General features: G+C 65.4%; 55 protein-coding genes (2 of these 55 running past the window's edge). 23 read left to right on the top strand and 32 right to left on the bottom strand.

Features of this window, described 5'->3' with window-relative positions:
* Positions 1 to 447: the final stretch of an arginase gene (gene rocF, locus AZ34_RS02235; RefSeq protein ID WP_035604361.1), read on the top strand. Its footprint begins 504 nt before the window's first position; 447 of the gene's 951 nt are visible here — the last part of the coding sequence; its start codon lies off the left edge, out of view; its stop codon occupies positions 445 to 447.
* Between the two features lie 138 nt (positions 448 to 585).
* Positions 586 to 1,026, top strand: a complete 441-nt coding sequence (locus AZ34_RS02230; RefSeq protein WP_035604358.1) for an acyl-CoA thioesterase — start codon at positions 586 to 588, stop codon at positions 1,024 to 1,026.
* Between the two features lie 17 nt (positions 1,027 to 1,043).
* On the opposite strand, the gene pyrF is transcribed toward AZ34_RS02230, so the two are convergent.
* From pyrF to tsaB, 6 genes are all read right to left on the bottom strand, one after another.
* A complete protein-coding gene (gene pyrF, locus AZ34_RS02225; protein WP_197026483.1) occupies positions 1,044 to 1,868 on the bottom strand; it encodes an orotidine-5'-phosphate decarboxylase in 825 nt (274 codons plus the stop codon).
* Positions 1,869 to 1,953: 85 nt separating this feature from the next.
* Positions 1,954 to 3,036, bottom strand: a complete 1,083-nt coding sequence (locus AZ34_RS02220) for an aromatic ring-hydroxylating oxygenase subunit alpha (RefSeq protein WP_035604355.1) — start codon at positions 3,034 to 3,036, stop codon at positions 1,954 to 1,956.
* A 191-nt stretch (positions 3,037 to 3,227) separates the two neighbouring features.
* Positions 3,228 to 3,689 carry a MarR family winged helix-turn-helix transcriptional regulator gene (locus tag AZ34_RS02215; RefSeq protein WP_035610641.1) on the bottom strand — a complete coding sequence of 154 codons (462 nt, stop codon included), beginning with the start codon at positions 3,687 to 3,689 and terminating at the stop codon, positions 3,228 to 3,230.
* Between the two features lie 53 nt (positions 3,690 to 3,742).
* Positions 3,743 to 4,591, bottom strand: a complete 849-nt coding sequence (locus tag AZ34_RS02210) for a uracil-DNA glycosylase (protein WP_035610638.1) — start codon at positions 4,589 to 4,591, stop codon at positions 3,743 to 3,745.
* A 10-nt stretch (positions 4,592 to 4,601) separates the two neighbouring features.
* Positions 4,602 to 5,156: a ribosomal protein S18-alanine N-acetyltransferase gene (gene rimI, locus AZ34_RS02205; protein ID WP_035604354.1), complete on the bottom strand. Its 555-nt coding sequence runs from the start codon at positions 5,154 to 5,156 to the stop codon at positions 4,602 to 4,604.
* Between the two features lie 10 nt (positions 5,157 to 5,166).
* The gene (gene tsaB, locus AZ34_RS02200; RefSeq protein WP_035604352.1) at positions 5,167 to 5,919 is read right to left on the bottom strand and encodes a tRNA (adenosine(37)-N6)-threonylcarbamoyltransferase complex dimerization subunit type 1 TsaB; all 753 of its coding nucleotides are present in this window, start codon (positions 5,917 to 5,919) and stop codon (positions 5,167 to 5,169) included.
* 75 nt (positions 5,920 to 5,994) lie between these two features.
* Between tsaB and dacB the strand changes: the two genes are divergently transcribed.
* Positions 5,995 to 7,539, top strand: a complete 1,545-nt coding sequence (gene dacB / locus AZ34_RS02195; RefSeq protein ID WP_035604348.1) for a D-alanyl-D-alanine carboxypeptidase/D-alanyl-D-alanine-endopeptidase — start codon at positions 5,995 to 5,997, stop codon at positions 7,537 to 7,539.
* 101 nt (positions 7,540 to 7,640) lie between these two features.
* Here the strand turns inward: dacB and AZ34_RS02190 are convergent, their stop codons facing one another.
* Entirely contained in the window at positions 7,641 to 8,240 is a 600-nt protein-coding gene (locus AZ34_RS02190) for a thermonuclease family protein (protein ID WP_051509459.1), read from the bottom strand.
* A complete protein-coding gene (locus tag AZ34_RS02185; RefSeq protein WP_051509458.1) occupies positions 8,237 to 8,998 on the bottom strand; it encodes a YggS family pyridoxal phosphate-dependent enzyme in 762 nt (253 codons plus the stop codon). The genes AZ34_RS02190 and AZ34_RS02185 overlap by 4 nt, the downstream gene beginning before the upstream one ends.
* A 78-nt stretch (positions 8,999 to 9,076) precedes the next feature.
* On the opposite strand from AZ34_RS02185, the gene AZ34_RS02180 reads away from it, so the two are divergent.
* Positions 9,077 to 10,129 carry a type IV pilus twitching motility protein PilT gene (locus AZ34_RS02180; protein ID WP_035604345.1) on the top strand — a complete coding sequence of 351 codons (1,053 nt, stop codon included), beginning with the start codon at positions 9,077 to 9,079 and terminating at the stop codon, positions 10,127 to 10,129.
* A 97-nt stretch (positions 10,130 to 10,226) separates the two neighbouring features.
* Here the strand turns inward: AZ34_RS02180 and AZ34_RS02175 are convergent, their stop codons facing one another.
* The 3 genes from AZ34_RS02175 to AZ34_RS02165 form a co-directional block, all read right to left on the bottom strand.
* Positions 10,227 to 10,895 (bottom strand): BON domain-containing protein, encoded by a 669-nt coding sequence (locus tag AZ34_RS02175; protein ID WP_035604342.1) that lies wholly within the window; start codon positions 10,893 to 10,895, stop codon positions 10,227 to 10,229.
* On the bottom strand, positions 10,892 to 11,491 hold the full coding sequence (locus AZ34_RS02170) for a phosphoheptose isomerase (RefSeq protein WP_035604339.1): 600 nt from the start codon (positions 11,489 to 11,491) through the stop codon (positions 10,892 to 10,894). The genes AZ34_RS02175 and AZ34_RS02170 overlap by 4 nt, the downstream gene beginning before the upstream one ends.
* A gap of 189 nt (positions 11,492 to 11,680) precedes the next feature.
* Positions 11,681 to 12,097, bottom strand: coding sequence for a YraN family protein (locus AZ34_RS02165; protein WP_035604337.1), 417 nt, complete (start codon positions 12,095 to 12,097; stop codon positions 11,681 to 11,683).
* Positions 12,098 to 12,117: 20 nt separating this feature from the next.
* On the opposite strand from AZ34_RS02165, the gene rsmI reads away from it, so the two are divergent.
* Complete coding sequence (gene rsmI, locus AZ34_RS02160; protein ID WP_035604335.1) at positions 12,118 to 13,038, top strand: 16S rRNA (cytidine(1402)-2'-O)-methyltransferase; 921 nt, start codon at positions 12,118 to 12,120, stop codon at positions 13,036 to 13,038.
* A gap of 155 nt (positions 13,039 to 13,193) precedes the next feature.
* Here the strand turns inward: rsmI and AZ34_RS02155 are convergent, their stop codons facing one another.
* The 14 genes from AZ34_RS02155 to flgA form a co-directional block, all read right to left on the bottom strand.
* Positions 13,194 to 13,928, bottom strand: coding sequence for an RNA polymerase sigma factor FliA (locus AZ34_RS02155; protein WP_035604332.1), 735 nt, complete (start codon positions 13,926 to 13,928; stop codon positions 13,194 to 13,196).
* 5 nt (positions 13,929 to 13,933) lie between these two features.
* Positions 13,934 to 14,788 (bottom strand): hypothetical protein, encoded by an 855-nt coding sequence (locus AZ34_RS17465; RefSeq protein ID WP_051509457.1) that lies wholly within the window; start codon positions 14,786 to 14,788, stop codon positions 13,934 to 13,936.
* Complete coding sequence (gene flhF, locus AZ34_RS02145; RefSeq protein ID WP_035604330.1) at positions 14,781 to 16,421, bottom strand: flagellar biosynthesis protein FlhF; 1,641 nt, start codon at positions 16,419 to 16,421, stop codon at positions 14,781 to 14,783. Before flhF ends, AZ34_RS17465 begins: the two co-directional genes overlap by 8 nt.
* A complete protein-coding gene (flhA, locus tag AZ34_RS02140) occupies positions 16,418 to 18,520 on the bottom strand; it encodes a flagellar biosynthesis protein FlhA (protein ID WP_035604324.1) in 2,103 nt (700 codons plus the stop codon). The genes flhF and flhA overlap by 4 nt, the downstream gene beginning before the upstream one ends.
* Entirely contained in the window at positions 18,517 to 19,767 is a 1,251-nt protein-coding gene (locus AZ34_RS02135; RefSeq protein WP_035604321.1) for an EscU/YscU/HrcU family type III secretion system export apparatus switch protein, read from the bottom strand. The genes flhA and AZ34_RS02135 overlap by 4 nt, the downstream gene beginning before the upstream one ends.
* A gap of 127 nt (positions 19,768 to 19,894) precedes the next feature.
* A complete protein-coding gene (locus AZ34_RS02130; protein WP_051509456.1) occupies positions 19,895 to 20,590 on the bottom strand; it encodes a protein phosphatase CheZ in 696 nt (231 codons plus the stop codon).
* Between the two features lie 2 nt (positions 20,591 to 20,592).
* On the bottom strand, positions 20,593 to 20,985 hold the full coding sequence (cheY, locus tag AZ34_RS02125) for a chemotaxis response regulator CheY (protein ID WP_035604315.1): 393 nt from the start codon (positions 20,983 to 20,985) through the stop codon (positions 20,593 to 20,595).
* Positions 20,986 to 21,100: 115 nt separating this feature from the next.
* Positions 21,101 to 22,054 carry a flagellar motor protein MotB gene (gene motB / locus AZ34_RS02120; RefSeq protein ID WP_035604313.1) on the bottom strand — a complete coding sequence of 318 codons (954 nt, stop codon included), beginning with the start codon at positions 22,052 to 22,054 and terminating at the stop codon, positions 21,101 to 21,103.
* Between the two features lie 67 nt (positions 22,055 to 22,121).
* On the bottom strand, positions 22,122 to 22,979 hold the full coding sequence (motA, locus tag AZ34_RS02115; RefSeq protein ID WP_035604310.1) for a flagellar motor stator protein MotA: 858 nt from the start codon (positions 22,977 to 22,979) through the stop codon (positions 22,122 to 22,124).
* Positions 22,980 to 23,230: 251 nt separating this feature from the next.
* On the bottom strand, positions 23,231 to 23,767 hold the full coding sequence (gene flhC / locus AZ34_RS02110; RefSeq protein ID WP_035604307.1) for a flagellar transcriptional regulator FlhC: 537 nt from the start codon (positions 23,765 to 23,767) through the stop codon (positions 23,231 to 23,233).
* Between the two features lie 33 nt (positions 23,768 to 23,800).
* A complete protein-coding gene (gene flhD, locus AZ34_RS02105) occupies positions 23,801 to 24,133 on the bottom strand; it encodes a flagellar transcriptional regulator FlhD (RefSeq protein ID WP_035604304.1) in 333 nt (110 codons plus the stop codon).
* 271 nt (positions 24,134 to 24,404) lie between these two features.
* Positions 24,405 to 24,779, bottom strand: coding sequence for a hypothetical protein (locus AZ34_RS02100; RefSeq protein WP_035604301.1), 375 nt, complete (start codon positions 24,777 to 24,779; stop codon positions 24,405 to 24,407).
* Positions 24,780 to 24,990: 211 nt separating this feature from the next.
* A complete protein-coding gene (flgM, locus tag AZ34_RS02095) occupies positions 24,991 to 25,329 on the bottom strand; it encodes a flagellar biosynthesis anti-sigma factor FlgM (RefSeq protein WP_035604297.1) in 339 nt (112 codons plus the stop codon).
* A 244-nt stretch (positions 25,330 to 25,573) separates the two neighbouring features.
* The gene (gene flgA, locus AZ34_RS02090; protein ID WP_051509455.1) at positions 25,574 to 26,443 is read right to left on the bottom strand and encodes a flagellar basal body P-ring formation chaperone FlgA; all 870 of its coding nucleotides are present in this window, start codon (positions 26,441 to 26,443) and stop codon (positions 25,574 to 25,576) included.
* 211 nt (positions 26,444 to 26,654) lie between these two features.
* Here flgA and AZ34_RS02085 point away from each other — a divergent pair, with 211 nt between their 5' ends.
* The 13 genes from AZ34_RS02085 to AZ34_RS02025 all read left to right on the top strand — a co-directional run bounded on the left by AZ34_RS02085 (position 26,655) and on the right by AZ34_RS02025 (position 40,507).
* Positions 26,655 to 27,140: a flagellar basal body rod protein FlgB gene (locus AZ34_RS02085; protein ID WP_035604293.1), complete on the top strand. Its 486-nt coding sequence runs from the start codon at positions 26,655 to 26,657 to the stop codon at positions 27,138 to 27,140.
* A 42-nt stretch (positions 27,141 to 27,182) separates the two neighbouring features.
* Positions 27,183 to 27,593, top strand: coding sequence for a flagellar basal body rod protein FlgC (gene flgC, locus AZ34_RS02080; protein WP_035604290.1), 411 nt, complete (start codon positions 27,183 to 27,185; stop codon positions 27,591 to 27,593).
* Positions 27,594 to 27,636: 43 nt separating this feature from the next.
* A complete protein-coding gene (locus tag AZ34_RS02075) occupies positions 27,637 to 28,347 on the top strand; it encodes a flagellar hook assembly protein FlgD (RefSeq protein ID WP_051509454.1) in 711 nt (236 codons plus the stop codon).
* A gap of 96 nt (positions 28,348 to 28,443) precedes the next feature.
* Positions 28,444 to 29,967 (top strand): flagellar hook protein FlgE, encoded by a 1,524-nt coding sequence (locus tag AZ34_RS02070; protein WP_035604287.1) that lies wholly within the window; start codon positions 28,444 to 28,446, stop codon positions 29,965 to 29,967.
* A gap of 371 nt (positions 29,968 to 30,338) precedes the next feature.
* Entirely contained in the window at positions 30,339 to 31,079 is a 741-nt protein-coding gene (locus AZ34_RS02065; RefSeq protein ID WP_035604282.1) for a flagellar basal body rod protein FlgF, read from the top strand.
* Between the two features lie 62 nt (positions 31,080 to 31,141).
* Positions 31,142 to 31,921 carry a flagellar basal-body rod protein FlgG gene (gene flgG, locus AZ34_RS02060; RefSeq protein ID WP_035604279.1) on the top strand — a complete coding sequence of 260 codons (780 nt, stop codon included), beginning with the start codon at positions 31,142 to 31,144 and terminating at the stop codon, positions 31,919 to 31,921.
* Complete coding sequence (locus AZ34_RS02055) at positions 31,921 to 32,637, top strand: flagellar basal body L-ring protein FlgH (RefSeq protein ID WP_051509453.1); 717 nt, start codon at positions 31,921 to 31,923, stop codon at positions 32,635 to 32,637. The genes flgG and AZ34_RS02055 overlap by 1 nt, the downstream gene beginning before the upstream one ends.
* Before the next feature lie 31 nt (positions 32,638 to 32,668).
* Positions 32,669 to 33,799, top strand: a complete 1,131-nt coding sequence (locus AZ34_RS02050) for a flagellar basal body P-ring protein FlgI (protein ID WP_035604276.1) — start codon at positions 32,669 to 32,671, stop codon at positions 33,797 to 33,799.
* Positions 33,800 to 33,812: 13 nt separating this feature from the next.
* Positions 33,813 to 34,784 (top strand): flagellar assembly peptidoglycan hydrolase FlgJ, encoded by a 972-nt coding sequence (gene flgJ, locus AZ34_RS02045; RefSeq protein ID WP_035604272.1) that lies wholly within the window; start codon positions 33,813 to 33,815, stop codon positions 34,782 to 34,784.
* Positions 34,785 to 34,844: 60 nt separating this feature from the next.
* Entirely contained in the window at positions 34,845 to 36,950 is a 2,106-nt protein-coding gene (flgK, locus tag AZ34_RS02040; RefSeq protein ID WP_035604269.1) for a flagellar hook-associated protein FlgK, read from the top strand.
* A gap of 92 nt (positions 36,951 to 37,042) precedes the next feature.
* The gene (gene flgL / locus AZ34_RS02035; protein WP_035604266.1) at positions 37,043 to 38,419 is read left to right on the top strand and encodes a flagellar hook-associated protein FlgL; all 1,377 of its coding nucleotides are present in this window, start codon (positions 37,043 to 37,045) and stop codon (positions 38,417 to 38,419) included.
* Positions 38,420 to 38,517: 98 nt separating this feature from the next.
* Positions 38,518 to 39,720, top strand: coding sequence for a hypothetical protein (locus AZ34_RS02030; RefSeq protein ID WP_035604264.1), 1,203 nt, complete (start codon positions 38,518 to 38,520; stop codon positions 39,718 to 39,720).
* A gap of 88 nt (positions 39,721 to 39,808) precedes the next feature.
* Positions 39,809 to 40,507: a histidine phosphatase family protein gene (locus AZ34_RS02025; protein WP_035604261.1), complete on the top strand. Its 699-nt coding sequence runs from the start codon at positions 39,809 to 39,811 to the stop codon at positions 40,505 to 40,507.
* 44 nt (positions 40,508 to 40,551) lie between these two features.
* Here the strand turns inward: AZ34_RS02025 and AZ34_RS02020 are convergent, their stop codons facing one another.
* From AZ34_RS02020 to AZ34_RS02010, 3 genes are read right to left on the bottom strand one after another with little or no spacing between them, the layout of a single operon-like run.
* A complete protein-coding gene (locus AZ34_RS02020) occupies positions 40,552 to 41,061 on the bottom strand; it encodes a PilZ domain-containing protein (RefSeq protein ID WP_051509452.1) in 510 nt (169 codons plus the stop codon).
* Positions 41,062 to 41,071: 10 nt separating this feature from the next.
* Complete coding sequence (locus tag AZ34_RS02015) at positions 41,072 to 41,902, bottom strand: creatininase family protein (RefSeq protein ID WP_035604258.1); 831 nt, start codon at positions 41,900 to 41,902, stop codon at positions 41,072 to 41,074.
* Positions 41,899 to 43,128 carry an SAM-dependent methyltransferase gene (locus AZ34_RS02010; protein WP_081767036.1) on the bottom strand — a complete coding sequence of 410 codons (1,230 nt, stop codon included), beginning with the start codon at positions 43,126 to 43,128 and terminating at the stop codon, positions 41,899 to 41,901. The genes AZ34_RS02015 and AZ34_RS02010 overlap by 4 nt, the downstream gene beginning before the upstream one ends.
* 177 nt (positions 43,129 to 43,305) lie before the next feature.
* Between AZ34_RS02010 and AZ34_RS02005 the strand changes: the two genes are divergently transcribed.
* The 5 genes from AZ34_RS02005 to priA all read left to right on the top strand — a co-directional run bounded on the left by AZ34_RS02005 (position 43,306) and on the right by priA (position 50,451).
* Positions 43,306 to 45,561, top strand: a complete 2,256-nt coding sequence (locus AZ34_RS02005; RefSeq protein ID WP_231495437.1) for a protein-disulfide reductase DsbD family protein — start codon at positions 43,306 to 43,308, stop codon at positions 45,559 to 45,561.
* 25 nt (positions 45,562 to 45,586) lie between these two features.
* Positions 45,587 to 46,225 carry a redoxin domain-containing protein gene (locus AZ34_RS02000; RefSeq protein ID WP_081767035.1) on the top strand — a complete coding sequence of 213 codons (639 nt, stop codon included), beginning with the start codon at positions 45,587 to 45,589 and terminating at the stop codon, positions 46,223 to 46,225.
* Between the two features lie 40 nt (positions 46,226 to 46,265).
* On the top strand, positions 46,266 to 46,619 hold the full coding sequence (locus AZ34_RS01995) for a hypothetical protein (protein WP_035604255.1): 354 nt from the start codon (positions 46,266 to 46,268) through the stop codon (positions 46,617 to 46,619).
* A gap of 115 nt (positions 46,620 to 46,734) precedes the next feature.
* On the top strand, positions 46,735 to 47,844 hold the full coding sequence (gene hemE, locus AZ34_RS01990) for a uroporphyrinogen decarboxylase (RefSeq protein ID WP_035604253.1): 1,110 nt from the start codon (positions 46,735 to 46,737) through the stop codon (positions 47,842 to 47,844).
* A 363-nt stretch (positions 47,845 to 48,207) separates the two neighbouring features.
* Positions 48,208 to 50,451 (top strand): replication restart helicase PriA, encoded by a 2,244-nt coding sequence (priA, locus tag AZ34_RS01985; RefSeq protein ID WP_035604248.1) that lies wholly within the window; start codon positions 48,208 to 48,210, stop codon positions 50,449 to 50,451.
* Positions 50,452 to 50,521: 70 nt separating this feature from the next.
* Here priA and AZ34_RS01980 read toward each other — a convergent pair whose 3' ends face one another.
* The 4 genes from AZ34_RS01980 to AZ34_RS01965 all read right to left on the bottom strand — a co-directional run.
* Positions 50,522 to 51,502 carry a Bug family tripartite tricarboxylate transporter substrate binding protein gene (locus AZ34_RS01980; protein ID WP_035604245.1) on the bottom strand — a complete coding sequence of 327 codons (981 nt, stop codon included), beginning with the start codon at positions 51,500 to 51,502 and terminating at the stop codon, positions 50,522 to 50,524.
* Positions 51,503 to 51,686: 184 nt separating this feature from the next.
* Positions 51,687 to 52,244, bottom strand: a complete 558-nt coding sequence (locus AZ34_RS01975) for a hypothetical protein (protein ID WP_035604242.1) — start codon at positions 52,242 to 52,244, stop codon at positions 51,687 to 51,689.
* A gap of 125 nt (positions 52,245 to 52,369) precedes the next feature.
* Entirely contained in the window at positions 52,370 to 54,526 is a 2,157-nt protein-coding gene (gene katG / locus AZ34_RS01970; RefSeq protein WP_035604239.1) for a catalase/peroxidase HPI, read from the bottom strand.
* A 264-nt stretch (positions 54,527 to 54,790) separates the two neighbouring features.
* Positions 54,791 to 55,389: the 3' portion of an AEC family transporter gene (locus tag AZ34_RS01965; RefSeq protein ID WP_419670191.1), read on the bottom strand. Its footprint extends 376 nt past the window's final position; the window shows 599 of its 975 coding nt (coding positions 377-975); its start codon lies off the right edge, out of view; the stop codon is at positions 54,791 to 54,793.

The following is a 55,389-nucleotide window of genomic DNA, read 5'->3' as shown; positions in this document are numbered from 1 at the left end:
TCCATGGCGGGCCATGTGCCCGCGATCGAACCGGCCAGCCTGCGGCAGATCGGCATCCGCAGCGTGGACGAAGGCGAACGTGCACGCGTGCGCGAGGCCCAGCTGGAGGTCTACGACATGCGTTACCTGGACGAAATGGGCATGCGCGCGACCATGGCCAAGGCCCTGGAGGGCCTGGACGACAACACCCACCTGCACGTGAGTTTCGACGTGGACTTTCTGGACCCGGAGATCGCGCCCGGCGTGGGCACCACGGTGCCCGGCGGGCCAACTTACCGCGAGGCGCAGCTGTGCATGGAGATGATCGCCGACACCGGACGCGTCGGTTCGCTGGACATCGTGGAACTCAACCCCGCGCTGGATGTGCGCAACCGCACGGCGCAGGTGGCGGTGGAACTGGTGGAAAGCCTGTTCGGCAAATCCACACTGATGCGCGATCGCGGCTAGCCTGCGCACCGCGGCGGGCTGGCCCGCTTTTTGCGGCCAGTTCCACGTCCACCATCACCCTGCCCCCCGGCCCGGCCATTATTTACCCGCGTCACATCGCCCCCGCATACTCCCGCCATCTGCTTGCCAAGGAAACCCATGTCCTCCATCACGCTCCGATTCCTCGCCGAACCCAGCACCGTAAACTACGGCGGCAAGGTGCACGGCGGCACCGTCATGAAATGGATCGATGAGGCCGGCTACGCCTGCGCCACCAGCTGGGCCAAGCGCTACTGCGTCACGGTCTACGTGGGCGGCATCCGCTTCCATCGCCCCATCATGATCGGCGACCTGGTGGAGGTGGAAGCCAAGCTGGCCTACACCGGCAGCACCAGCATGAACATCTCGGTCGAGGTGCGCAGCGGGGACATGAAAGGTGGGAGGCTGGAGACCACGACCGAATGCCTGATCGTCTTCGTCTCGGTCGATTCCCATGGCAAGCCGATGCCGGTGCCGGCGTGGACCCCCGAAACACCTGAGGCCATTGCCCTGGCCAAGCGGGCCAAGGCGCAGCTGGACGCCTCGCGCTCGGCGGGTTGACGCGAGGGCGTTGGGGCTCAGCCCCGCGCCACCTGCAGCAGGTCGCGTGTCTTCATCGCCTCGCGACGCGCGGCCTGGGCAAAGTCCTCGCCCGACGACGCATAGAGGATGGCGCGCGAGGAGTTCACGGCGATCAGGCCATCCTTCGTCCAGCCCGCCTTGACCGTGGCCACCGCGTCGCCGCCCTGCGCACCGACGCCGGGAATCAGCAGGGGCAGGGTGGGCGCGAGTTGGCGCACGCGGGCGATCTCTTCCGGGTAGGTGGCGCCCACCACCAGGCCGAGCTGGCCGTTCAGGTTCCAGGGACCCTGGGCCAGTGCCGCCACATGCTCGTAGAGGCGCGGCTGGCCCGGCAGGTCGGCCAGGCGCTGGTTCTGCAGATCGTCACCGCCGGGGTTGGAGGTGCGGCAGAGCAGGAAGGCGCCCTTGCCCTCGTACTTCAGGTAGGGCTGCACCGAGTCCCAGCCCATGAAGGGCGAGAGGGTCACGGCGTCGGCGTCGTAGCGCTCGAAGGCTTCGCGGGCGTACTGCTCGGCGGTGGCGCCGATGTCGCCCCGCTTGGCGTCGAGGATCACGGGCACTTGCGGCGCGCTGGCGCGCATGTGGGCCATGAGCTGTTCTAGCTGGTCCTCGGCGCGGTGCGCGGCGAAGTAGGCGATCTGCGGTTTGAAGGCGATGGCCAGATCGGCCGTGGCGTCGACGATGGCGGCGCAGAAGTCGTAGATTTTGCGGGGGTCGCCCTGGTAGGCGCCGGGAAAGCGCGAGGGCTCCGGGTCCAGGCCCACGCAGAGCATGGACCGGTTGCGGGCCTCGGCCGCGCGCAGCATGTCGATGAAAGTCATGCGGCGATTGTAAGAACGACCCTCGACGCGGTTGCCCGGGCCATTCACACGGGCCTGACGGACCGCGCCAGCCGGCGCGGCCGATTCAGGCGGCGAGCGGCGTGACCGGCACCACGGACGCAGCCGCGACTTCTTCCGCGATGAGGCGATCGATGATCTTGCGCGACTGAACGCCACCCGCGTCGATGTTGAGCATGAGCAGCTTGCGCTCGGGCCAGGTCAGCAGGTTCTTCTGCTGGCGCTCCAGCATCTCCAGGTCCTCGGCGAAGATCTTGCCCTGCCCCTGGCGGATGGTGTCTGTCAGCTCGGCGTCCTGCGGTTTGAACTTGCGCGCCATGCCCCAGAAGTAGTGGATGGAAGTCTCGGTCTCGGGCGTGATGAAGTCCACCACCACGCTGTAGGCCTTCTTGTCGTTGGGCGCGTCGTAGCCACCCTGGCCCTGCAGGGCCACACCCACCTCGATCATCACATGGCTGGGCGGCGAGAAGCGGCAGATCTGCCAGCGATCCACCGGCTGATCATCCGGCAGGCCGTTGCCCCGCAGTGCCATCTTCCAAAAGGGCGGGGCCTCGATGCCGCTCATGAAGCGGCTGGTGACGACGGTGTCGCCCTCGACGGTGGTCTTGCAGGGCGTTTCGTCGATTTCCTTCTGGCCGATGGAGCTGCTGTGCACATAGGTCTCGTGCGTCAGGTCCATCAGGTTGTCAATCATCAGCCGGTAGTCGCAGGCGATGTGGTACAGGCCACCGCCATAGGCCCATTCCGGGTTGTCGAAGAACTCCAGGACCGGGATCTTGGCCTCGTCGGCCAGCGTCGCCTCGCCCGTCCAGACCCAGACGAAGCCGTAGCGCTCGGTCACGGGGAAACTGCGAATGGCCGGAAAACCGCGAACGCGCTGGCCAGGCATGGACACCGTCTTGCCGTCGCAACCCATGACCAGGCCGTGGTAACCGCAGGTGAGCTGGCCTTCGCAGACATAGCCCAGCGACAGCGGCGCGCCACGGTGCGGGCAGAAGTCCTGCACCGCGTTGATCTTGCCGGCCGCGTCACGGTAGAAGGCAATGCGTTCACCGCAGACCATGCGGCCCAGCGGCTTGTCGGCGCCGATTTCCTGGCTGGACGCGGCGACGTACCAAGTGTTCTTGGGAAAGGTGCTGACAGTGGACATGGTGTGCTCCTAAGCTGAGTCAGACGGGACCGGTCATGATGGACGACACCGGGCGGTGGCGTAGCCTCATGAATCCGTATACTGAATGACCGGTATTTTAGGACGCACGGCCACAAAGGGCTAGCCTATGCCGGCTTTTGCCCCCTGGTATTTACCCTCGAATTGAGAGGACCCTAAAGAACAGTGAGCAGTCACTCTTCAGAGTCGCGCTGGTCGTGCAAATCGACGAATTTGCGCAGCAGGCGGATGAATTCGCGCTGCTCCTCAGTGGACAGCGCGCTCATCAGGCTGTCCCAATGCGCTGTCGTGCCCGGCAGCAGTTCGGCCAGCACCGTCTCGCCCTCCGGCGTGAGGACCAGGCTGCGCTGTCGGCGTGGCAGCACCTCGCGCGAGATCCAGCCCTTGGTCTCCAGCCGCGCGGCGATGTCGGCCGTGGTGGAGGTGTCCAGCGCCACCTTGTCGGCCAGCGTCACCTGGTCGATGCCGGGCGTCTCCTGCAGGGTGCGCAGGATGGCGTACTGCACCGGGGTGACGTGCCGCCCATGCACTTCGTGGAAGCGCGCGACGGCAATCTGCTGCGCGCGGCGGATCAGGTGCCCGGGTTCGTCATAAAGGCGCAACTCGGTGGCCGGCATGGTGTTCTCTGTGTTCATCATCTCCCTGTCCCTGTTTCCAGTGTCATCGGTACGGCTTGCCATGCAGGCCATTATGAGGTGCCGGCATCGAACATCAAAGACTGTGCCAAACACAGATCATCCCAGGCCTTGGCCTTGTCCTGCGGCGTGCGCAACAGGTAAGCAGGGTGGTAGCTCACGACGACGGGCACGCCTTCATAGCTATGCACCTGGCCGCGCAGACGGCCCAGCGGCATGGTTGCCACGTCTGGCAGGCTGTGCTGCAGCAGGGACTGGACGGCGAAACGCCCCATCGCGAGGATGATGCGCGGCTGTAGCAACGCGACCTGGCGACGCAGATAGGGTTCGCACTGCAGCACTTCCTCGGGCGCGGGGTTGCGGTTGCCTGGCGGCCGGCACTTGAGCACGTTGGCGATGTAGACGGCCCGGGCCGCGTCGTCGGCGCCGCGCGCCAGGCCCAGGGCCTTGAGCATGTTGTCCAGCAGCTTGCCGGCCTGGCCGACAAACGGTTCGCCCTGGAGATCCTCGTTCTCGCCCGGCGCCTCGCCGACGATCAGCCAGCGCGCCTGCCGGTGCCCGACGCCGAACACGGTGTTCTTGCGGCTCTTGCACAGGCCGCAGGCCTGGCAGCCGGCCACAACGGCCTCCAGGTCGTCCCAGTCCATGGCCGCGATGTCGGTGGGCAGGGCGCGGGGCGCGGTCACGCCGACCGGAACGGCCGGGGCCGCCATGGGCACGGGCGCGCGGACTGGCCGCTCCACCGGGGATGAGGGCGCGGCCACCCTGGCACGCGAGCCATCGGACGGCCGCAGCGAGGACTTGGCAAGGGCTGTCTCATCCGCTGGCGCCGACGCCATGGGCGTCCAGACACGAATTCCCATTTCTTCCAGCATGGCGCGCTGACGTGCATCCAATTCCATGGTCCGCATCCTACAGAGGTGCCTGCGCGGGTTGCAGGGGGGTGGAAGCGGCTGGGGTCAGGGGCAGGCTCATCACCACCGCGTCCTCGCGGCGGCCGTGACCGTCGGGGTAATAGTCCTTGCGCAGGCCCACGCGGCGGTAGCCCTGCGCCTCATAGACATGGATGGCGCGCTGGTTGCCCGCGCGTACCTCCAGCCAGAGCATTTCCAGCGGCGGTTGCGCGGGCACACCCCGCGCCCAGAGCGCCAGGGCGTCCAGCATAAGGCGGGCCCAGCCCTGACCCTGGTGTTGCGGCGCGACGGTGATGTTGAGCAGGTGGGCCTCGGCGACGCCTTGCATGGCCACGTAATAGCCGAGCACGGTTTCCTCGCCCGCCTCCCCCGCGACCAGCACGCGCATGTGGTGGCCCGCGCGCAAGCCGTCGAGGAAATGGCCGCGCGTCCAGGGATGCGAATAAGCGCGCTGTTCGATGTGGAGCACGGCGTCCAAGCGCGTCGCGTCCAGCGGCTCAAGGCGGACCTCAATCGGGGAGCCGCACGCATGCGGCATAGACGGGGCGTGCATGCCGAGCCTCTCAGCCCGTCAACGGACCGGACACCGACGCTTGAACCACGGGGGCCGTGGATGGCTGAAGCGCCTTACGCTCCCGCAGGCGTTCTTCGGTGGTCTTGGCCACCTTGTCACGCACGTACTGCGGCAGTGCGTCCTCGGCCCGCACGGCGGCCCCCTGGGCCAGCAGGGCGGGTGCGAGACGCAGCATGGCCGTTGCCAGGGGCAGCACTGGCCAGCGTGGCAGGGCCGCAGGCCAGGGCAAGCGCTCGCCGTAGACGGTGAACACATTGCCGGCCAGGGCGTCGCCGTCCCAGGCAGGCAGCGCCTCGGGGGTATGCAGGCCGAAGGGAGCCTGCTGCTGCCACCGACCGTCGGCGTACAGATAGGGCGCGGCATACAGCTCGTCCATGCGAGCATCGAGCAAAGCCAGCACACGCAAGGTATGGGCCTGCGGTGCATACCGTTCCCTGGCCTCTTCGACCAACGTCAACAGGCTGTCCACCGGCAGCACCGGCACGGCCGCGCCATAGGCCAGGCCCTGGGCCACGGCGCAGGCCGTGCGCAGGCCGGTGAAGGCTCCCGGCCCGCTGCCGAAGGCGATGGCGTCCAGTTGCGCGTAACGCAAGCCTGCCTCGGCCATCAAGGCTTCGATGGCCGGAATCAGGCCCGAGGAGGCCTGAGCCGCGCCCGCGCCCTGGTACTGCCAGACCTGGCCGTCACGCGCGAGGGCCACGGAAAGCTGATCGGTGGTGGTGTCGAGCGCGAGGAGGTTCATGCAGGCGGGATTGCTTCAGGGGCACCGATTATCGGCGCAGGCCCGGCCACCGCGCCTTGCCCTAAACTTTCCCGCATGCCTCGTTCTCCTTTTTGTTCCGCCTTGCGGGTCCTGCTCCTGAGCCTGAGCGCTGCCACCGCCCTGGGCATTTCCGCCGCCACCCTGCCCGCCCCCGTGACCCAGGCGCTGGCCCGGGCCAAGATCCCCGCCAGCGCCCTGGGCATCGTGGTCGAGGAAGCGGGTGCCGCGACGCGCGGAAAATCCCTGTTGCGCCATCGCGCCGAGGCGCCCATGAACCCCGCCAGCGTGATGAAGCTGGTCACCACCGCCGCCGCGTTGGAACTGCTGGGACCGAACTGGAAGTGGCGCACGCCGGTCTACCTGGACGGCGTGATCCGCGAAGGCACGCTGCAGGGTGACCTGTACATCGAGGGGCGGGGCGACCCCAAGCTCGTGGCCGAACGCCTCTGGCTGCTGCTGCGCCGGGTACAGGGCCTGGGCATTTCGACCATCACCGGCGACATCGTGCTGGACGACCGCCTGTTCGAGGCCGTGCCACACGACCCGGGCGAATTCGATGGTGAACCGCTGCGGCCGTACAACGCGGCGCCCAGCGCGTTGCTGCTGAACTTCAAGTCCGTGCTCATGACCTTCACGCCCGACCGCGCCGCGGGCGTGGCGCGCTTGCATGTGGAGCCGCCGCTGGCGGGCGTGACCTGGCCCTCCACCATCCCGCTCTCGCAGGAGCGCTGCGGCGATTGGCGCGGCGGGCTGCAAGCGAATTTCGCCCAGGCCGGTTTCGGGCGGTCCGAGGGCTCGGCACCGGTCCAGCCCCGCTTCGCGGGCCGTTACCCGGCTGCTTGCGAAGAAAAGATCTGGCCACTGGCTTGGCCCGACCCCGAGGGCTACAACGCCCGGGCCATCGCTGGCATGTGGCGGACGATCGGCGGCACGCTGCGCGGCCAGGTTCGTGCGGGCCGGGTGCCCGACGCGCTGCGCGAAACCAGCCCGGGCCAGGGTCCGGTTTTCGCGCTCGAATCCCCGCCGCTGGCCGAGGTGGTGCGCGACATCAACAAGTACAGCAACAACGTGATGACGCAGCAGCTCTTCCTCACGCTGAGCCTGGAACAGGCGGCAACGACCGCAGCCACCGCCGCGCCCGACACCATCACGCCAGGCAGCCCGACGGCGCAAGGCACGTTGGTCGCCTCCCGCGCCCTGCTGCAGGACTGGTGGCGCGAACGGCTGGCCGTGAAAGGCCAGGTGGACGAGGGCGCGCCGCAAGTCAGCAATGGCTCAGGCCTGTCGCGCGAGGACCGCGTCAGCCCCGCCGCGCTGGCGCGCCTGCTGCAGTACGTCTGGGACGGACCGCTGATGCCGGAGCTGCTGACCTCCCTGCCCATCAGTGGTCAAGATGGCACGCTGCGGCCCGAGCGCTGGCGCGCGCGGGGCTCGGCCCACCTCAAGACGGGCAGCCTGCGCGACGTGAACGCCATCGCTGGCGTTGTGCACGCGCAGAGCGGTCGGCGTTATGTGCTGGTCGCCATCGTGAACCACCCGAACGCCGCCGCAGCCCGGCCGGCCCTCGAAACCTTGGTGGACTGGGTGGCACGGCACTGAGGGCCTGCGGCCCTCGCGGGCACCTTGGGCGAGTCAGCCCCTGACCGGCACACTGCCTCAGAACCTCGCCTGTTTCTCTGGCGGGCCGAATCCGCCGCTGTTCAGCAACGTCCGTGTTCCGCGCGCCAGCGTGCCGGATGCTTGGGGGCCTGACCCTCGCGGGTCTCTGCCCAGAGACCCCGCCGCGCCGCCCGGGCCTCGCCTTGCGAGCGCGCATAAGAGCGCCGCTCGGCGGGCAAAGCATGGTGCCGGTCCAGACTCCAGGCCCAGCCTTCGGCCACCATCTCCCGATTGACCTCGCGCCGGCCCAGCAGCACATAAGCCACCACACGATCGTAGCTGCGGGTGCCTTCGGTGCGCAGACGCACGGCTTGGCCTTGCACCTTGTCGGCCAAGGCCTGGCGCGCGGCCTCTGCGTGGGGCTGAGGCTGGGTGCGGCAGGTTTGCCCCTGACGCCGCCGTGCTTGCGCCAGTTCCGGCGCATCAACGCCTTGCAAGCGGATGCGCCAGCGACGCTGGTGGCGGTCTTCCACCTCCAGCGTGTCGCCGTCCAGCACGGCGAGTACCCGCACCGGGGCCGCCTGCAGCACAAACGCCAGCTCGGGGTCGGGCCGGGCGGTCTCTCGTGCGATGGCCAGGCTGGACCATGCCGCAGCCCAGAGCCCCAGCGCGAGCAGGCCCAGTCGAGCGAAGCCCCTCATCCGTCCTGCGCGCCCGCCAACGGCGCGGCGGCGGCTGGCTTGACCGGACGCGCACCGAACAGGGCGGAACCGATGCGCACCAGGGTGCTGCCAGCGGCGATCGCGGCCTCCAGGTCGGCGCTCATGCCCATGGACAGGGTGTCGGGTTCCGGGTCGGGGCCTTCCCAGTCCGCGCGCAGGGCATCGAACAAGACCAGCGCGCGCGCGAACACCGCCTGCATCGCGGCAGCGTCCGGCTGCGGGTCGGGGATGCACATGAGGCCGCGCAAGCGCAGACGCGGCAGCGCCCGCACCGCCCGGGCCAGCGCCGGCAGGTCCTCGGGGGCGACGCCAGCCTTGGTCGGCCCACCGTCCACATTGACCTGCAGACAGACCTGCAAGGGCGGCAGGTGCGCGGGGCGCTGCTCGGCCAGGCGCTGCGCGATCTTGAGGCGATCCACCGTCTGCGCCCAGGCGAAATGCTCGGCCACGAGCCGGGTCTTGTTGCTCTGGATGGGGCCGATGCAATGCCATTGGAGCGGCAGGTCGGCCAGGGCCACCATCTTGGCCACGGCTTCCTGGATGTAGTTCTCGCCGAAGGCGAGCAGGCCGGCCTGGTACGCAACCCGCACGGCCTCGGGACCGAAGGTCTTGGACACGGCCAAGAGCTGCACGCTTGCTGGATCACGCCCCGCAGCCGCGCACGCGGCGGCGATGCGGGTCTGCACGGCACGCAGCGCGGCACTGAAAGCTGGATTGTTCAACGGTGAATCAGGCATGGACCATGGTGGGCTCAGGCCCACAATTGTCCTGCATCACGGCGCTGTCACCGCCATCCTGAACGCCTCATCTTCGCCATGGACATCATCCCGCTGCTGAGACTGTGCCTGGACCAGGAAGCGTCCGACCTGCACCTGTCCACCGGCCTGCCGCCGCTGCTGCGGGTGCATGGGGACATGCGCCGCCTCGAGACCCTGCCGCCGCTGCGCCACGACGACATCCTGGTCTTGCTGCAAACGCTGATGGATGTGCCCCAACAACAGCACTACGCACGCACGCTGGAATGCGACTTCGCGCGTGACTTTCCTGGCCTCGGTCGATTCCGCGTCCATGCCTTCCGGGCCCAGCGCGGCGCAGCCGCCGTCTTTCGCGCCATCGCCGACGAAGTCCGCACGCTGACCCAGCTGAACGCGCCACCCCTGCTGGCGGAACTGGCGCTGCGGTCGCGCGGCCTGGTGCTGGTGACAGGCCCCACCGGTTCGGGCAAATCCACCACCCTGGCTGCGATGGTCCGACATCTGAACGAAACCGAGGCCCGCCATGTGCTGACCGTGGAAGACCCGATCGAATTCATCCACCAACCCATCCGTTGCCTGATCAACCAGCGTGAAGTCGGTGCGCACACCCTGTCCTTCGCGAACGCCTTGCGCTCAGCCCTGCGTGCGGACCCGGACGTGATCCTGCTCGGTGAGATGCGCGACCTGGACACCATGCGCCTGGCGCTCACCGCCGCCGAGACCGGCCACCTGGTGCTGGGCACCTTGCACACCAGCAGCGCGCCCAAGGCGGTGGATCGCGTGATCGACCTGTTTCCCGCCGGAGAAAAAGACCTGGCGCGCGGCATGTTGTCCGAATCCTTGCTGGCCGTGGTGGCGCAAGTCCTGTGCAAGACCGCCGATGCCAGGGCGCCAGGACGGGTGGCGGCCTATGAAGTCATGACGGGCACGCCGGCCATCCGTCACCTGATCCGCGAAGGCAAGGTCGCCCAGATGCATACCAGCCTGCAGACCGGCGCGGCAGCTGGCATGCGCACCCTGGATCAACACCTGGCGGAGCTGCTCCGACGCGGCACCATCGACGCGGCCGAGGCCCAGCGCCATGCGCGGCAGGCGCAAGGCGTGAGCGCCTGAGATCCCGACGGGAAAACCCCGCGGCCCTCTGACAGGAACCGGCTCATTCAGGTCGGAACGACACCGGCACCGGGCGCCGGTGCATGCGCTATACGCCTCAGTAAGCGGGCTGGGCAGAGCGCGTGCGCCCCGGATTGTCCAGGGTCAGGCGCTCTTCCTCGCTGATCAGCTCGAACAGACGCACCACTTTCTGGACCCCCGTGGTACGGCGCGCGATGTCGGTCGCGCGATCGGCCTCACGCTGCGTCACCCGGCCCATCAAGTAGACGACGCCACGCTCGGTCACGACCTTGACCACATGGGCATTCAGATCGCGCGAGTCGATCATGCTGGTCTTGACCCGCATCGTCACCCCCACGTCCGAGGACTGTTGCGTCAAGGTAGAAGGACCCAGCACGGCCAGTTCGTTGATGATGCTGCGCACATTGGGCAGCCCCGCGATCACCCGTTCGGCGAGCTGACGGTCCTGCTCGCTCAAGACCTCGCCGGTCAACAGCACTTGGCGGTTGTAGCTGACAACGTTGACATGCGCCCGGTCGCCCAGTTGCTCCTTCAAGCGCGACATGGCCCGCGTCTCGATGCCTTCGTCGTCGAGTTGCGTGCCGGTGGTGCGCCGGTCCAGCACTGACAGGCCTGTGGCCACCACGGCGCCGCCGACTATCATGGGCGCGCAGCCGCTCAAGGCCACGGCGCCCAGGCCAGCGGCCATGCACAGCCAAAGGGCGCGCAGGGCCAGGGAACGGTGTAGGGAATTTGGTTTGCTCACGGCTTGTTGTCCTGTTCACCCAGCAGTTGATGATCGACGGCGTCGCAGATGCAGTGCAGCGCCAGCAAATGCACTTCCTGGATGCGCGCCGTGCGTTCGTGTGGCACGCAAACATGCACGTCGGTTTCGCGCAGCACGGCGTTCATCTTGCCGCCGCCTTTGCCGGTCAGCCCGACCACGATCATGTCGCGCTCATGCGCGGCTTCGATGGCGGCCAACACATTGGCGGAATTGCCGCTGCTGGAGATGGCCAGCAGCACGTCACCCGCCTGCCCCAGCGCGCGCACCTGCTTGGAGAAGACCAGGCTGTAGTCATAGTCGTTGGCGATGGCCGTGAGGATGGCACTGTCCGCGGTCAGCGCGATCGCGCCCAGCTCGGGACGCTCCCGCTCGAAACGACCCACGAATTCGGCTGCGAAGTGCTGCGCGTAGGCGGCAGAGCCGCCATTGCCGCAGGCCAGCACCTTGCCGCCATTGGTCACGCATTCCAGCACAGCCTGGACCGCCGCCGATATGGGCTTGCTCAGCACTTGCGCGGCCTGGTACTTCAGGTCTGCGCTGTCGATGAAGTGTTGTTCAATGCGCGGCTCAAACATGATGGCGCGAATGATACCGGCCTTGCCTGAAGCCGGTCGGGCAGCCCCGTGCATCCACCCGCGATCAGGAAGGTGAACACCCCGCACGCACCCAACGGAACGCACGACGCAGGGTCGGGGCGTGGACGGTCCGCCTCGAAGGCCTCGTCCGTGCCGCTCGCTGGCGCAAGGCAAGGGCAAGAAACGGGGTCAATGAGCGCCTGCGTCGAACGCCGCCTGCAACCATACCAGCCGACTTTCGCCGATGCCTTGCGGGCCACCCTCGATCGCGACCACGTCGAAGCGGCAAGGCGGTGGTGAACGCCAGCGCAGCAGGTAGTGGCGCGCCGCCAGGATGACGCGTCGCTGCTTGACGGCGCCCACGCTGGCGGCCGCGCCCCCGTGTCGCGCGCTGGCGCGGCGGCGCACCTCCACGAACACCAGGGTGCCGTCCGCGGTCTTCATCACGAGGTCCACCTCGCCGCCGCCTCGTCCGGGCGTCCGATAATTGCGCGTCAGCAGTTGCAACCCCGCCGCCTGCAGATGCCGCAAGGCCTGTTCTTCCGCCATGTCACCGGCCTGTTTGGTCGTGGGCTGGACCTGATTCGGAAGGGGGTGATTGCGCATGGGCTTACCTATCCACGTTCGTGAACTCTTCCTCTTATGCCTCAGCCCTGATCGCCGCGCAAGATGCTGCGGGCGCTCAGCATCTACCGCCCGGCACGCTCTACGTGGTGGCCACGCCCATTGGCAACTTGGCCGACATCACCTTGCGCGCCCTTTACGTGCTGCGCTTAGCCGATGTGCTGGCCTGCGAGGACACGCGCCACACGCAAAGCCTGCTGCGCGCCTATGGCATCGAAAAAAGCGGCGCCAGCTTGATGGCGGTGCATCAGCACAACGAACAGGAAGCCGCCCAGCAAGTCATCGCGCACCTGCGAGAAGGCCTGCGCGTGGCCTATGTCAGCGACGCGGGCACGCCGGCCGTCAGCGACCCCGGTGCCCGCCTGGTCGCGGCCGTGCGCGCCGAGGGGCTGCCCGTGATGCCCTTGCCAGGGGCCAGCAGCGTCACCGCGGCGTTGAGTGCGGCTGGCGCGGTCGATGAGTCAGGCAGCTTCGTGTTCGCGGGTTTTCTGCCTGCCAAGACGGGCGAGCGGGCGCAAGCCGTGCAGTCGCTGGCGGAGGAACCGCGCGCCGTGGTGCTGCTGGAGGCGCCGCACCGCATCACGGCCCTGGCGGACGCCCTGGCGGCCTTGGGGGACCGTGCCCTGACCGTGGCCAGGGAAATCAGCAAGCAGTTCGAACAGATCGTCACCCTGCCCGCCGCGCAATTTGCAGACTGGCTCGCGGTGGACGCGCAGCGCGCGCGTGGGGAATTCGTGCTGGTGCTACACCCGGCGCCGCGCGTGGCTCAGGAAAGCGCGCTGGCCCCGGCGGCGCTGCGCACCCTGGATCTGCTGCTGGCGGAACTGCCCTTGAAAACCGCCGTCAAGCTGGCAGCGGACATCACCGGGACACCGCGCAACGCGCTGTACGAAAAAGCGCTGGCGCGTAAAAAGCAGGAGTGAAGAAACGCCCATTCAAGCGTGCTGGGCGACAGATGCCGTCCCGACGATTTTGATGTGCGCAGCAAATCTCAAGAGGAGGGCGGCTTCTGGTGCCCGGCACGCGCCACCGCAAACTCACCGCGCGACCTCACCGAGTCCGTCCCCTCGCACCGAACTCAGTGCGCGCGCATCTTGGCACGCAGGCGCGCGATCGACTGGCTGTGCAACTGGCAGACGCGCGATTCGGTGACGCCCAGCACGGCGGCGATTTCCTTGAGGTTCATGTCCTGCTCGTAGTACATGCTCATCACGTACTGCTCGCGCTCGGGCAAGGCCTTGATGGCCTCCACCAGCGAGCTGCGCAGGCGTTGGTTGCGCAGCAAGGCCATGGGGTCGGATTCGCCATCGACCATGTGGCGATCGAGGAAACCTTCCTCGTCCTCCCCCGCGGTCATGTCCTCGAGGTAGACCAGCTGCGTGCCCTTGACCTTGTACAGCAGCGCTTGGTACTCGGCCAACTCCATGCCCAGCGCCTCGGCGATCTCTGACTCGGTGGGCGAGCGTCCCAGCTGGTGTTCGAGTCGGGTCAACGCCGCCTCGATTTCCTTCTGACTCTTGCGCGAGCCACGGCTCATCCAATCGTTCTCGCGCAACTCATCGATCATCGCGCCGCGGATGCGCTGGGTGGCGAAAGTCTCGAACTGCACGCCTTGGGTGGCCTCGTACCGCGTGAGCGCCTCGGACAGACCGATCAAGCCGACCTGGATCAAATCGTCCACCTGGATGGACGGGGGCAGCTTGGCCATCATGTGGTACGCCAGCCGACGCACCAGGGGCACGTACTGCCGGATCAGGGCGTCACGGTCCAGTTGGCCTTGCGCGGTGTACGTCACGGGCGACACTCCCTGCATCACGTTCAGCGCCCCTGCCCGGCAGCCACGGCCGCGCCGCGTCGGGTGTTGGGCGCGCTGGCATAAGCCGGCGCGAGCACGGCCGACAGATCCCAGTCTTGGGGCTGCAAACCGGCTTCCAGCGACCGCAGGGCCAGGCGCTGCATTTCCTCCGGGCGATCGGGACAGACCGTGAGCGCGGGTGTCTCGCAGGCGAGAAAATCACGCGCGCATTCCTGCAGATTGCGGCTGATGTTGTGACCCGACATGCGGGTCGTCAGGGCGGCGTCTTGCATCACGGTCACGATGGTAGGCCGCAACTTGCCCAAACTCAACATCTGCTTGAGCGCCTGGTAGGCCGACAGCAAGGCCGACTCCTGCACCGAGACGGGCAGCAACGGGGACAGGTTGCTGCCCTGCCAGACCCGGGCCAACACGGCAGCGGGCGCATAGACCAGGATCAATTCATAACCTGGGAACAGGGTCGCCAGTTGGCGGGCGCGTTCCTGTCCGGCGTCCAGCGTCTTGGCAATGACCTTGCCCTTCGCTTGGGTGGTCGCGCCCGCGCCGTCCAGCAGTTGCTCCAGCCCCAGTGCCGCTGGCACGATGGGCCAGGCCGTTGCATTGTTGCCCAGCACGGCGGCGGTGAAATCCTCGTCGCCGCGCAGCAGCTGGGACAAGCCCGGCACCTGGTCGGTTTCGCTGACATGGGCATCGAGCACAACCAGCGGGTAGTCCAGATTGGTCCAGGCAGCGCAGAGTTGCATCAGCAGCGGCAGTTCGCTGCGCGCGTCCTCGTGACCCGCCAGGGCCACGATGCGGGGCGACGATTCCACGGCGAGCGCCGCGAGGCCGGCCGCCTGGTTTTCGACTTCAAGCATGGAGCTTACCCCCATGCGCGGCCGGGCCCGGACGACGCACGGCCGGCGGCACGGGTTGTTGCGCGGTGGCCAAGCCCTGCACGCTCTGCGCGCGGCTTTCCATCTGCGTGAAATAGAGGTCCAGATCACCGAGTTGGGGGTCGTGGGCGGAGCGGCCAGTCGAGCGCATGGACAACTTGACCAGCTGATCGGCATCGGCGCGCGCCCAGTCTTCGGGCACACGTTGGCCGCAGCTCACGCCACGCAGCACCAGACGGTGGCGAATAGCCGCGTCCAGGGTCGGGCCGAGTTTCACTGCTTCGTCCGTCTTGGTCAGCACGGCATGTTGCGCGCCACTGCTGCGGAACGAGGCCACGGCCTCGTCCTGCGCGTCGCCATGGTTGGCGGCGTTGAGCACCATGAGGCGCTGCACACCCGGCAGGTCCAGCATGTCGAGCACTTCGCGCTTGCGCGGATCGCGCGGCGCCACGCCAGTGGTGTCGATGATGACCATCTTGCGGTTGGACAGCAGGCTCAACAAATCCTGCAGGGCGCTCTGGTCATGCGCCATGTGCGCCACCACGCCCAGCATGCGGCCGTAGGTGCGCAGCTGTTCATGCGCGCCGATGCGGTAGCTGTCCAGCGTGATCAGGCCCACGCTGGCGGCGCCGAAGTCACGCGCGCATTGCGCGGCGAGCTTGGCGGCCGTGGTGGTCTTGCCCACGCCGGTGGCACCGACCAGGGCGTAGATGCCACCGGCCTCGTGCAGGGCCGGTTCGTTCTTGTCGGTCTTGAGGTTGCGCTCCAGCACGGCCAGCATCCAGCGCATGGCTTCGGCAGGCGTGATGTCGTTGGGCATCTTCTCCAGCGCGGCGCGCGCGAGGTTGGGCGAATAACCCGCGCGGATGAGCTTGAGGGTCAGATTGGCTCGCACCGGGTTCTGCTTGGCCTGGCCCAACCAGGCCAGGGTGCTGAAGCGCTCCTCGATGAGATCCTTCATCGCGTTGAGCTCGTTCATCAGGCCCTCGGGCACCATGGGCTGAGGCGCGGCCTCGGGCATGGCGACGCGACGCGGCGCCTGCGCGGGCTGGTCCGGCGGCACCACGGCATAGGTGCGCGGCGCGGCGCCACCCACATTGATGCCGGAACCGCCCTGGGCGGTGTGCGCGGCCTGGCGCGCTTCGTGCTGTCGCATCTCGTGCCGACGCTGCAGCACGCGCTCGCGCACGTAGTCCTGGAAGGACAGGGTGCTCATGGCCAGCTGATCGGCGTCTTCCTCCACCGTGCTGCGCGAGGAGCGCAGCGCGGCGCGGGCCGCGCGTTCGGCGCGCTCAGCCGGATCGGGCACCTCGCCCTCGGGCTCCAGGCGGCCGTCACGCGGCGCGCGCGCGGCCTCCTTGGCGGCCTTTTCCGCGTTGGCCTTGCGACGCGACAGGAAACCGAAGGTGGAGCTTTCCGCGCTGTCTTCCTTGGCCATCACGTTGTCGGCTGCCTGGTCCAGCGCAGCGAGGGTGGACGAGGTCGTGGCAACGACTTCGACCCCACCTTGGGCCGTGGGCTTGTTGGACAGGATGACGGCTTCATCGCCAAATGCCGCGCGTGCCTTGGCCAGCGCCTCACGGGCGGTCGGGGCATGGAATCGTTGAATGCTCATGATGCGGCGCCTCTCAGGATCGGTCCGATTCGAATGGAATGGGTTTCAGGAATTTCGCTGTGCGACAGCACTTGCATCCGGGGCGCGGCGCGGCGCACCAGACGGGCGATGGAATTGCGTATGGGGTCGGGCACCAGCAAGCAAGCTGGTACACCGGTTTCTTCTTGTTTCATCGCCACGTCGGCCGCGTTGCGGGCGAACATGTCGGCCACGCCCGGATCGAGCGCTGGGCCGTTGGCGCCGCCCAATGCCTGCACAAGCAGGCGTTCCAGCGGCGGATCGATGGCGATGACGTTGAGTTCTTTCTGCGGCCCGTAGATCTGCTGCACGATGGCCGGCGACAGGGCGACACGCACGCGGCGCGCGAGTTCGGCCGGGTCGGTGGTAGCCGGCGCATGCTCGGCAATCGTTTCGACGATGGTGCGCATGTCGCGGATGTGCACCGCCTCTTCCAGCAACAGCTGGAGGACTCGCTGGAACGCGGCGATAGACACCATTTTGGGCACGACTTCTTCGATGAGCTTCGGGAATTGCCGCGACACGTGCTCCACCAGGTTCTGGGTTTCAGTACGGCTGAGCAGGCGCGCGGCGTGAACCTGCATCAAGTGTGAAAGATGCGTGGCCATCACGGTCTCGGAATCAACCACGGTAAAGCCAGCCATTTGCGCGGCTTCTTTCTGGCGTTCGTCGATCCACGTCGCGGGCAAGCCGAAGGCGGGGTCGGTGGCCGGCGTGCCGATCAGCGGTGTGCTGATGCCGCCCGGATTGATGGCCAGGTACATGCCCGGGAAGGCCTCGCCTTCGCCGACCACCACGCCACGCAGGTTGATGCGGTAACCGCTGGGCTTGAGCTCCAGGTTGTCGCGCACGTGGACCGGCGGCGGCAGGAAGCCAACTTCCTGAGCGAACTTGCGGCGCACGCCCTTGATGCGGGTGAGCAGGTCGCCCTGGCGGTTCTTGTCCACCAGCGTGATGAGACGGTAGCCCAGTTCCAGGCCCAGTTGATCCACAGGCTGCAGATCGTCCCAGCTGGCTTCGCCGTCGCCTGGTGCGGCGGCGGCGGAGGCCGAGGCGGCGGCCGCCGCAGCAGCAGCCTCCTGCTTCGCGGGCTGCTTGGAGATCACCCATGCCGCATAACCCAGCAAGCTGGCCATGCCCAGGAAAACCATGTTGGGCATGCCGGGGATGATGCCCAGCAGACCCAGCACGCCCGCCGTGATCCCAAGAGCACGGGGCGAAACCAGCATCTGGGCACTGATCTGCTTGCCCAGATCCTGGTCCTTGCCCACGCGGGACACGACCATGGCGGCCGCCACGGAAATCAGCAAGCCGGGGATTTGCGCCACCAGGGCATCACCGATGGCCAACAGGATGTAGCTGTTGGCCGCCTGGCTGGCGCTCAACCCGTGTTGCAGCATGCCGATCGCGAAGCCACCAATGATGCTGATGAACAGGATCAGGATGGCCGCCATGGCATCGCCGCGCACGAACTTGGAGGCGCCATCCATGGAGCCGAAGAAGTCGGCTTCTTCGCTGACCTCGGCACGGCGACGCTTGGCTTCCTTTTCGTCGATCAGGCCCGCGCCCAGATCGGCGTCGATGGCCATCTGCTTGCCGGGCATGGCGTCCAGGGCGAAGCGTGCCGACACTTCGGCGATACGCTCGGCGCCTTTGGTCACGACCACGAAGTTGATGACCACCAGGATCGCGAAGACGATCAAACCGACCGCGAAGTTGCCGCCGATCAGGAAATGGCCGAAGGCCTCGATCACCTGACCCGCTGCCCCGGTGCCTGTATGGCCTTCGAGCAGCACCACCCGGGTGGAGGCCACGTTCAAGGACAGACGCAGCAAGGTTGTCAGCAACAGCACGACCGGGAAAGCCGCGAAATCCAGCGGCTTGGTCATGTAGGCGGCGACCATCATCACCATCAGGGCGATGGCGATGTTGAAGGTGAACAGGATGTCCAGCAGCCAAGGCGGCAAGGGCAGCACCATCATCGCCAGCACGGCGACGACAAAAAGCGGTGCCGCCACGCCTTGGATCATCACGGCGTGGCGCCCAAAACGCTGCTGCAACTGTTGGATCAGCGGATTCATGTGGCTCTAACGGAAGATACGGATTGGGTACGCTCGACGCTTTCGGCTTCAGCGGCAGCTTTGGCCGCCTTGGCCTTGGCCGCGAGGCTGGCGGCATAGGCGGCCTGCGCTGCGCGGGGTTCGTGCGGGTCCATGCCAGGCGGCACGACCGGTTGGGGCATTTCCCCGGGCATCGGCCCCCTGCCTTGCAACGCCGCCTTCAAGCGATAGACATACGCCAGCACCTGGGCGACGGCGGTGTACAGAGTGGAAGGGATGTCCTGGTCCAGCTCGGCATGGGCATACAAAGCACGCGCCAGCACCGGCGACTGCAGCACCGGCACCTGATGGGCCTTGGCCAGATCGCGGATCTTCATCGCCAGCAAATCCGCCCCCTTGGACACCACGCGCGGGGCGGCCATGGATTTTTCCTCGTACTTCACCGCGACGGCATAGTGCGTCGGGTTCATGAGCACGAAATCCGCCTGGGGCACCTTGGGCAGACTCTGGCGCTGGGCCAGTTCGCGCTGCTTCTGGCGACGCCGGCTTTTCATCTGCGGGTTGCCTTCGATGTCCTTGTGCTCGTCCTTGACTTCCTTCAGGGACATCTTGAGCTCGGACTTGTGCAAGAAAATCTGCAAGGGCAAGTCGACCAGGGCGACGATCAGAATCACCGCCAGGAGCAGCGCGCAGCCCATGACCAGCCACTGCAACATGCGCGCAATGCCGGCCGTGGACGGCTGTAGCACCAAGGTCGCGACCGAGGGCAAGGTGTAGTAAATGAAAACGGCCGCCAACACCAGCACGAAGAAGGCAATGAAGGCAAGCTTGATGACCTCGGCCAGTTTCTTCTTGGTGAACAGGCCCTGAAGGCCTTTCAAGGGATTGATGCGACTGAAGTCAGGCACCAGCGGCTTGGTCGTCCAGACCCAGCCCCCACCCGCCAGCGTCGCCAACACAGCCAAGGTGGTGATGATGGCGGCGACCGCCAAGCTGACACCCATGCCCGTGAGCGTCATGGTGTGCAAGTGGTCCAGCATGAAACTGGGATTGCGCACGTCGGAAGCGCTCAGCGACAAATGGCGTGCAAGGGACTCCCGCAGCGCCTCGTAAATCCAGGGGGCCACCAGGACCAGCGTGACTGCGCCACCGCCCAGCACGGCGAGGTGGCTGAAATCGCGGGAACGGGGGACCTGCCCGTCCTCGCGCGCGCGCTGAAGCTTGCGCGGCGACGCCGGTAAATTACGGTCTTGACTGCTGGATTCCATGGTGGTGGGTACTTAAAGTCCACGCCATTGTCGGCTTGGACCCCACCACCTAAAACAAGAAAAGCCGGGTGTTTCCGGCTTTTCTTCCCCTTGATCGGGCGCGTTCTGGTTGGGCGCGCGGCGCGGCTCAGAATCCCAGACTGGCCAGCAAATCGTCCACCTGGGACTGATCGGTCACGACCTCGCTGGCCATTTTTTCCGGGTCAACCACGGGACCACCGAGCTTGACTGTGTCGGGAGTCAACGGCGTCTTCGCCGCCATTTTTTCTGCATCCATCTGCTCCGTCTGCTGCTTCAACCGCTCCTGGACATCCGCTGGCGCGGTCTGGATCAGCAAGGCGATCAACTGATCCTCGATGTTGGAGGCCAGGTTGAGCACGCGGGCGATCACCTGGCCCGTCAGATCGTGGAAATCCTGGGCCATCATGATTTCTGTCAGATGCTGGTCCAGATCGGTGTTGGTCTTTTCCAGATCGGTCAGGAAATTCATGACATGGCCCTTGGCCACGGCGGCCACCGGGTCAGAAGCCAGCAGAGCAATCATGTGCTTGGTCTGGGCGCCCATGTGGTCATTCTGGCTCTTGGCCTGATCCACACGATTGAGCACCTTCTCGGCCGCCTCACCCGTGAGCTTGGCGATGTAGGTCAAGCGAGAACGCGCATCGGGCAACTCGATGGCCGAGCCATGCAGTTTTTCCGCCAGCCCCAAACCCTGCAAGGCGTCATGCAGCTGGCGCGTCAGCAGACCGAGCTTGTGGTGCACGACCTCCAGGGCCTCGAAGGTCATGTCCCCCGAGCTGGGTGTGGCGGAAGGTGTGTTCATGGTTATTGCAACCCTGATTTCTTGAGGATGTGGTGCAGTTTTTCCTCGAGCACGGCCTTGGTGAAGGGCTTGACGATGTAGCCGGCCGCGCCTTGCTGGGCGGCGAGCACGATGTCTTCCTTGCGCGCCTCGGCAGTCACCATCAGCACCGGGATGTGCTTGAGCTTCTCATCCCGCTTGATCTCGGCCAGCAATTGAAAGCCGTTCATGTTCGGCATGTTGATGTCGCTGACCACGAAATCAAAAGGACTGGCGCGCAGCTTCTGCAGCGCCACCACGCCATCTTCCGCCTCATCAGCCTCGGAAAAACCGCTTTCCTTGAGCAGGTTGCGAACGATACGGCGCATGGTCGAGAAATCGTCAACCACCAGAAATCGCAATGGGTTGTTGGCCATACGTTGAGCCTTTCTATGCCTTTCAGTCTTGCTTTCAGTTCTTATCGCGGCAGATTATCGCCAAGTTCCACGCACGGCCCAAGCCCACGCACCGCTTCTCGCATGCCCCACCCCGTCACCGGGAGGCGCCCGGCGCGACCAGTGGCGGCGCCGATATCAGGGAGGGATCAATGGCCTGGCCCGTCGCCGCGCCGACACCGGGCTCCACCGCCTCCCGGTTGATGCCCAGCTGGCGCTCCTCCGCCTCCTTGGTCAGGACCATGATACTGATGCGCCGGTTGGCCGGCGCGGTCGGATTGTCCGGCACCAGCAAACTGCTGGCCGCCAGACCGGTCACGCGCAGCAGCTTGTCCTCGGGCATGCCGGCGGCGACGAGTTCACGGCGTGCGGCATTAGCCCGGTCCGCCGATAGCTCCCAATTGCTGTAGCCCCGACCCTGGCTGCCATATTGCGTCACATCGGTGTGGCCGTCCAGGCTGATCTTGTTCTCGACACCATTGAGCGCGGCGCCAATCTCGCGCAGGATCTCGCGCATATAGGGCTGTACGGCGGCATTGCCGGTCGTGAACATGGGACGACCTTGCTCGTCCACGATCTGAATCTTGAGCCCATCGGGCGTGCTTTCCAGCTGAATCTGGCGGCTGAAACGGCGCAGCTGGGCATTGTTGGAAATGGCCGCGCTGATCTTGGCGCTCAGTGCGGCCAAGCGCTGGGCATCACGGCGCGCGGTTTCGGCTCGCCGACGACGCTCCTCGGTCGCGCCATCCTCGGGATGCTGGCCGGCGGTCAGCCTCAGATCCGCGCCACCACCCGGAAGGATGGACGAGCTGGCACCAGAACCATTGCCACCCACCATGGACACCTGCAGCGGCGCACGGAAGTAATCCGCCAGGCCTTTGAGGTCGCCCTTGGAAGTGGAGCCCAGCAACCACATCAGCAGGAAAAAGGCCATCATGGCCGTCACGAAGTCGGCGTAGGCGATCTTCCAGGCCCCGCCGTGAACGCCGTGGCCGCCCTTCTTCACCCTTTTGATGATGATGGGCTGAAGTTTCTTGGCATCCGTGGCCATGATTCCTCCTTAGCCTTTCATCCTGATCGCCCGCATGTCAGATCCTGCCCTTGTCACGGCGCGCGGGTCACTTCTTGCGCACATGCGATTCCAGCTCCAGGAAGCCGGGGCGCTCGGTCGAGAACAGCACCTTGCGACCGAACTCGATGGCCGTCGCCGGGTTGTAACCCTGCATGCTGGCCAACAGGGTGGACTTGATGCATTGCAGTTCCTTGGTGCCGTCGGCCGCCTTCTGCTCAAGCAAGGTGCCCAAGGGTTCGAAAATCGCGTATGCCAGCAGAATACCCAGAAAGGTACCGACCAGCGCTGAGGCGATCATGCCGCCCAGGATGGCGGGAGGCTGACCCACCGAACCCATGGTGTTCACCACGCCAAGCACCGCCGCCACGATGCCAAAGGCTGGCAGGGCGCCAGCCAGGCGCAGCACGGCGGTCGCAGGCGCATGCGCTTCCTGGTGATGGGTGTCGATCTCACTGTCCATCAGCGTCTCGATTTCATGGGCGTTCAGATTGCCCGAGACCATCATGCGCAAATAGTCGGTGGTGAACTCGACGACATGGTGGTCATTGCCCACCACGGGGTGCGCCTGAAAGAGCGGGGACTCGTGAGGCTCTTCCACATCCTTTTCAATCGCCATCAGACCTTCCTTGCGGGCCTTCTGGAGAATGTCATAGAGCAGCGCCATGAGGTCCATGTAACGCGCCTTGGTGTATTTGGAGTTCTTGAGCACTGTCGGAACCTGCGCCAAGGTGGCCCGAAGCACCTTGGGCTGATTGCCCGCGACGAAAGCGCCAAGGGCGCCACCGAAGATGGTGGCCAATTCAAAGGGCAGAGCTTTCAACAGGACGTCGACGTTGCCGCCATGCAGGACGTAGGTCCCGAAGATAGCAACCATGGCAACGGCATAACCGATGATGACGATCATGGGTAGGCGGCTAAGGTAGTAGAAAGGGTGGAGAAAAATGTAACTCGAACCATTCTAGGGGATAGCGCCCATGTCAGCACACGCAAAAGCGTGGAAAACTGCCCCTAGTCTCGACTCTTTTGCAAACTTCTGTTGCAAAAATCAGATGACTCAGGTTGACTGGGTCAGGCGCCTGCGCGTCGCCACTCAGAGCAACAGCGACCCCGCAGGACAGCCCGGAGTTGCGAGGGTGCGCACAACCCTCGCGCCTTTCAGTGCAGCTGGATGCCCGTTGTGCTGCCCTTGCCCGCGCGCGCTGGCGGCTCGCACAGGCCGCAGACATAGTTGCGCGCGTTCTCATGCGCCTCGGACACGAAATGCCCACCGCATTTGGAGCAGCGTGTCATCGCCAGCATGTTGTTGTCGATGAACTTCACCAAGCGCCAGGCGCGAGTGATGGACAGCAGTGGCTCCATCTCCAGCGCCTTCATCTGCTCTTCGTAGAGGCGGTAGGCCTTCATCACGGCATCGATGTCCTCGATGCTGCTGGCCTTGCTCAAGTACTCGTAAATATTCAGGAAGAGCGAAGAATGGATGTTGGGTTGCCACGTCAGGAACCAGTCCGTCGAGAACGGCAGCTGCCCCTTGCTAGGCGACTTGCCAGCGACCTCCTTATAGAGGCGCAGCAGGCGCTCGTAGGACAAGTCGGTCTCGCTCTCCAGAACCTGCAGACGCGCGCCCAACTTGATGAGGGCGACGGCGCGCTCGATCTGGCGCGATTCGTTCAGGACGCTTTTGACGGTGCTCATGAGGTGTTCCCAGCCTGATTGTTGAGAAGACGCTCAGGCGCCCGTGGCTTCCGCGTGCCGACCAGCCATCAGGATGCTGGCGTGCAGGCGTGTGGTGGCGGGGTTGTCGACCTTGCTGGTGTTGTGGTTGGTCAGCAGACTCCACACCACCTCGTCATCCATGCGGAAGCGGCACAGCAGCATGGGGCTGGACGCGATCTTGGAGATCTGAGCCGGAGACATCATGGCCAGCAGGTCCGCCGATTCCTCGGACAGCCCCAGGCGGAACTGTGCGTCCGCCTTGTCACGCCGGATCAGGCTTTGCGCCAACATGAGGTAAGTCAGGTTGGATTCACGGATCTCGGCGTTCAGTTGTTCGTCAGTCATTTAGGGCTCCTTTACAGCGCATTTCTTGCGTTTGGCGTTGGGCCTGATTCTGATCGGCGGGCAGGAAACTTGAATCAGCCGCCTTCTGCACTTGCTGCGAGAAAGACCGGCAGCAACGTGTCAGACAAAATCCTACAAGTCCGTCAAGCACATGAAAAAGGGAATTGAAGGCAGAAAAACCCCCAATTCCCCACAACCCCTCGACAGGAGACCGCGGCACACGTATGGACACGGACACCGCCCGCATCGCAGGCGGCTTCGCACCCTGGCTCTAGCCCCCGAAACCGCGACGCGTCGAAGTGGCACGCCCCAGGGGCTCGTAACTGATGCTTTTCTGTTCGGCCATGCCGGGGATGAGGGTGTGCAGGCCGCGCTCGGCCTGGGCGGCCAGGCGCAGCAAGCTTTCGCGCTGCAGGTGGATCAGCGTCACGATACGCTTCATGCGAGCACGCAACTCCGTGCCACCTTGCACCAGCACCTTGTGCTTCTCAGTGAAGGCGGCAAACGCGATGGACGCCTCGCGCAGGGAGGCGCTGGCGCGCTCCAGCTGCTCCAGGTTCGCCCCATCCAGCAGGGCATGGGAGACAGCCTCGCAGAGCATTTCAATCTCGGCCAGGGGTTTTTCGTAGTCGGCGTAGGAAATCATGGAACAGGCTCCTTTGAATCAAGGATGCGAGGCAGGGACCCAAGGTCCGCCCGGCACTACAGGCATTTGCAAACAAACTCCGCAACCGGGATCACGAAGTTCAAGGCTATGAGGACTTTTCTTTCTAGTTGGGGGTGTCCACCCGGCTACGGTGGCTGGTTTTTCAACCTTGGCGCGCACCCCCGCACGCCTGAAAACTCAAGTCAGTGACTCAATGCACGCTGCGAGGTGCGAGGAATTCCTCCGCACCCGCCAACAGCTTGTCAGCGATCGCTTCGGCATTCACCACGTACGTACCGTTTTCAATCGCCTCGCGAACCGCACGGACCTTGTCCATGTCGATGTCGGCCAATTCACCGGCACCGCGCAACTGCTCCATGGCGCGAACCGACGACGAAACCGTCACCGACACGCTGCCCTTGGCTGCGGAAGTCGCCCCCTGGGTGGACACGCTCACGGCTTCCTTGGCCGCCATCTCATTCTTGGCGGGCTGGGTCGCTTGGGGCGTCACCTTGAGCAGCGGGTCTGCTGCGCTTTGACCGACTTTCATCATCTACTCCAATAAGCCTTGTTTGCCTGTAGTCCTGTTCGGGGCTGGAGGTAGCCGTTCCGCCCCGTGCCTTTCTTATCGGCGTGGGCCGGCGCAACTTTAGCCTCTGCAAGCAGACAACAAGGCGGTTTTTCGCTCGCTTTTACCGATGCGCTGGACGCATTTCTCGTTTTTCCCGTGGCAAACAACGCCTAGACAAATTCAATGCACCTTTTTGGTGCCTTTCCGCAAACTCACAAATCCCTTAAATCTCCACGCGGACCGTCCGCGCATCCACAACGGTGGCATTCATGACACGACCGTTGTCCATGCGCACCTGGGTAACCTGCCCCACCACGCCAACGGACATGGCCCGCCCTTGGGTGCTGACCTGAAACCCACTGCCTTGCACCAGTACACGCACTTGCGCCCCACTGGTGAAGACTTTGGCCGCCCGCAGCATGTTCTGACGCAGCGCCTGGCCGGCACGCAGACCGCGCGCCGCGACTTGTCCGTCCAAAGCGTCGGTCGCCAGCAACACCGGGCTACCGTCTTCCGCCCAATCCACTTCCCGCCGTTCCAGGTCCTGGTCTCTCACGGCCTGTCCGGCGGAAACAGGGGTCCTCAGCACCCATGCAGGGCCCATGACCTGCACCTGCACTGGCAGGGTCACGCTCCAGCGCGTGGCGCCTTGGATGCAACGCATGCCCAGGTGACTGCTGCCCCACAGACGACTCGGGGTGTAGACCTCCACCTCCGCGCAGGGAGCCAGGCGCAGACGCCCGTCCAGGCGTCCCAGTTGGGCCTGCATGCGAACACGGGTACCCCGCTCAGATTCGCGCGCAGACAAAAGGGGCAAATTGCGTTCCAACCAATGCTGCGCGACGTACGGCAGGTCCGCCTCGCTGTTGACGCGGTAGGTCTGGGTCGGGCCGCCCGGCTGATAGGCACGCGCCGGCACGGACCAGCCCATCACCAGCATGGCCAAGCCCAAGGACAGCCAAGACAACCACGCCACTGCGGTGGGCCCACGGCGCATGAGCACCTGCGTCAGCCCTCCCGCCTTGGCAGTGACATCCAGAGCGCGCGCCGCCCAATGCCGCAAGGCCTGAAATGCTTGCCTGAATGTGTTCATGATGGGTTCATCCTGTCGTGCGAGATGCCAATGACTATAGGGAGGACACCCCCGGACAAAGCACCCAAATGCAGGGCTTTCACCCTCTTATTCGAACCATCCGCAGCATCAAGTTTCCCCACAATTTGTCGCACCCGGTGATCCGAGCACCCCTCTTGGCGTCTCGCTTCCCGGCCCACGCAAGGCTGAATTGAATGAAAGGGCGCACGCCATGCTCGACAAACTGACCGGTACGCTGGACTTCCATGGGAATGCCCTGCTGCTGCGCTCCGAACGTCAGCGCACCATCGCCAGCAACATCGCCAACGGCGACACCCCTGGCTACCAAGCGAGGGATTTCGATTTCAAGGCCGCGATGCAGCAGGCCCTGGGGCAGACCGGCGGCCAACTGGCCCAGCCCTCAACCCTGAACATCTCCGGCACCGCCGGGGGCACCTATGTGCCCAGCAGCCAGCCGGCAATCGCGGGCGCCACCGACGCACGCCACATTCCCCTGCCCAAGAACACCGGCCAGGGTGGCCTGGGTGAGAACGGCATGGGCTACCGCGACCAAATTCAACCTGCCATGGACAACAACAGCGTGGACATGGACCGCGAGCGCAGCAACTTCGTGGACAACTCCATCCGCTACGAATCCACCCTGCGCTTCATCAACGGGTATTCCAAGACCATCCTGAGCGCCATCCAGGGCCAGTAAAGCGAACCCGCCCACCTACCCTGAACGACAAGGAAGACTCCCATGTCCATGTTCTCCATCTTCGGCGTCTCCGGCAGCGCCATCAGTGCCCAGGCCCAGCGCCTGAACGTCGTCGCCTCCAACCTCGCCAACGCGGACGCGGTGGCTGGCCCGGACGGTCAGTTCTACAAGGCCCGCCAGGTCGTCTTTGAGACCTTGCCTTTTGACGAAGCCACGGCAGGTGCTGCCGGCGTGAAGATCAACGCGGTGACGGAAAGCCAGGCGCCCGCGCGCCGGACCTATGAACCCACCCACCCCTCGGCGGATGCGGATGGTTACATCAACCACTCCAACGTCAACGCGGTGGAGGAAATGGTCAACATGATCTCCGCCTCGCGCTCCTACCAGAACAACGTCGAGGTGATGAACACCGCCAAGACGCTGTTGCTCAAGACCTTGCAGATGGGCCAGTAAGCGGCTTTCCATTCCTGAACTGAATCATTCCTAGGAGCACGCGATGGCCACCGTAGACAGCGCCAGCTACATCGAGAGCTTGGTCAACAAGGGCAATGCCTCCGCTTCGAACAAGTCGGATTCACAAGCCATGCAGGACCGGTTCCTGACCCTGCTGGTCGCCCAGATCAGCAACCAGGATCCGCTCAACCCCATGGACAACGCGCAGATGACCAGTCAGATGGCGCAGATCAACACCGTCACGGGGATCGAGAACCTGAACCAGACCGTGAAGGATCTGGGCAGCCAGTTCACGTCCATGCAGGTGCTTCAGGGCACCTCACTCGTGGGCCGCGAAGTGTTGGTGGAAGACACCACGCTTTCCATCCACCAAACCACCCGGGACAGTACCGAGGAGGGCGCGGAGGAAGGCGAGAAGGAAACGATACGCTATGCCAATGGCGCCATTGATCTCGGCGGCACGGCGAGCAAGGTCAAGGTTGAAATTCTGAACGCAGCTGGCGCGGTCATCGACACCATCGATGCGGGTGCCCTGCCTGAAGGGCGTCATTACTTCAGCTGGGATGCCACCGACTACCAAGGCACAGGCGCCTTGAGCTTCCGCGTTGTGGCCGAAAACAATGGCAAGGCCGTGGAAGCCACCGGTTATGCGCGTCACTACGTGCAATCGGTCGGCATGTCCAACGGATTGATGAAGATCGACCTGATCGGGGCGAAAAGCATCAACTACAGCGACGTACAAGCTGTCCTGTAAGCAGCTGGTCGCAGCACCCCCTAGACACGACACACTGAACCCGTTCACAGCTTCCTCCTCTCACCCCCTTTCCACCTCCCACGAAGGAAAAACACCATGGGCTTCCAACAAGGTCTCTCTGGCCTGAACGCTTCCAGCCGTAGCCTGGACGTGATCGGCAACAACATAGCCAACGCCAACACCTCCGGCTTCAAGTCTGGCCGCGCGGAATTTGGCGACGTCTTCGCGTCCTCCATCGGAGCCTCGGGCGCGGGCACCATCGGCATTGGCGTGGAAGTCTCCACCGTCAGCCAGCAGTTCACGCAGGGCAACATCGCGATCACGAACAACGACCTGGATGTGGCCATCAACGGCAGTGGCTTCTTCACCTTGGAGCTGCAGGATGGTTCCCGGGCCTATTCACGCGCGGGTGAATTCAAGCTGGACCCGCAGGGTTACGTGATCACCAACACCGGCGCGCAAGTGATGGGTTTCCCCACCGACACCGACGGCAATCGCAACAGCGTCACGCTGGAGCCCATGCGCATGCCCACCAGCCAGGGCATCGCGGCGCAGCAGACCACCTCCATCATTGCGTCGAAGTTCACGCTGGATTCGGCCGCGACGGTCTGGAATCAGACCACCCCCCCCACGTCGCTGGCTCGCTTCGGCACGGCCATCGACTGCTACGATTCCCAGGGCAACGTGGTGCCGGTGGAGCTCTACTTCCGCAAGATCGCGCCTAACGTCTGGCAGGTCTACACCGACCCCACCAGCAACACCACGGCCAACACCAGCCAGCTGGCCGTGCTGGAGTTCAACACCAACGGCACGCTCGCGAACAGCTACATCGGTGCGACCCCGCCCGCCACAGGTCCCACAGGTTCCGTCCGGGTGAACAACTGGGGCACGCGTGACGATGGCACTGGCAACGCGGCGGCGGCCTTCACGCTGCCCGACGGCACCCCAATCGCCGCTGGTGCGGCCCTGCCCGCCGTTCCCGTCGTCTACGCGGGCATCAACCTCACGGACAACACCGTCAACACCAACCTGACGGGCGTGAACTACGACATTTCCGCCGCACTCGACGCCAACGGCGCGGTCGCTGGCGGCGGCGCAGTCGCCACGGGCGTGCTGCCGCAGATCAGCGTGACCCTGCCGCCCTCGCCCAACGTCACGACCATCGGCCTGAATGGCACCGGCCTCATCTCGCTGGACCTGGGCGGCATCGCCCAGAACAATTCCCGATTCACGGCCGGTGACCTGGATCAGGATGGTTATGAGCCCGGCGAAATGGTGGGCCTGAAGATCGAAGCCAACGGCATCATCACTGCCCGTTTCTCCAACGGCGAGACCCAGGCTTACGGCCAGCTGGCCCTGGCGAACTTCCGCAACGTGCAGGGGCTGTCGCCGACTGGCAATGGCGAATGGATCGAAACCCAGTCCAGCGGCCAACCCATCTACGGCGGCCCGACCGAGGGCAGTCTGGGCGAGCTGCGTTCTGGCGCGCTGGAAGAATCCAACGTGGATCTGACCAAGGAATTGGTCAACATGATGACGGCCCAGCGCACCTACCAGGCCAATGCACAGACCATCAAGACGCAAGACCAGGTCATGCAGACCCTGGTCAACATGCGATAAGGGATACGGCGGCTTTTTCAGTACGCCCTGTTTCCTACTCCGCGCGCAGTCGGGTGATGGCGTCACCCAAGGGCGCGCGGTCCATACCCAGAAAAGCAGATCTCCCTTTTGCAGCCGCTGGACCTACCAGCGGTTTTTTTTCGCCATGCGCAGGCATGGCCGATCAGACAGGGCCCTCAAGCCTCGGTGAGATCAAGCCCGCCACATCTGGCAAGCCCCAAAGCCGCCAATTACCGCGCCTTTTACCCTCTTTTTCCCTCGCCCCGAGCCTCAAGTTTTTCCACAATCCCCTGCACGAGGTGAAAAGGATGGCCCAGGGAATCACTTGATCTGGCCTCTTTCTCCCGCCCAAATTTGAAAGGCTCGCACCTATGGACCGCATCATCTACACCGCCATGACCGGGGCCAATGCCGCGCAGCATCGGCAATCGGTGCTGTCCAACAACCTCGCAAACCTGTCGACCAACGGCTTTCGCGCGGAGTTGTCCACCTACCGCGCCGTGCCCCTGCGCGGCGAAGGCGCGACCACGCGGGTGTTCGCGCTGGAGGCGACTGCGGGCCAGCGTGACGCACCCGGACCGGCCATGCGCACCGGCCGCGAACTTGACGCCATGCCCCAACAAGGCAGCTGGTTCGCCGTCCAAGGCCTGGACGGAGGCGAGGCTTACACCCGCAATGGCAGCTTCGAAGTGTCCCCCTCGGGCATTCTGCAGACCAGCAATGGGCTGTCCTTGCTTTCCGACAGCGGCAGCCCGATCATCGTGCCAGAGAACGCGGTGATCAGCCTGGGTTCCGATGGCACCGTCAGCGCCCAAAGCGCCGGCCAACCACCCACCACGGTGGGGCGCATCAAGCTCGCCACGGAGACCGAGGAAGACCGGCTGAAGCGCGGTGAGGACGGCCTGTTCCGTCCGATCTCTGGCACGCCCATGGTCAATGACACGAACGCTCGCATGGATGTCGGTGTGCTGGAAGGCTCCAACGTGAACGCGGTGGAAACCATGGTCGGGATGATCCAGACCGCCCGCCAGTTCGAGCAACAGATGCGCATGCTGCAGACCGCTGAGTCCGACGACCGCAGCGCCGCCAAGCTGCTGAGCCTGGAAGGCTGACGCGCTCCACGAAGCCGCCGCCAAGTCGCTCACCCCTCAACCGAATCTAGAAGGACCACGCCATGTTCAATTCCCTGTGGATCGCCAAGACGGGCATGGAAGCCCAGCAACGCCAGCTGGACACCATCTCCAACAACCTGGCCAACTCCTCCACCAATGGTTTCAAGCGCTCCAGCGTCGTCTTCGAGGATCTGATGTACCAGAACCTGCGCAGCGCCGGTTCACCGACCAGCGAACAGACCACCTTGCCAACAGGTCTTCAAGTGGGCCTGGGCGCGCGGGCCGTAGCCACCAGCCGCAACTACACGCAGGGCAACTTGGTGCAAGGCCGGCCGCTGGACGTCGCCATCAATGGCAACGGCTTCTTCCAAGTCTCCATGCCGGACGGCACGACCAACTACACCCGGGATGGCGCGCTGGAGATCAGCCCCGAGGGCGCGCTGGTCACCTCCGGTGGCCTGCCGCTGGCTGACGGCATCGTCATTCCGCCCAATGCCAGCGACCTGTCCATCTCCGAGGATGGCACGGTCACGGCCAAGTTGCCTGGGCAGGTGGTGGCACAAACCATCGGCAATATCACCTTGGCCACCTTCATCAATCCAGCCGGCCTGGAAGCGAAGGGCCAGAACCTGTTCGCGGAGACCGCGGCCAGTGGCACGCCCAACACCAACGCACCGGGCAGCAACGGCACCGGCCAACTGATGCAAGGTTATCTGGAGTCTTCCAACGTCAACGTGGTGCAGGAGCTGGTCACCATGATCCAGACACAACGCGCTTACGAAATGAACTCCAAGGCCATCCAGACCTCCGATCAGATGCTGCAGAAGCTGGGGCAGCTGTGATGAAGCGCTTCATCGACTCCTTGTTCGCTGCGCGCACGCGGCTGCGCGTGCTGCCTGTGGCGGTTGCCACAACCTGGCTGACTGGATGTGCCGTCACCACGCCACAGACCGCCAAGGTGGATTTCGCCATGCCGGCCATGTCGCCCTATCCCGCGCAGACCGTGCCCACGGGCCCGACGAGTGGCAGCCTGTTTCAGAGCGCCACCTACCGCGTGGGCTTCGAGGACCGCCGGGCACGCCAGGTGGGTGACACCGTGACGATCCGCATCGTCGAAAACGTCTCGGCCAGCCAGCAGTCCAGCTCCACGGCCAACCGCAGCGGCAGCATCAGCGGCGGCATCAGCGCCGTGCCGGGCCTGTCGGCGGGTTCGCTGGGCAAGTTCGACATCGGTGCCGAGAACAAGTCTGACTTCTCGGGCAAGGGCGGCACGTCGGCGACCAACACCTTTTCTGGCTCGATCACCACGGTCGTGGCCGAGGTGCTGCCCAACGGCCATCTGGTCGTCGTGGGCGAAAAACAGATTGGACTGAACCAGAACGTGGACGTGCTGCGCTTCACGGGCACGATCGATCCGCTGGCCATCCAACCCGGCAGCATCGTGCTCTCGACCAACGTGGCCAATGTGCGTGTCGAGTCCAGGGGGCGTGGCCCGCAGTACGAGGCGCAGACGGTCGGCTGGCTCACGCGTTTCTTCCACACCCTGTCTCCGTTCTGATGAATCAGCCCGGATTTTCGAGGCCCGCGCCATGAACACTCAGTCCCGTTTTTTCCGCGTCGCCGCCTTGCTGCTCAGCGCCGCCGCGCTGGCTGGCTTGTCCAGCGTCACTCACGCGGCACGCATCAAGGAAGTTGCGTCCATCGAGGGTGTGCGCAGCAACCAACTGACGGGCTATGGCCTGGTCATCGGCCTGGACGGCACGGGTGACCAGACCACCCAGATGCCCTACACGGCACAAACGCTAGCGAACTATCTGCAGCAGCAAGGCATCACGCTGGATCCGGCACTGGCCTCACGCCTGCAGCTCAAGAACGTCGCGGCTGTGCTGGTCACCGCCGAGCTGCCTGCCTTCGCGCGCCCCGGGCAACGCATCGACATCACTGTGTCGTCATTGGGCAACGCCAAGTCTCTGCGCGGCGGCACCTTGGTCACGACCCCGCTGCGCGGTGCGGATGGCCAGATTTACGCGCTGGCGCAGGGCAGCCTGGTGGTCGCGGGCGCGGGCGCATCCGCGGCAGGCAGCAGCGTGCAGATCAATCACCTGAGCGCCGGCCGCGTGCCGAGCGGCGCGCTGGTGGAACGTGCCGTGCCCACCCCCCTCCTGGAGGGCAACAGCGTGCGCCTGGCCTTGAATTCGGACGACTTCCTGACGGCCTCCCGCGTGGCAGACGCCATCAACCAACGCTTTGGCACTGGCGTGGCCAGCGCGATGGACGGCCGTTCGATCGAGGTCCGCGCGCCCACCACGCCCAATGAGCGCATCACCTTCCTGGCCCAGATGGAAGAGCTGAATGTGGAGAACACGGCGCCCTCGGCCAAGGTGATCATCAACTCGCGCACCGGCTCCATCGTGCTCAACCAGGCCGTGACGCTGGGCCCTTGCGCCATCGCTCATGGCAATCTTTCGGTCAGCATCAACAGCACGCCCGTCATCAGCCAGCCTGCGCCGCTGTCGCAGGGGCAGACTGTGGTCACCGAGCAGGCCAGCATCGAAGTCACTCAGCAGCCGGGCAACCTGATTGCCGTCAACGGCGCGCCGACGCTGCAAGAGGTGGTGCGCGCCCTCAACGCCTTGGGCGCCACCCCGCAGGACCTGCTGGCCATCTTGCAAGCCATCAAGGCGGCAGGCGCGTTGAACGCCGAGCTTGAGGTGATCTGAGAGGCATACGACCATGAGCGCCGACCTGCTGTCCAATTCCCAAGCGCTGGCCATCGATGGCTCCAGCCTGGACCGCCTGAGGCATCAGGCCGGGCAGGCCGCGACGCCACAAACCATCCGCGAAGCCGCCAAGCAATTCGAGGCCCTTTTCATGCGCGAGCTCATGAAGAGCATGCGCGAGACCACGATGAGCAGCGGCATGTTCGACAGCCCCATGGGCGACATGGGCACGAGCATGCTGGACGAGCAATACGCCTTGCAGATGAGCGGCATGCCCGGGGGGCTGAGCGAGTTGATCGCCAAGCAGCTCATGCGTCAACTCAAGATGGAGGACGCGTCAGCCTCGAACGACCCATCTTCAGGCCCACCAAGCGCGAGCGCGGCCAGCGCGGCCCAAGCCGCCGCATTGGCGAGCACGCCCCGTGCGCCGACCTCCACCACCGAAGCTCCGTCCAGCGAACCGCTGGTTCCTCCCGCACGCATTCCCGCCGCCGCGCGCGAATTCGTGCAGCAGCATGCGGAGTTGGCCAAGCAGGTCGAACGCAGCAGCGGCCTGCCCGCCAGTTACTTGCTCGGCCAGGCCGGACACGAAACCGGCTGGGGGCGCCGCGAAATCCGCATGGCCGACGGCAGCAACTCCCACAACCTCTTCGGCATCAAAGCTGGCGCCGGGTGGAAGGGCAAGGTGGCCGAGATCACGACCACCGAGTACATCGACGGCACGCCTCGCAAGATCACGGCGAAGTTTCGCGCCTACGATTCCTACGCGGAGTCCTACCGCGACTTCGCCCGCCTCATCGGCAACAGTCCACGATACGCCGATGCACGCGACCAGGCCTTGCAGGCGGACACACCGCATGGGGCCGAATCGGTTCAGAGCTGGACCCAGGGCCTGCAAGACGCAGGCTACGCCACCGACCCGCAATACGCTGAAAAACTCAGCCGCGCCATCAATACCACCCTGCTCCTGCAGCGTCGCATGTGATCCATGCTGCGCAAAACAGGAAAACAGCCTAAGATTTTTCACTGAAAACGGATTTCCGCCATGAGCAGCCTCCTCAGCATCAGCGCCTCCGCCTTGACCGCCAACCAGAACGTCTTGAACGTGATTGGCAACAACATTGCCAATGTCAACACCGAGGGCTATTCGCGCCAGCAGGCGATACTCAAGTCCATTCCGGGCCAATACACGGGCACCGGCTATTACGGCAAGGGCGTCGAGATCACGACGATCAACCGCATCTATGACGAGTTCCTGACCCGCCAAGCCGCCACCAGCAAGTCCGTGGCCGCCGGTGACAGCGTGCGCTCGTCCTACATGCAGCAGCTTGAAAGCCTCTTTCCTGGTGGCGCCAACGGTTTGGGCGCCTCGGTCAGCGAACTGCTCAACTCTTTCTCCGACATCGCCAATGCGCCCACCGATCTGACCGCCCGGGGCGTCACCCTGGCGCGCGCCGAGGAAATGGCGAACCGATTCCGGGCCACGGCGGAGTCCATCAATGAATTGCGCATCGGCGTGAACCAGCAGTTGAACGTGGACATCGCCGCGATCAACAACCTGGCCTCGCAGATCGCCAGCGCGAACCGCGAAATCTCCTTGGCTCTGGGCAGCGGGCACACTCCGAATGACCTGATGGACAAGCGCGATCAGTTGGTGCGTGACCTGAACCGCTACGTGCAGACCTCCAACGTCCAGAACGAAGATGGCACGCTCACACTTTTTGTCGGGGGCAGCCAACCCCTGGTGTTGGGTGGATCGGCCTCCACGGTGGCACTGGTGGGCGATGACTTCAACAGCCCGAACCAGCGCAAATTCGCGATCACCTTCAACGGCAAGGAACGCGTGCTGGACACGCCTTTGCTCGGCGGCGGCGAAGTGGCTGGCCTGCTGCGCTTCTCCAACGAAGATCTGGTTCAGGCCGAGAACATGCTGGGTCGCATGGCCCTGTCCATCGGCACGGTGATGAACAACCAACAGGCCTTGGGCCTGGACTTGAACGGCAACGTCGGCAATCCGCTGTTCAACCTGGCTTCCCCGCCCAGCGCTTACAACGGCAAGCAAAACACCGGCACCCTGAATAATCTGTCGGTGGGCATCTCGCTGAACGACAGCACGGGCACACCCGATGGCATGCAGGATTTCCTGGCCAGCAATTACGAGATCACGTTCACGAGCACGGGCGCGGCACCCTTCACGGCCGTGGTCACCCGCCTCTCCGATGGCGTGCAACAGACCGTCAGCTTCGCCGACAACCCCGCCAACGCCTCCACGAATCTGGAGGCCGAGTTCGACGGCCTGCGCCTGTCCTTCGCCGCCGCGGATGTCCCCGCCTTGGGCGACCGCTTTGTGATCGCGCCGTATTCAACGGCTTCACGCAGTCTGAACGTGGCCTTCACCTCGCCCAAGGAGTTGGCCATGGCCCGGCCGATCACGGCCGAGGCGGCCTCGAACAACAAGGGCGCGCTCACGCTCGCCGGCCTGTCGACGCGCAGCATCCCAACCACCCCGGGACCGGATGTGAGTCTGGTCTTCCTGACGTCCAGCCAATACATCCGCACCGACGACGCGTACTACACCGGTTCGCCGCTTGAAGCCGCGATCACCGCGGGCCTGAGGCCCGGTGACCCCGTCTACGACGCGGCGGTGCTGGACTACCAGACGAACGCCACAGCGGGTGAGCTCTACACCTACTCACCCGGCACGGCCATCGAGGCCGATGGCCGTACCACCAACCTGCCTTTCGACCCGAACACGGAATGGGGCTGGTCGCTCACACTCAAGGGTGTGCCCCAGCCCGGCGATAGCTTCACCGTAAAAACCAATCCCTATACGCAGTTGGATGCCGCCAACGCACAGGCCATGATGGACCTGCGTGACTTGGCGCTGTTTGACAAGGCCCCGCTGACCGATGGCTACGCCAGCATGATCGCCGATATCGGCACCAAGACCCTGGGCGCCAAGCAGACAGCGGCCGTGTCCGAACGCATCGCCGTCAGCATCGAGCAGGACCGTACCGCCGTCAGCGGCGTCAACCTGGACGAAGAGGCGGCCCGCTTGCTGCAGTTCCAACAGGCCTACCAGGCCGCGGGCAAGGCCATGCAGGTTGCGCAGACGCTGTTCGACACGCTGATTGCATCCGTCCGCGCCTGATGCGCAAGCCTGCTTGCCCGCAAAACTGATAACGGCTCAAAGCGCTAAAAACTGAATCCCACGCACAACCCGCGACCGAAAAGGACCTCACCATGGCCATGCGACTTGGCACCGCCAACTCCTACGACCGCACGCTCAACATCCTGACCCAGCGTCAGGTTGAGCTGTCCCAGCAGCAGGAAAAGCTGGCTGCGGGCAAGAAAGTGCTGCGCGGCAGCGACGACCCCACGGGGGCAGCCCAGGCCGAGCGCGCGATGACGCGCGCCGACCGGGTTGACATCGAAGTGCGCGCGCTCAACCTGCAGCGCAACACGGTCGCCCTGACCGAAGGCACGCTGGGCAACAGCATGGATCTTTTGCAGAAGATTCGCGAGAAGATCGTCTACGCCGGTGATGGCGCGCTGACACCCGCCGACCGTGCCGCCCTGGCCGTCGAAATCAAGGGCATGCGCGACCAGTTGTTTGGCTACGCCGTCAAGCAAGACAGCAATGGCATCCCGCTTTTTGGCGGCCTGGGCAGCGCGCCTCAGGCCTTCACCGACGAGGTGGCGGGCGTGGTCTTCAACGGCACCACCGGCAATCGCGCCAGCACCCTGGTCAGCGTGCCCGGCACCATGGATGGGCAAGCCGTCTGGATGAATGTGCCCACGGGCAATGGCATCTTCACCACTGACCTGGGCATGGGCACGCTGCCCACTTCCCCGGCAGCCCTGATTGGCGCGCAAACCGGCATCCCCTACGTGCCGGTTGACCCGGATTGGGCGTTCACCAAGACCATGAACACCACCAACGAAGGCAAGGTGTGGGCTGGCGTGGGAGAAGTGGTGGACCCGGCGGCCTTGACCGGCAACAACTACATCGTGCGGTTCAATGTCACGCCCCAATTGGCCGAACCCGCCCCCATCTCGACCAATCCGGACGACTGGACCTTGGACCCCGTGGTGAGTTATGACATCTACCGCTACGACCCGATCGCCGATCCGACCGGCGCGGCGGCAGTCGCCGTGACCACCGACCAGCCTTACACCAAGGGCCAAGACATCATCTTCGACGGCGTCTCGATCACGCCCAATGGAGATCCGGCCGATGGCGACACCCTGACGATCCAGTCCAGCACCCGCACCAACCTTTTCGCCGTGCTGGACCAGGCCATCGCTGGGATCGACAACGCGGCCAACGGCCACCAGCTGTCACAAGACCTGGCCGTCGCGCTCAGACAGCTCGACAGTGGCAAGGAACGCCTGTCCACGGCGCGCAGCGAGGCCGGTGTGCTGCTCAACCGCGCCGACATCATCGAAGGCACGCAGGAGGACAAGACCCTCCAGCTCGCCGCCGACCGGTCGCGGGCCGAGGACATGGACATGATCAAGGGCATCTCGGACATGCAGAACATGCAAGTCGGCTACCAGGCCGCCCTGCAAACCTATGCCCAGGTTCAGCGACTCTCGCTGTTCAACTTCATCAGCTGATTCGTCGATCGGCCCACCTTCAACCCAGCAAGCCCTGCCCGTCCTCCACCGTCCGGTCGGGCAGGCCTTCGCTAACGCGCCACCCCCGCCTCCACACCATGAGCGCGTCCCCTCTGGCTTCCCTGACCCTCAGCCATCGCCTGCTCTGGGACCAGCGGCGCGCGCTCGCGGGCGCCCAGCTGCTGATCGACACGCCGCCTGACGCCGACATCTCTGGCGCCGGCTACGCGCGGTATCTCTTCGCCACGCTGGCCGATCTCTGGCCACCGCACGCGCCGCCACTGCTGCTGACCCTGCGCAACCCGGCCCTGTTGCTGGACATGCTGACCCAGGCGCAGCCAACCGACCCATCCGGACCGCGCCGCGTCGTGCCGCGAGACGGCGATGCACCGCAAGGGCTCTGGATCGCGCTTGGCCCTGAAATCCAGCAAGACACGGTGCTGGGCCCTCGGGCCCGGCAGGCGGCCGCGCGCGGTCTGCCCGTGCTCTGGACCGGTTCCCAAGACAGCGGGGCGCCGTTCATCCTGCAGGCGCCCGAGCGTCGCCTGCAGGCCGCCCAGGCGCTGGACACCAGCGACCGGGGCACCCAGACCTGGGCCGTCGCTGGCTGGCCCGTCGAGGACACGCTGCGCGAACTGTCGGACGCGGCGCGCGCACCTGCGCGCGCGGCCATCCTGGCCGTGCTGCAGGCCATTGAGGACGACGCCTCGGACGACGACATCGAAGCCTTGCTCTGCGCCGACCCGCTGCTGTGCCACCGCTTCCTGCAACGCGTGAACAAGGCCGCCGCACGCGAGCGCGGCGCCATCGATACCGTGCGCCGTGGCCTGCAGGTCTGGGGGCTCAAGCATGTCTATGCCTGGCTGCACGCGCAACTGGCCAACGCGGACGACCTGCCGGACCTGCGCCCGGTGCGCGTCGGCATGGCCGTGCACGCGCACCTGGTCGAGCACCTGCTGGACCCCGGCGACGAGGAAGACCTGCGTCGTGAGATCTACCTCTGCGGCCTGTACGCGCAGCTGGAGCGGCTGGTGGGTGAGTCGCTGCCCAGTCTGTTGCGCGGCCTGCCGCTGTCGCAGCGCATCCAGCAAGCCTTGCTGGAAAGCAGCGGCCCGTACTACCCGGCGCTGCAGCTGGCCGAAACCATCGAAGCCGGCGACGCGCGAGGACAGCGCCTGCTTGCGGAGAGCTACGGCTATTCCAACGAGGATCTCAGCCGCGCCGTGCTGCGCACGCTGGCGCAAGCGCTGACCCGTCCGCACAGTCTGGGCCTGATCCCGGGCGCGGCCGTGCTGAACTGAGGCGGGCACTTTCACGCTGACGCGCGCGCGACAAGCACGTGCCACTGCGCCGCTGCGAATCAAGCCTCTCGCGGGCATACTGGCTCGCATGCCCACCCTATACCTCGTGCGTCATGGTCAAGCCTCGTTCGGCGCGGCCGACTACGACCGGCTCAGCGAACTAGGCGTACGTCAAAGTGAATTGCTGGGCCAGTATTGGCGCGCACGTGGACGCGGCGCAAGCCCCCACTTCGACGCCGTGTTGACCGGCACGCTGCGACGCCACGCCCAGACCTGGGCGGGCATCGCGCACGGCCTCGGCGTCAACCCCGAAGAGCGCGACATCGCCCGGGCACAGCCCTGGCTCAATGAATACGACAGCGCTGCGCTGCTCGAAGCCTTGGGCGCCACCTCACCCATGCCCGGCGCGGTGGACACGACTGAATCGCGCCGAGCGCATTTCCGCCTGCTGCGCACCGCCTTGTTGCAATGGGCGGCGGGCGCCATCGCGCCGCGTGGCATGCCTTCCCACGCTGATTTCGTGGCTGGCGTGCGCGCGGCGCTGGACCATGTGCGCGAGCACTGCAAGGGGGATGTGCTGATCGTCTCCAGCGGCGGGCCGATCGCGACCGCCGTCGCGCAGGTGCTGGGTGCACCCGCCGAGACGAGCATAGAACTGAACCTGCGCCTGCGCAACAGCGCCGTCACCGAGTTCGATTACACGCCCCGCAGACTCAGCCTGGTGAGTTTCAACACCATCCCGCACTTGGATGCGCCCGGCCGTGAGGACTGGGTCACTTATGCCTGAACTGCGCTTGAATCCGCGCACGCGGCATCGCCCTCGCTTGGGGTTCAGGCTTCGGGCTCGTAGCCGATCAACACGGCCAGTTCGCGCCCGAGGAGGGCGGGGTCCTGCATGTTGCGTTCGATCAGCTGGCGCAGGTGAGTGACGCTGTCCAGGTCGATGTGGGCACATTGCAGACCCACCTGCCAGACCGTGCCAAAACCACCGACACCCGCCGCGGCCTGCTGCGCCACCCGCGCCACGGCGACGTCCATCGCGATGTAGTCCGTGGCCGAGAGCGCCATGCGCAGCCGCCCCCGGCCACCCTGAACCGGCAGCGTGGTGCCGGCGCCCGCGCGCAGTTCGGTCAGCACGCCCTTGAGCGAGATGTCCACCACCTGCACGTCCAGCACGCCGCTGCTCAAGGTCAGACGGGCCGGCGCCTGGAAGACGGAGCGCAGGAAACGACGGTAGGAAAGTTGTTGGGTCAGTGCCATGGGCTTGAGCTCAATCAGATCGGTCTCCGCCGATGAAGTGGTGAAGGAAGCGGAAAAGATTTTCTTCAGAGCACGCAACATGGGCGGATTGTCAGGCCAAAGGCCCTGGCGCCAAAGTATCTGATGGTAATCGGTCCATTTCAGACAGCAAGGCCGCCAAGGCGCGCCCCTGCGCTTCCAGCAGGGCGCGGCCCTGCTCGGCCGTGGCCGCCGCCGCGTCCCCCACGGCACCGGCGGGGTTGTAATCCTGCATCTGCCAAGCCAGCTTGGCGCTGCGCCCGTTGCCCAGGATCGGGAACCGGCCCGCGCGGGCTTGCGAAGCCGAGGCAAAGTGGCGAGCTTGGTCCATACGCACCCACTGCGGGGCCAGCGCCAGCATCATCGCTGTCTCGATCTGGCCAGCATGGATGCCGTAACGATGCTCCTCGGCGCTGAACAGGCCCTCCACATCGGCGGGCAGGGGCAGGTGGAAGGTGTTGACGCTGTAGACCAACATGCCCAGGCGCGCGCGCAGATCACGTGCCACCACATCCAGCAGACCCACCTGACCGCCATGGGCGTTGAGCAGCACCAGCTTGCGCACCCCCGCGCGCGCCACCGATTCGCCCAGCGCGGTCCACAGACCGATCACCACTGGCGCGGGCAGGCTGAGGGTGCCGGGATAAGCCTGGTGCTCGGGACTGAAGCCCACGTCCTGGCTGGGCAGGAAGAGCACCGGCAAGTCCCTCAGATGCGGCAGACTGGCGGCCACCACGCCCTTGACCAGATCGTGATCGACGCTCAAGGGCAGATGCGGGCCATGCTGCTCGGTGGCCCCCAGGGGCAGGACGGCGATCAGACGCGCGCGCTGCGCCGGGTCCAGCCGGGCGAAATCCTGGGTCGTGAGGTCGGCCCAGGCGTGGCTGGGCAAAAATGGGTTCATCGTGCGTACATCCAGCGCCGTGACCAGGGCAACACGGAGGAGGGGCGTCCCGCCTTGCCACACAGCACCTGGTAGAGGGAAATCTCGTCATTGTCGAACGCCCACTGGCAACCGGCAAGGTAGATGCGCCAGATGCGCCAGGTTCTCTCGGGCACCATGCTCCGCAGCTGTTGCGTGCCCGCTTCGAAGGCCTGGCTCCACAGCTGCGTGGTGTGCATGTAGTGGCGGCGCAGGCTTTCCACATCCAGCGCCTCCAGACCGCCCAGCTGCATGGTCCGTAGCACGGTGCTGATGTGCGGCAACTCCCCTTGCGGAAACACATACCGGTCGACGAAACGCCCGCCGCCATGGGAGGTTTCACCGTTGTTCGCGTCGGTGGAGGTGATGCCGTGGTTGAGCACCCACCCATCGTCCGTCAGCAGCTTGCGGATCTGGGCGAAATAAGCCTCCAGGTAGTTCAGCCCGACATGCTCGAACATGCCCACGCTGGTGATGCGGTCGAACTGCCCCTCCAGGTCGCGGTAGTCCTGCAAGCGGATCTCGACCTGGTCCTGCAGGCCTGCGGCCTTGACGCGCTCGGTGGCCAGGTCGAACTGGTTCTGCGACAGCGTCACACCCACGCAACGCGCGCCAAACTTCTGCGCGGCGCGGATCACCAGGGCACCCCAGCCACAGCCGATGTCCAGCAACCGGTGCCCGGGCCGAAGCTGGACCTTGGTCAGGATGTGGTCGATCTTCTTGAGTTGCGCCTCTTCCAGCGTCTCATCGCCATTCTCGAAGTAGGCGCAGGAATAGACCATGCGCGGGTCCAGCCAAGTCTGGTAGAAGGCGTTGGACACGTCGTAGTGGTACTGGATGGCTTCCTTGTCGCTTTTTTTCGTGTGTTTGAAATGACGCACGATGCGCGTCAGCCGACCCTCGGTCTGGCTGCCGGCCTCGGCCAACTGGTGCCCCAGCGCCAGGATGTCGGCAACGCTGCCTTCCACGTCCAGCAGGCCTTCCACATAGGCTTCCCCCAGATTGTCCAGGCTGGGGCTGAGCAGGCGCGTCACCACGCTGGGCTTGCGCAACCGGATCGTCACCTTGGGTGTCTCGAAGTCACCGAGCTTGAGGCCACCGCCTTCGCCCGTTTCGCCAAACTGCACCAGGACGGGCAGATCTGTTTTCTTTCTCAGCTTCGCCGCCCAAGGGGCGAGCGCCGCTTCCATCTTGCTGACTGCAACCATCACTACAACTCTCCAAAGACGAGGATTTCGTTACAGGAACCGGAAAGAAAGACCATTATGACCACCGATGGCACCAACCCGTCGGCGCCCGGCAGTAGCCGAGATCAAAGCCCAGTTATCCCTTGACAGGTCTGCGGGGATGCTGAATCCCTAGGGGCCTGACTTAACATCGCCCGCATGATGTTCCGTGGTCCGCGCCTTCTTGTGTCCTGCCCCGCCTGGTTTGCCCGCCTCTTGGCCCTGTCCGGTCTGAGTCTGGGCCTGCTTGCGACGGGCGACTTGAGCCAGGCGCAGAGCTTCTTGAACCCGGGCTCCGGCGGCGCGGTGGTGCAGACCGCGCAAGCGCGCACCGAACTCATCGCCCACGCCCCCGAAGGCGTCGTCCCTGGGCAAACCCTGTGGGCAGGCCTGCGCATCACGCATGCCAAGGATTGGCACACCTATTGGAAGAACCCGGGTGACTCGGGCCTGCCCACGGAACTGCAGTGGACGCTGCCGCCGGGCATCACGGCTGGCGCGATCGACTGGCCGGTCCCGAGGAAATTCGCCATCGGCAGCACCGATCCCTTGATCAACTACGGCTATGACGACACGGTGTTGTTGCCCGTGCCACTGACGGTTGCGGCGGACTTCCGCGCCGCGCCCGGGCAGAACGAGCTGACGCTGCAGCTGCAGGCCAGCTGGCTGATCTGCCGCAGCGAGTGCATCCCCGAGGAAGGGCGCTACACCTTGCGCATTCCCTTGCGCGGCGCCACCACCATGGACGCGGCGGCCTTCGCGGCGGCGCGGCAGGTCCGGCCGCGAGCACTGCCCCTCGGCGCGAGTCGCCTGGACATTGAGGGCCAAGCCTTGAAGCTGACGGTCGCCGGCCTGCCCGACCGGCTGCACGGACAGCGGCTGGACGCCTTCCCTGAAACAGCCGAGGTGCTGAATCCTTCCGCGCCCTGGACGCAGGCCTGGCAAGGCGGGCTCTGGACCGCGACTCTGCCGATTTCGCACCAGCGCAGCGCCAGCCCGACCGTGCTGCCAGTGGTGCTGAGCGTGGCCCTCGACCCATCGACGCACGGCAACGCCCGTGAAGGCTGGCGCCTTGAGCTTCCGGTGCGTCAGCCCTGGCCTGAAGCCGCGGCGCCGACGGCCATTTCCCCCGCGCTGCAGGCGGCGCTGGACGCGAACCGGGCCGTTGCAAACCTCGCCCCGCCCATGCCCGCCGCGCCGCCCGCGTCCTCCCTGACCTTCCTCGCGGCCCTCGCGCTGGCCGTGCTGGGCGGGCTGATCCTCAACCTCATGCCCTGCGTGCTGCCCATCCTGGCCATCAAGGTGCTGGGCTTCGCACAACATGCCCAGGACCGGCGCGCCCTGCGGCTGGGCGGCCTGGCCTACACGGCGGGCGTGCTGCTGAGCGTCCTCGCGCTGGGCCTGGTCCTGCTGGGCCTGCGCGGCGCTGGCGAGAGCCTGGGCTGGGGCTTCCAGCTACAGAGCCCGGCCATGGTGGCTGCGCTGGCCGCGCTCTTCACGGTGATCGCGCTCAACCTCGCCGGCCTGTTCGAGTTCGGACAGATGGCGCCAGGCCGGCTGGCTGCCCTGCAAGCCCGCCATCCCATGCTGGACGCGCTGCTGACCGGCGTGCTGGCCGTGGTCGTGGCTTCGCCTTGCACCGCGCCCTTCATGGGTGCAGCCCTGGGCCTGGCCGCCACGCTGCCGGCACACCAAGCCCTGGCCATCTTCGCAGCCCTGGGCCTGGGCCTGGCCCTGCCGTATCTGGTCGCCAGCTTCATCCCGGCCGTGGCGCGTCTGCTGCCCCGGCCCGGCCTCTGGATGCTGACCTTGCGCCGCATGTTGGCCTTCCCCATGCTGCTCACTGTCGTCTGGCTGGTCTGGGTGCTGGGTCATCAAAGCGGCGTGGACGGCGCGGCCACCCTGCTGGTGCTGTTGGTGCTGCTCTCGGCCCTGATCTGGGCACTGACGCTGCACGGTCGTACACGCCTTTTACTGGCCGCCTTGCTGCTGATCACGAGTGGCTGGTTCGCCGCCACCTTCGGCCCATCGATGTTCACGCCAACAACGCCATCCAGCCAAGCCCAGTCGGGCGACGAACACTGGCAAGCCTGGAGCCCCGCGCGGGAACAAGCCCTGCTGGCCGAAGGTCGCGCCGTGTTCGTGGACTACACCGCTGCCTGGTGCGTCACCTGCCAGGTCAACAAGCGCACGACGCTGAATGACGCGCAGGTGCTGAAAGCCTTCACCGCGCGCAACGTCGTCCTGCTGCGTGCCGACTGGACCCGGCGCGACCCGGCCATCGGCGCCGCGCTGACGGCGCTGGGCCGCAGCGGCGTGCCCGTCTACGTGCTGCACCGGCCAGGCGTCGCGCCGCTGGTGCTGTCCGAATTGCTGAGTCCGGGCGAAGTGCAGCGCGCCCTGGACACCCTGTGAACCGCTGCGCCCTCAGGAGCACATCATGCTGACCCAGCTGTCTTTCCCCCTCGCCCTTTTCAGCCTCTGCGCAGCGGCGCTGAGCCTCGGCACGGCGCCGCTCCCGGCACGCGCCGCCGCCGGCCCATCCGTCGGCCAGACCGCGCCGGATTTCAGCCTGCAGGACGTGACCGGCAAGACCGTGCGCCTATCGAACTTCCGCGGACGCTACGTGGTGCTGGAATGGAATAACCCGAGCTGTCCCTTCGTGCAGAAGCATTACAGCAGCGGAAATATGCAGCAGTTGCAGAAGGAAGCCGCCGCGAAGAACGTGGCCTGGCTCACGATCAACTCGACCGAGGCCAGCCACGTCGACTACCAGCCCCCGGCTCAGCTGGGGCGCTGGATGCGCGAACAGGGCGGCGCGCCTGCCGCCACGCTGATGGACGCCGAAGGCGTGGCGGGCCGTGCCTATGCCGCCCGGGTCACGCCGCACATGTACATCGTCGATCCGCAAGGCCGTCTGATCTACGCGGGCGGCATCGACGACAAGCCCTCGGCGCGCGCCAGCGACATCAACGGCGCCACCAATTACATCCGTGTCGGACTGAGCCAGGCCCTCGCCGGCCAGCCCCTGAACCAGGCCACGACACGCGCCTACGGCTGCACCATCAAGTACAAATGAGGTGGAGGGGACACTGCGGGGCATCGGGCAAAATCCAGCCATGAGCGAGACATCCCCGGCCCCAGAGCCCATCTACGTGCCCCATGAAGAGTTCCGCACCGGCCTACCGGCCGGGCTCTTCCGGCTCATCGTCAACCCCGAACGCGCCACCAAGTACGTCAAGCACCGCCTGATGCTGACGGCGCTGATCCTGCCCATCATCGGCGCGGGCATCGGCATGGCCTGGTACGGCTACCGCTGGATTGGCCTGGGCATGGTGCTGCTGGGCGTGGTCGCGCACCGCCTGGTCGCCCACCAAGCACCCAAGATCCTGCTGTACATGGCCTTGCGCGACCCCAAGATCTACCACGAAGCCATCGACTTCGAGATCCTGGAAGTTCGGCGGGCGCGGTAAGCCGACGACCGCGAACCACCTCAGTCGTCAGGCACAACGCAAGCCAACGGTGGTTGGCAAACCGCCCGCGGCGGGCAAAGGCGGGGGGCCGAACAATCCTTGCGACAATCGGGGCATGACCCGCTTCGCCCCCCTGAAAAACGACTGCTTCCTGCGTGCCTGCCTGCGCCAGGCCACCGACTACACCCCGCTGTGGCTGATGCGCCAGGCCGGGCGTTACCTGCCCGAGTACCGCGCCACCCGCGAACGCGCGGGCAGTTTCATGGGCTTGGCGACGAACGTGGATTACGCCACCGAAGTCACGCTGCAGCCACTGGACCGTTACGCGCTGGACGCGGCGATTCTGTTTTCCGACATCCTGACCGTGCCCGATGCCATGGGATTGGGCCTGTCCTTCGCCCAGGGCGAAGGGCCGAAGTTCGCGCGCCCCGTGCGCGATGAAGCCGCCGTGGGGGCGCTGGCCGTGCCGGACCTGGACCGTCTGCGCTACGTCTTTGATGCCGTCACGTCCATCCGCAAGGCACTGGACGGCCGCGTGCCCCTGATCGGCTTTTCCGGTAGTCCCTGGACCTTGGCCTGCTACATGGTCGAGGGCGCGGGTTCGGACGACTACCGCCTGGTCAAGAGCATGTTGTACGCGCGCCCGGACCTGATGCACCGCATCCTGCAGGTGAACGCGGACGCCGTGTCCGCCTACCTGAACGCGCAGATCGACGCGGGCGCACAAGCCGTGATGGTGTTCGACAGCTGGGGCGGCGTGCTGGCCGATGGCGTGTTCCAGCAATTCAGCCTGGCTTACACCGCGCGTGTGCTGGCCCAACTCAAACGCACCGGCGTGGATGGCAAGGTGGTGCCGCGCATCGTCTTCACCAAGGGCGGCGGCCTATGGCTGCGTGAGATGGGCGCGCTCGATTGCGAGGTGCTGGGCCTGGACTGGACGGTCAACCTCGGCTCTGCACGCACGCTGGTGGGTGAAGGCGCGCGGGGCAAGGCGCTGCAGGGCAACCTGGACCCGAACGTGCTGTTCGCGCCACCCGCTGCCATCGAGGCGGAAGTGGCCAAGGTGCTGGCCAGCTTCGGCACGCCGCACACCGACACCACGCGACCCGGTCCCACGCACATCTTCAACCTGGGCCACGGCATCAGCCAATACACACCGCCCGAGCATGTGACGGCGCTGGTCGAGGCCGTGCACGCGCAATCACGGGCGCTGCGGCGAGCGTGAGACAGGCGCACGCCAAAGCACTTCCGGCCAGGCCTTGTCAAGGGGTCCAGGGCTTACTTATGCACAAAACCGGTAAACCCTGTGACGCAGACAAGAGAGGCGGCTTGCCCCTCGCTACAAAAGCCATAGCGCATCTAAGTTGTTGATTCATATAGGTATCCGGAATTGCTTTTTTCAAAGGCAATTTGTTGGAAGCCTTGATTTACAAGGCTTGCGCCGGTTTGTCAGGGGAGCTTTCAACAAAGTTATCCACAGAAGCATTGGATTAGTTCCGAGCCCTTGCAGATCAAGTACTTAGCGGCACTTTCGCCAAACAGGCACAAGATCACTGGCTAAGTCAGCCCCCGAAGCAACCCTCCCCGCATGGCGCATCCCCTTCCCATCCTGGTCCCCACGCCGGCACACAGCAAGATCCACCAGTCGGGTGGCATGCTGACCTGGCTGAGTGAGCAGGCACTTGCGCCCGGCACCCTGGTGCGTGTTCCGCTGGGCAAGCGCGTGCTGCTGGGCATCGTCTGGGACCGCGCAGACGGGGCGGCGGACCTGCCGGCGATCGACGCAGACAAGCTCCGTCCCATCACGGAAGCACTGACGGCACTGCCGCCCCTGTCGGCGAGCTGGCGGCGGTTGGTGGATTTCACCGCCCGTTATTACCAGCGCTCGGCAGGCGAAGTCGCCCTGGCGGCCTTGCCGCCCGCTTTGCGCGAGCTGAGCGGGGAGCAGCTGGCGCGAAGGCTCAAGAAACGGCGCCGGCCAGAGCAGGAAACCCAAACGTCTGGTGCGCCGGATGCGTCCAGCCCACCCGCCGTCGCGCTGCCCACGCTGACGGCCGAGCAGGCCGCCGCGCTCGAGGCCCTGGCCAGCCGCGACGCCAGCGCGCCCTTCCTGCTGTTTGGCGCCACCGGCAGCGGCAAGACCGAGGTCTATCTGCGCGCGGTGCAAGCCCTGCTGGCGCGTGACCCGCTGGCCCAGGCCCTGGTCATGGTGCCCGAGATCAACCTGACGCCGCAGCTCGAAGCGCGCTTTGTCGAGCGCTTCGGCGCCGCCAGCGTGGTGTCCTTGCACAGCGGCATGACCAACCCGCAACGCCTGCAGAGCTGGCTGGCCGCGCATGGCGACATGGCGCGTGACGGCGCAACTGATCAGGAGGGCGAGGAATCAGCCCCCCCTACCAGCCCGGCGCGCATCGTGCTGGGCACGCGCATGGCGATCTTCGCCTCCCTGCCGCGCCTGCGGCTCATCGTCGTAGACGAGGAGCACGACCCCAGCTACAAACAGCAGGAAGGCGCGCGTTACTCGGCGCGCGACCTGGCCATCTACCGCGGCCGGCTGGAAAACGCCCAGGTCCTCCTCGGCTCGGCCACGCCCTCGCTGGAAAGCTGGCACCACAGCCGGCCCGCCGAGCAAGGCGGACGCTACGTCCGCCTTGCCATGCCCAGCCGCGTGGGCGCCGTCGCCGGGCCCGATGCGCCGGGTGGTGGTCTGCCGCTGGTGCGGCGCGTGGACATGCGGCACCAGCCCAAGGGCGCGGTGTTCTCGCCCCCCCTGCTCGCGGCCATGCAGGAGCGCATCGCGCGTGGCGAGCAATGCCTGGTCTTCCTGAACCGGCGTGGTTACGCCCCCGTGCTGCATTGCGCCGAATGCGACTGGAAAAGCGAGTGCCCGCACTGCAGCGCCTACCGCGTCTTCCACAAGATCGACCGCACGCTGCGCTGCCACCACTGCGGCCACGCCGAGCGCGTGCCACGCGCCTGCCCCTCTTGCGGCAGCCCGGATATCCGGCCCATCGGACGCGGCACGGAACAGATCGAGGAACAGCTGGCCGCGCTGCTGGCCGGGGTACGGCGGCCACGCGGCGGTGCAGCGGTGGCCGCCTCCACGGACGCACCCGATGGCGACCCGGTGCGCATCGCCCGCATCGACGCCGACACCACACGGCGCAAGGGCGAGCTGGAGGCCCAGCTGGCCCAGGTGCACCAGGGCGAGGTGGATGTGCTGGTGGGCACGCAGATGGTGGCCAAGGGCCATGACTTCCGCAACATCACCCTGGTCGCGGTCATCAACCCGGACACCGCCCTGTACTCCAGCGACTTCCGCGCGCCCGAGCGCCTATTCTCTTTGCTGATGCAGGTGGCGGGACGCGCCGGCCGGGATGTCGTCCTGGGGACGCGCAGCGAAGTGTGGGTGCAGACCGAGCACCCCACGCACCCGCTGTACGAAGCACTGAAACAGCACGATTACCCCGCCTTCGCCGCGCAACAATTGCAGGAACGCGAGCAGGCGGGCTTGCCGCCTTTCAGTTTTCAGGCCTTGGTGCGCGCCGAAGCCCGCACCCAGGATGGCGCGCAAGCCTTCCTGAACGCCGCTGGCGCCCTGGGCCAGGACGCGGCCGCGCGGCTGGCGGTGACGCTCTACCCCGCAGTGCCCATGAGCGTGCAGCGCGTGGCCAATGTGGAGCGCGCGCAGATGCTGGTGGAAAGCGCCTCGCGCGCGGCGCTGCAGCGCTTCCTCTCGGACTGGCAATTGACCTTGCACGAATTGCGTGGCGCACCCGAGGGGCAAGGTATCCTGCGCTGGGCTGTGGACGTGGACCCGCTGGCGATCTGAGCGACGAGCCGGGCTCGGAAACGCCGACCGGTCCAGTCACGGCAAGTGGATGGCCCGCGATGGCAACGCCTCAATCCAACTTGACGCCTGCCGCCTCGACGATGCCCTTCCACTGCGGGTACTCGGTGCGCAGCTGCGTGGCGAAGGCCGCCGCGCTCTTGGCCTGGGGCTCGGCACCCTGGGCCTGGATGGCGGCGCGCACGGTCGCGTCCTGCAGCAGGCTGTTGACGGCGGCGTGGAGCTTGTCCACCACGGGCGCGGGCGTGCCTGCGGGCGCGAACAGGCCGTACCAGGTGCTCACGTCGAAATCTTTCAAGCGAGCCGCCTGCGCCACCGTGGGCACTTCAGGCAGGGAGGAACTGCGCGCGGCGGACGTGACCGCCAGGGCGCGCAGTTTCCCCGCCTTGATCTGCCCCATGGCCGAAGGGACGGAAGACACCAACAGATCGATGTTGCCGGCCAGCGCGTCCATCAGGGCCGGATTGGAGCCCTTGTAGGGCACATGCGTGAGCTGGATGCCAGCAGCCTTCTGGAACAGCTCCGCAGCCAAGTGGATGGACGTGCCATTGCCCGGGGAGCCGTAGCTGATCTTGCCCGGGTCCTTGCGCGCCGCGGCGATCACGTCCTCCAGACTCTGGTACTTGGAACTGACGCTGGTCGCGATCAGCACCGGGGTATAGGCCACATGGGACACGGCCACGAGGTCACGGGTCGGATCCCAGGTCAACCCTTTGTAGAGCCAAGGACCGATGACCAGGTTGTCCTTCTGGCCCATCACCAGTTCATAACCCGTGGGTGCGGCCTTGACGGCCTCGCCGATGCCGATGGTGCCGCCCGCGCCGGCCTTGTTGTCGGCCACCAGGGTCCAGCCCTGCCGGGCACCGAGTTCGGTCGCCACCAGACGCGCCAGGATGTCGGTACCGCCGCCGGGCGGGAAGGGCACGATGAGGCGGATGGGTTTGTCGGGGTAGCTGGTCTGGGCCCACGCCACGCAAAAAGGGAACAGGCAGCTTGCGACAACGAGCAGGACGCGGATTACGCGGTGAGTCATGGCGGAATGGTATTAGTCGATCGAGCACGCACTATAGGTCGGGCTTCCCCTGATTTGCACAGATGATGTCTGTCCGCGACGTCGGTGAAGTCACGGTTGACAAGCCTATTCCAAGGCCGTCGAACGGGAAAAACAAAAGCCGCCGGGCTTGCGCACCGGCGGCCGACGGAAAACCGCGAGCGATTTACTTGGCGATGGTTTGCGCCACAGATGCGGCCATCTTGTCGATCAATACAAGATGATTCCCGATATTGCCTTTCTGAAGCATCAATGGACTTTTAACCGACCACACTTCCTCTCCACTGGCCACATCAAAAAGGAATCCACTTTCCAAGGTCGCGAAGTCTGGCCGGAATGTCATGGGTGCCGCATTCATGAATTCACCCAGCCCCAAAACCAACACATAGTCGGCCTTGACTTTCCTGGCCTCCGCCAGCGCGTCGGATTTCGTGATGATGGTGGTGTTATTGATCGTCGCCGTCGGCTCGAACGAAACAAGCTTGAGGTTGGTCCTCTGAGCGAGTTTTTCGTTGACCGCTTTTCGCAGGTACTCCCCACTGCCTTTGCCCATCTCGTGCGGTTGGCCGTTTTGAACGACATCGTGCGGGGGCATGATAAGCAGCGTAGCGTTGTCACGGAGCTTGGCGGATTTGGTGGTGCGGAGCCCCGATGCGCAGCCCGACAGCAAAACTGCGCTTGCCAAGATGGCGACCCAAAAGCCGATCTTTCTTGAATTCTTCATGGTTCCCTTTGCGTGTTCGAAATGAATCGTAAAAAAATGGTCACCGGATTCGCACCCGATGACCCAGGGATTTTCGATTCATCACGCCGCTACCAGATCGTGTGGCAGCGCAGCGTTACTGAAAATTACTTCTGGAGGTCGAAGCGGTCGAGGTTCATGACCTTGGACCAGGCGGCGACGAAGTCCTGGACGAACTTCTGCCGGCCATCGGCCGAGGCATAGACCTCGGCGTAGGCGCGCAGCACCGAGTTGGAGCCGAAGACCAGGTCGTTGCGGGTGGCGGTGTACTTCACCTTGCCCGACTTGCGGTCCTTGCCTTCGAAGACCTCGGCGCTGGCGTCAGTGGCCTTCCACTGCGTGCCCATGTCCAGCAGGTGCACGAAGAAGTCATTCGTCAGCGCTCCGACCTTGTCGGTGAACACGCCGTGCTTGCCGCCATCGGCATTGGTGCCCAGCACCCGCAGGCCACCGACCAGGGCCGTCATTTCGGGCGCGGTGAGGGTCAGCAGTTGCGCCTTGTCGATCAGCATGGCCTCGGTCGGTGTGCCGTCCTTGCCGCGACCGTGGTTGCGGAAACCGTCGATCACGGGCTCCAGCACAGCGAAGGATTCCACGTCCGTCTGCGCCTGGGTGGCATCCACGCGGCCCGACGCGAAGGGTACCTCCACCGCCACGCCCGCGGCCTTGGCGGCCTGTTCCACGCCCACCACGCCCGCCAGCACGATCACGTCGGCCAACGAGGCCTTGCCGCTGGCCTTCTGGATGTCTTCCAACTTGGCCAGGGTTTTGAGCACAGGCTTGTTGACCGCCCAGTCCTTCTGCGGCGCCAGGCGGATGCGTGCGCCATTGGCGCCGCCCCGCTTGTCGCTGCCACGGAAGGTGGAGGCCGAGGCCCAGGCCACGGACACCAGCTCGCTGACTGAAAGGCCGGACGCGGCGATCTTGGCCTTGAGGTCGGCAATGTCGGCGGCCGTGGGCTGGTGGCTGGCGGCGGGCAGCGGGTCTTGCCAAATCAGGTCTTCCTTCGGCACTTCCGGGCCGAGGTAACGCGCCTTGGGCCCCATGTCGCGGTGCGTGAGCTTGAACCAGGCGCGCGCGAAGGCGTCGGCAAAGGCCTGCGGGTCCTCGAGGAAGCGCTTGGAGATCTTGCCGAACTCGGGGTCGAAGCGCATCGTGAGGTCGGTGGTCAGCATCTTGGGCTTGTGGAACTTGCCCTTGACGTGCGCGTCGGGAATGATGTCCTCGGCGTTCTTGGCCACCCACTGCTTGGCGCCGGCGGGGCTCTTCTCCAGTTCCCACTCGTACTTGAACAGGTTCTCGAAGAAGTTGTTGCTCCACAGCGCGGGCGTCTTGGTCCAGGTGACTTCGATGCCGCTGGAGATGGTGTCCTTGCCGTGGCCCTGGCCGTAGTTGCTGTTCCAACCCAGGCCCTGGGCTTCAATGGGCGCGGCCTCGGGCTCAGGGCCTTTGTGCGATTCGGGTGCGGCGCCATGGGCCTTGCCGAAGGTGTGACCGCCGGCGATCAGGGCGACGATTTCCTCGTCGTTCATGGCCATGCGGTAGAAGGTGGCGCGGATGTCCTTGGCGGCCAGCAGGTAGTCGCCACTGGCGTTCGGGCCTTCGGGATTCACATAGATCAGGCCCATGTGGGAGGCGCCGAAAGGCCCGTTGAGTTCGCGCTTGTCGCCGATGCGCTGCTTCGGGTCCACGCCCAACCACTTCATTTCCGGGCCCCAGTTCACGTCCAGGTCCGGTTCCCAGACGTCTTCACGGCCGCCCGCGAAACCGAAGGTGCGGAAACCCATGGACTCCAGCGCCACGTTGCCCGCGAGGATAAAGAGGTCGGCCCAGGAAATCTTCTGGCCATATTTCTGCTTGATGGGCCAGAGCAGGCGGCGCGACTTGTCGATGTTGACGTTGTCGGGCCAGGAGTTCAGGGGAGCAAAACGCTGCTGCCCCCGGCCCCCGCCGCCACGGCCGTCGATGGTGCGGTAGGTGCCAGCCGCATGCCATGCCATGCGGATCATCTGCGGACCATAGTGGCCGAAGTCGGCCGGCCACCAGTCCTGGCTGTCGGTCATCAGTTTGACCAGATCGGCCTTGAGGGCCTTGTAGTCCAGCTTCTTGAATTCCTCGGCGTAGTCGAATTTCTCACCCAGGGGGTCGGACTTGTTGCCGTGCTGGTTCAGCAGATCCACGCGGAGCTGGTTCGGCCACCAATCCAGGTTGCTGGTGCCGCCGCCTGCGGCGTGGTGGTAAGGGCATTGGGCTTCATCGGACATGGGAGCTCTCCTTGGTGATGTGCGCGCTGAGCGCGTCGGAAAGAGTGGGGGGACAGAATAGGCCGCTCAATAGGCCTGCGCCAGAGCAGCCAGGGTTTCCATCCAGGACTGCCGATCGAGCAAGGACAGTGACATGCAAGGCTCCTTGGTGTTGACGGGCTGCCAGTCTAAAAGTCATCTATGGCGGAAACCATTTGATTGAGCTTATCTATCAAATAGACGACAACTATCCATGGATGGATGTTCATAGGTATTTACCCGCGGTCAGGCCAGCAGGCTGACCGCAGCCGAAAAGCTCAGAAAGGCCACGGCGGTGGAGACCAGGATGATGCGGGCGATGCGCCCGTTGTCCGCGCCAAAACGCTCGGCCAGCAGGGACACATTGCTGGCGCTCGGCAAGGCCGCAGCCAGCACCATCACCGTGAGCGCGAAATCCGTCAACGGTGCGCCCAGCCGCTTGGCGGTCAGCCCCACCCCCAGCACCAGGAGCGGGTGCAGCAGCAGCTTGAAGGCCGCCACCGGGACGTAGTCGCGCAGCGGGATGAGCGGGTGCTTGCTTTCAGCACTGAGGATCTGCGAACGCGCCAGCACCGCGCCGATGGTGAACAGCGCCACGGGCGAAGCCGCGTCGGCCAGCAGGCCCACGGTCTGGTGCACCGGCCCGGGCAGTTCGAACTGGAGGTAAGAGGCCAGGCCGCCCAGCAGGATGGCCCAGGGCATGGGATTGCTCAGCATGCCCCGGAGGGCGTTCTTCAACGCCACAGCCATGCCGTGTTTATCCGCCCCATCCAGGCGTGAGAGCGCGATGCACAGCGAGGTGGTGATCACCATGTCCACCAGCATGCCCACGATCACCGGCGCGG

The organism is Hylemonella gracilis str. Niagara R, assembly GCF_000600295.1.
GTDB lineage: Bacteria > Pseudomonadota > Gammaproteobacteria > Burkholderiales > Burkholderiaceae_C > Hylemonella > Hylemonella gracilis_A.
Note: the sequence above shows the minus strand (reverse complement) of the source record. Positions and strands in the feature narration are given on the sequence as shown.

Bases quoted from the DNA above. Each gene is read 5' to 3' on its own strand.
- AZ34_RS02070 (WP_035604287.1), top strand. From the start codon at position 28,444: ATGGGCTTCCAACAAGGTCTCTCTGGCCTGAACGCTTCCAGCCGTAGC.
- AZ34_RS02025 (WP_035604261.1), top strand. From the start codon at position 39,809: ATGCCCACCCTATACCTCGTGCGTCATGGTCAAGCCTCGTTCGGCGCG.
- flgC (WP_035604290.1), top strand. From the start codon at position 27,183: ATGTCCATGTTCTCCATCTTCGGCGTCTCCGGCAGCGCCATCAGTGCC.
- flhD (WP_035604304.1), bottom strand. From the start codon at position 24,133: ATGACTGACGAACAACTGAACGCCGAGATCCGTGAATCCAACCTGACT.
- AZ34_RS02180 (WP_035604345.1), top strand. From the start codon at position 9,077: ATGGACATCATCCCGCTGCTGAGACTGTGCCTGGACCAGGAAGCGTCC.
- AZ34_RS02230 (WP_035604358.1), top strand. From the start codon at position 586: ATGTCCTCCATCACGCTCCGATTCCTCGCCGAACCCAGCACCGTAAAC.
- flhC (WP_035604307.1), bottom strand. From the start codon at position 23,767: ATGAGCACCGTCAAAAGCGTCCTGAACGAATCGCGCCAGATCGAGCGC.
- motA (WP_035604310.1), bottom strand. From the start codon at position 22,979: ATGATCGTCATCATCGGTTATGCCGTTGCCATGGTTGCTATCTTCGGG.
- AZ34_RS02015 (WP_035604258.1), bottom strand. From the start codon at position 41,902: ATGAACCCATTTTTGCCCAGCCACGCCTGGGCCGACCTCACGACCCAG.
- motB (WP_035604313.1), bottom strand. From the start codon at position 22,054: ATGGCCACGGATGCCAAGAAACTTCAGCCCATCATCATCAAAAGGGTG.
- AZ34_RS02055 (WP_051509453.1), top strand. From the start codon at position 31,921: ATGAAGCGCTTCATCGACTCCTTGTTCGCTGCGCGCACGCGGCTGCGC.
- AZ34_RS02085 (WP_035604293.1), top strand. From the start codon at position 26,655: ATGCTCGACAAACTGACCGGTACGCTGGACTTCCATGGGAATGCCCTG.
- flgG (WP_035604279.1), top strand. From the start codon at position 31,142: ATGTTCAATTCCCTGTGGATCGCCAAGACGGGCATGGAAGCCCAGCAA.
- AZ34_RS02005 (WP_231495437.1), top strand. From the start codon at position 43,306: ATGATGTTCCGTGGTCCGCGCCTTCTTGTGTCCTGCCCCGCCTGGTTT.
- AZ34_RS02010 (WP_081767036.1), bottom strand. From the start codon at position 43,128: ATGGTTGCAGTCAGCAAGATGGAAGCGGCGCTCGCCCCTTGGGCGGCG.
- flgJ (WP_035604272.1), top strand. From the start codon at position 33,813: ATGAGCGCCGACCTGCTGTCCAATTCCCAAGCGCTGGCCATCGATGGC.
- AZ34_RS02100 (WP_035604301.1), bottom strand. From the start codon at position 24,779: ATGATTTCCTACGCCGACTACGAAAAACCCCTGGCCGAGATTGAAATG.
- AZ34_RS17465 (WP_051509457.1), bottom strand. From the start codon at position 14,788: ATGCTTGAAGTCGAAAACCAGGCGGCCGGCCTCGCGGCGCTCGCCGTG.
- flgK (WP_035604269.1), top strand. From the start codon at position 34,845: ATGAGCAGCCTCCTCAGCATCAGCGCCTCCGCCTTGACCGCCAACCAG.
- tsaB (WP_035604352.1), bottom strand. From the start codon at position 5,919: ATGAACCTCCTCGCGCTCGACACCACCACCGATCAGCTTTCCGTGGCC.
- AZ34_RS02155 (WP_035604332.1), bottom strand. From the start codon at position 13,928: ATGCAGGGAGTGTCGCCCGTGACGTACACCGCGCAAGGCCAACTGGAC.
- AZ34_RS01975 (WP_035604242.1), bottom strand. From the start codon at position 52,244: ATGAAGAATTCAAGAAAGATCGGCTTTTGGGTCGCCATCTTGGCAAGC.
- AZ34_RS02065 (WP_035604282.1), top strand. From the start codon at position 30,339: ATGGACCGCATCATCTACACCGCCATGACCGGGGCCAATGCCGCGCAG.
- AZ34_RS02190 (WP_051509459.1), bottom strand. From the start codon at position 8,240: ATGAGGGGCTTCGCTCGACTGGGCCTGCTCGCGCTGGGGCTCTGGGCT.
- AZ34_RS02075 (WP_051509454.1), top strand. From the start codon at position 27,637: ATGGCCACCGTAGACAGCGCCAGCTACATCGAGAGCTTGGTCAACAAG.
- cheY (WP_035604315.1), bottom strand. From the start codon at position 20,985: ATGGCCAACAACCCATTGCGATTTCTGGTGGTTGACGATTTCTCGACC.
- AZ34_RS02170 (WP_035604339.1), bottom strand. From the start codon at position 11,491: ATGTTTGAGCCGCGCATTGAACAACACTTCATCGACAGCGCAGACCTG.
- AZ34_RS02220 (WP_035604355.1), bottom strand. From the start codon at position 3,036: ATGTCCACTGTCAGCACCTTTCCCAAGAACACTTGGTACGTCGCCGCG.
- AZ34_RS02185 (WP_051509458.1), bottom strand. From the start codon at position 8,998: ATGCCTGATTCACCGTTGAACAATCCAGCTTTCAGTGCCGCGCTGCGT.
- priA (WP_035604248.1), top strand. From the start codon at position 48,208: ATGGCGCATCCCCTTCCCATCCTGGTCCCCACGCCGGCACACAGCAAG.
- rimI (WP_035604354.1), bottom strand. From the start codon at position 5,156: ATGCACGCCCCGTCTATGCCGCATGCGTGCGGCTCCCCGATTGAGGTC.
- AZ34_RS01995 (WP_035604255.1), top strand. From the start codon at position 46,266: ATGAGCGAGACATCCCCGGCCCCAGAGCCCATCTACGTGCCCCATGAA.
- AZ34_RS02020 (WP_051509452.1), bottom strand. From the start codon at position 41,061: ATGTTGCGTGCTCTGAAGAAAATCTTTTCCGCTTCCTTCACCACTTCA.
- flgM (WP_035604297.1), bottom strand. From the start codon at position 25,329: ATGAAAGTCGGTCAAAGCGCAGCAGACCCGCTGCTCAAGGTGACGCCC.
- AZ34_RS02210 (WP_035610638.1), bottom strand. From the start codon at position 4,591: ATGGAATTGGATGCACGTCAGCGCGCCATGCTGGAAGAAATGGGAATT.
- flgA (WP_051509455.1), bottom strand. From the start codon at position 26,443: ATGAACACATTCAGGCAAGCATTTCAGGCCTTGCGGCATTGGGCGGCG.
- AZ34_RS02050 (WP_035604276.1), top strand. From the start codon at position 32,669: ATGAACACTCAGTCCCGTTTTTTCCGCGTCGCCGCCTTGCTGCTCAGC.
- flhA (WP_035604324.1), bottom strand. From the start codon at position 18,520: ATGAATCCGCTGATCCAACAGTTGCAGCAGCGTTTTGGGCGCCACGCC.
- hemE (WP_035604253.1), top strand. From the start codon at position 46,735: ATGACCCGCTTCGCCCCCCTGAAAAACGACTGCTTCCTGCGTGCCTGC.
- AZ34_RS02130 (WP_051509456.1), bottom strand. From the start codon at position 20,590: ATGAACACACCTTCCGCCACACCCAGCTCGGGGGACATGACCTTCGAG.
- flgL (WP_035604266.1), top strand. From the start codon at position 37,043: ATGGCCATGCGACTTGGCACCGCCAACTCCTACGACCGCACGCTCAAC.
- AZ34_RS02135 (WP_035604321.1), bottom strand. From the start codon at position 19,767: ATGGAATCCAGCAGTCAAGACCGTAATTTACCGGCGTCGCCGCGCAAG.
- AZ34_RS02215 (WP_035610641.1), bottom strand. From the start codon at position 3,689: ATGAACACAGAGAACACCATGCCGGCCACCGAGTTGCGCCTTTATGAC.
- AZ34_RS01980 (WP_035604245.1), bottom strand. From the start codon at position 51,502: ATGACTCACCGCGTAATCCGCGTCCTGCTCGTTGTCGCAAGCTGCCTG.
- AZ34_RS02000 (WP_081767035.1), top strand. From the start codon at position 45,587: ATGCTGACCCAGCTGTCTTTCCCCCTCGCCCTTTTCAGCCTCTGCGCA.
- katG (WP_035604239.1), bottom strand. From the start codon at position 54,526: ATGTCCGATGAAGCCCAATGCCCTTACCACCACGCCGCAGGCGGCGGC.
- flhF (WP_035604330.1), bottom strand. From the start codon at position 16,421: ATGAGCATTCAACGATTCCATGCCCCGACCGCCCGTGAGGCGCTGGCC.
- dacB (WP_035604348.1), top strand. From the start codon at position 5,995: ATGCCTCGTTCTCCTTTTTGTTCCGCCTTGCGGGTCCTGCTCCTGAGC.
- pyrF (WP_197026483.1), bottom strand. From the start codon at position 1,868: ATGACTTTCATCGACATGCTGCGCGCGGCCGAGGCCCGCAACCGGTCC.
- AZ34_RS02030 (WP_035604264.1), top strand. From the start codon at position 38,518: ATGAGCGCGTCCCCTCTGGCTTCCCTGACCCTCAGCCATCGCCTGCTC.
- AZ34_RS02165 (WP_035604337.1), bottom strand. From the start codon at position 12,097: ATGCGCAATCACCCCCTTCCGAATCAGGTCCAGCCCACGACCAAACAG.